The sequence below is a fragment of the Neisseria sp. S1 genome (assembly GCF_048060015.1).
Classification (GTDB): Bacteria; Pseudomonadota; Gammaproteobacteria; order Burkholderiales; family Neisseriaceae; genus Neisseria; species Neisseria arctica.
The window spans coordinates 1-43,066 of record NZ_JBLUPI010000014.1 but is presented as its reverse complement, the minus strand read 5'-3'; the positions used below and the strand labels follow the sequence as shown (position 1 = coordinate 43,066).

General features: G+C 48.8%; 64 protein-coding genes and 1 pseudogene. 59 read left to right on the top strand and 6 right to left on the bottom strand.

The features are described 5' to 3' along the window. Positions 1-85 precede the first annotated feature (85 nt). The 3 genes from ACEPPX_RS10310 to ACEPPX_RS10300 form a co-directional block, all read right to left on the bottom strand. The gene (locus ACEPPX_RS10310; RefSeq protein WP_416623957.1) at positions 86-304 is read right to left on the bottom strand and encodes a tail protein X; all 219 of its coding nucleotides are present in this window, start codon (positions 302-304) and stop codon (positions 86-88) included. Beyond that, on the bottom strand, positions 301-663 hold the full coding sequence (locus tag ACEPPX_RS10305; RefSeq protein ID WP_416623956.1) for a hypothetical protein: 363 nt from the start codon (positions 661-663) through the stop codon (positions 301-303). The genes ACEPPX_RS10310 and ACEPPX_RS10305 overlap by 4 nt, the downstream gene beginning before the upstream one ends. A 201-nt stretch (positions 664-864) precedes the next feature. Continuing rightward, positions 865-1,635: a S24 family peptidase gene (locus ACEPPX_RS10300; RefSeq protein ID WP_416623955.1), complete on the bottom strand. Its 771-nt coding sequence runs from the start codon at positions 1,633-1,635 to the stop codon at positions 865-867. 363 nt (positions 1,636-1,998) lie between these two features. Between ACEPPX_RS10300 and ACEPPX_RS10295 the strand changes: the two genes are divergently transcribed. Together ACEPPX_RS10295 and ACEPPX_RS10290 are read left to right on the top strand one after the other, a co-directional pair. Further along, positions 1,999-2,244: a helix-turn-helix domain-containing protein gene (locus tag ACEPPX_RS10295; protein WP_416623954.1), complete on the top strand. Its 246-nt coding sequence runs from the start codon at positions 1,999-2,001 to the stop codon at positions 2,242-2,244. Continuing rightward, a complete protein-coding gene (locus tag ACEPPX_RS10290; protein ID WP_416623953.1) occupies positions 2,241-4,376 on the top strand; it encodes a Mu transposase C-terminal domain-containing protein in 2,136 nt (711 codons plus the stop codon). Before ACEPPX_RS10295 ends, ACEPPX_RS10290 begins: the two co-directional genes overlap by 4 nt. 197 nt (positions 4,377-4,573) lie before the next feature. Here the strand turns inward: ACEPPX_RS10290 and ACEPPX_RS10285 are convergent, their stop codons facing one another. Then, entirely contained in the window at positions 4,574-4,819 is a 246-nt protein-coding gene (locus ACEPPX_RS10285) for a hypothetical protein (protein ID WP_416623952.1), read from the bottom strand. A 60-nt stretch (positions 4,820-4,879) separates the two neighbouring features. Between ACEPPX_RS10285 and ACEPPX_RS10280 the strand changes: the two genes are divergently transcribed. The 43 genes from ACEPPX_RS10280 to ACEPPX_RS10070 all read left to right on the top strand — a co-directional run bounded on the left by ACEPPX_RS10280 (position 4,880) and on the right by ACEPPX_RS10070 (position 27,219). Then, positions 4,880-5,599, top strand: coding sequence for an AAA family ATPase (locus ACEPPX_RS10280; protein WP_416623951.1), 720 nt, complete (start codon positions 4,880-4,882; stop codon positions 5,597-5,599). Then, positions 5,596-6,153, top strand: a complete 558-nt coding sequence (locus ACEPPX_RS10275; RefSeq protein ID WP_416623950.1) for a hypothetical protein — start codon at positions 5,596-5,598, stop codon at positions 6,151-6,153. Before ACEPPX_RS10280 ends, ACEPPX_RS10275 begins: the two co-directional genes overlap by 4 nt. Further along, entirely contained in the window at positions 6,146-6,469 is a 324-nt protein-coding gene (locus ACEPPX_RS10270; protein ID WP_416623949.1) for a helix-turn-helix domain-containing protein, read from the top strand. Before ACEPPX_RS10275 ends, ACEPPX_RS10270 begins: the two co-directional genes overlap by 8 nt. Positions 6,470-6,544: 75 nt before the next feature. Beyond that, positions 6,545-6,784 (top strand): hypothetical protein, encoded by a 240-nt coding sequence (locus ACEPPX_RS10265; RefSeq protein ID WP_416623948.1) that lies wholly within the window; start codon positions 6,545-6,547, stop codon positions 6,782-6,784. Next, a complete protein-coding gene (locus tag ACEPPX_RS10260) occupies positions 6,784-7,047 on the top strand; it encodes a hypothetical protein (protein WP_416623947.1) in 264 nt (87 codons plus the stop codon). Before ACEPPX_RS10265 ends, ACEPPX_RS10260 begins: the two co-directional genes overlap by 1 nt. Positions 7,048-7,379: 332 nt before the next feature. Further along, on the top strand, positions 7,380-7,565 hold the full coding sequence (locus ACEPPX_RS10255; protein WP_416623946.1) for a hypothetical protein: 186 nt from the start codon (positions 7,380-7,382) through the stop codon (positions 7,563-7,565). Positions 7,566-7,710: 145 nt separating this feature from the next. After that, positions 7,711-7,962, top strand: a complete 252-nt coding sequence (locus ACEPPX_RS10250; RefSeq protein ID WP_416623945.1) for a hypothetical protein — start codon at positions 7,711-7,713, stop codon at positions 7,960-7,962. 13 nt (positions 7,963-7,975) lie between these two features. Next, positions 7,976-8,647: a DUF2786 domain-containing protein gene (locus tag ACEPPX_RS10245; protein WP_416623944.1), complete on the top strand. Its 672-nt coding sequence runs from the start codon at positions 7,976-7,978 to the stop codon at positions 8,645-8,647. A 1-nt stretch (position 8,648) separates the two neighbouring features. Then, positions 8,649-8,882: a hypothetical protein gene (locus ACEPPX_RS10240; RefSeq protein ID WP_416623943.1), complete on the top strand. Its 234-nt coding sequence runs from the start codon at positions 8,649-8,651 to the stop codon at positions 8,880-8,882. A gap of 1 nt (position 8,883) precedes the next feature. Beyond that, positions 8,884-9,360: a hypothetical protein gene (locus ACEPPX_RS10235; protein WP_416623942.1), complete on the top strand. Its 477-nt coding sequence runs from the start codon at positions 8,884-8,886 to the stop codon at positions 9,358-9,360. Then, on the top strand, positions 9,357-9,740 hold the full coding sequence (locus ACEPPX_RS10230) for a hypothetical protein (protein WP_416623941.1): 384 nt from the start codon (positions 9,357-9,359) through the stop codon (positions 9,738-9,740). Before ACEPPX_RS10235 ends, ACEPPX_RS10230 begins: the two co-directional genes overlap by 4 nt. A gap of 29 nt (positions 9,741-9,769) precedes the next feature. Beyond that, a complete protein-coding gene (locus ACEPPX_RS10225; RefSeq protein WP_416623940.1) occupies positions 9,770-9,916 on the top strand; it encodes a hypothetical protein in 147 nt (48 codons plus the stop codon). Then, a complete protein-coding gene (locus ACEPPX_RS10220; protein ID WP_416623939.1) occupies positions 9,909-10,136 on the top strand; it encodes a hypothetical protein in 228 nt (75 codons plus the stop codon). Before ACEPPX_RS10225 ends, ACEPPX_RS10220 begins: the two co-directional genes overlap by 8 nt. After that, the gene (locus ACEPPX_RS10215) at positions 10,129-10,656 is read left to right on the top strand and encodes a host-nuclease inhibitor Gam family protein (protein ID WP_416623938.1); all 528 of its coding nucleotides are present in this window, start codon (positions 10,129-10,131) and stop codon (positions 10,654-10,656) included. Before ACEPPX_RS10220 ends, ACEPPX_RS10215 begins: the two co-directional genes overlap by 8 nt. Beyond that, positions 10,656-10,817, top strand: a complete 162-nt coding sequence (locus ACEPPX_RS10210; RefSeq protein WP_416623937.1) for a hypothetical protein — start codon at positions 10,656-10,658, stop codon at positions 10,815-10,817. The genes ACEPPX_RS10215 and ACEPPX_RS10210 overlap by 1 nt, the downstream gene beginning before the upstream one ends. Next, positions 10,817-10,993 (top strand): hypothetical protein, encoded by a 177-nt coding sequence (locus tag ACEPPX_RS10205; RefSeq protein WP_416623936.1) that lies wholly within the window; start codon positions 10,817-10,819, stop codon positions 10,991-10,993. Before ACEPPX_RS10210 ends, ACEPPX_RS10205 begins: the two co-directional genes overlap by 1 nt. Before the next feature lie 43 nt (positions 10,994-11,036). Further along, complete coding sequence (locus ACEPPX_RS10200; protein WP_416623935.1) at positions 11,037-11,216, top strand: hypothetical protein; 180 nt, start codon at positions 11,037-11,039, stop codon at positions 11,214-11,216. Then, positions 11,206-12,111, top strand: a complete 906-nt coding sequence (locus tag ACEPPX_RS10195) for a recombination-associated protein RdgC (protein WP_416623934.1) — start codon at positions 11,206-11,208, stop codon at positions 12,109-12,111. Before ACEPPX_RS10200 ends, ACEPPX_RS10195 begins: the two co-directional genes overlap by 11 nt. A gap of 12 nt (positions 12,112-12,123) precedes the next feature. After that, positions 12,124-12,336 (top strand): hypothetical protein, encoded by a 213-nt coding sequence (locus ACEPPX_RS10190; protein WP_416623933.1) that lies wholly within the window; start codon positions 12,124-12,126, stop codon positions 12,334-12,336. Between the two features lie 125 nt (positions 12,337-12,461). Beyond that, positions 12,462-13,082, top strand: coding sequence for a hypothetical protein (locus ACEPPX_RS10185; RefSeq protein ID WP_416623932.1), 621 nt, complete (start codon positions 12,462-12,464; stop codon positions 13,080-13,082). A 146-nt stretch (positions 13,083-13,228) separates the two neighbouring features. Then, complete coding sequence (locus ACEPPX_RS10180) at positions 13,229-13,636, top strand: gp16 family protein (RefSeq protein WP_416623931.1); 408 nt, start codon at positions 13,229-13,231, stop codon at positions 13,634-13,636. 1 nt (position 13,637) lies between these two features. Further along, complete coding sequence (locus ACEPPX_RS10175) at positions 13,638-14,099, top strand: Mor transcription activator family protein (RefSeq protein ID WP_416623930.1); 462 nt, start codon at positions 13,638-13,640, stop codon at positions 14,097-14,099. Positions 14,100-14,240: 141 nt separating this feature from the next. Continuing rightward, positions 14,241-14,774 carry an N-acetylmuramoyl-L-alanine amidase gene (locus ACEPPX_RS10170; protein ID WP_416623929.1) on the top strand — a complete coding sequence of 178 codons (534 nt, stop codon included), beginning with the start codon at positions 14,241-14,243 and terminating at the stop codon, positions 14,772-14,774. Beyond that, positions 14,771-14,974, top strand: coding sequence for a hypothetical protein (locus ACEPPX_RS10165; protein WP_416623928.1), 204 nt, complete (start codon positions 14,771-14,773; stop codon positions 14,972-14,974). The genes ACEPPX_RS10170 and ACEPPX_RS10165 overlap by 4 nt, the downstream gene beginning before the upstream one ends. Beyond that, positions 14,971-15,327, top strand: a complete 357-nt coding sequence (locus ACEPPX_RS10160; protein ID WP_416623927.1) for a hypothetical protein — start codon at positions 14,971-14,973, stop codon at positions 15,325-15,327. The genes ACEPPX_RS10165 and ACEPPX_RS10160 overlap by 4 nt, the downstream gene beginning before the upstream one ends. Next, positions 15,324-15,569: a hypothetical protein gene (locus tag ACEPPX_RS10155; RefSeq protein ID WP_416623926.1), complete on the top strand. Its 246-nt coding sequence runs from the start codon at positions 15,324-15,326 to the stop codon at positions 15,567-15,569. Before ACEPPX_RS10160 ends, ACEPPX_RS10155 begins: the two co-directional genes overlap by 4 nt. Then, positions 15,559-15,978, top strand: coding sequence for a hypothetical protein (locus ACEPPX_RS10150; protein ID WP_416623925.1), 420 nt, complete (start codon positions 15,559-15,561; stop codon positions 15,976-15,978). The genes ACEPPX_RS10155 and ACEPPX_RS10150 overlap by 11 nt, the downstream gene beginning before the upstream one ends. Beyond that, a complete protein-coding gene (locus ACEPPX_RS10145; RefSeq protein WP_416623924.1) occupies positions 15,872-16,174 on the top strand; it encodes a hypothetical protein in 303 nt (100 codons plus the stop codon). The genes ACEPPX_RS10150 and ACEPPX_RS10145 overlap by 107 nt, the downstream gene beginning before the upstream one ends. Further along, a complete protein-coding gene (locus ACEPPX_RS10140; RefSeq protein ID WP_416623923.1) occupies positions 16,171-16,518 on the top strand; it encodes a hypothetical protein in 348 nt (115 codons plus the stop codon). Before ACEPPX_RS10145 ends, ACEPPX_RS10140 begins: the two co-directional genes overlap by 4 nt. Positions 16,519-16,529: 11 nt before the next feature. Further along, positions 16,530-16,796: a hypothetical protein gene (locus tag ACEPPX_RS10135; protein WP_416623959.1), complete on the top strand. Its 267-nt coding sequence runs from the start codon at positions 16,530-16,532 to the stop codon at positions 16,794-16,796. Next, entirely contained in the window at positions 16,793-17,011 is a 219-nt protein-coding gene (locus ACEPPX_RS10130; RefSeq protein WP_416623922.1) for a hypothetical protein, read from the top strand. The genes ACEPPX_RS10135 and ACEPPX_RS10130 overlap by 4 nt, the downstream gene beginning before the upstream one ends. 2 nt (positions 17,012-17,013) lie before the next feature. Further along, positions 17,014-17,520: a DUF1804 family protein gene (locus ACEPPX_RS10125; protein ID WP_416623921.1), complete on the top strand. Its 507-nt coding sequence runs from the start codon at positions 17,014-17,016 to the stop codon at positions 17,518-17,520. A 22-nt stretch (positions 17,521-17,542) separates the two neighbouring features. Next, entirely contained in the window at positions 17,543-19,144 is a 1,602-nt protein-coding gene (terL, locus tag ACEPPX_RS10120; protein WP_416623920.1) for a phage terminase large subunit, read from the top strand. Positions 19,145-19,162: 18 nt separating this feature from the next. Then, on the top strand, positions 19,163-20,593 hold the full coding sequence (locus ACEPPX_RS10115; RefSeq protein WP_416623919.1) for a phage portal protein family protein: 1,431 nt from the start codon (positions 19,163-19,165) through the stop codon (positions 20,591-20,593). Then, a complete protein-coding gene (locus ACEPPX_RS10110; RefSeq protein ID WP_416623918.1) occupies positions 20,590-22,332 on the top strand; it encodes a phage minor head protein in 1,743 nt (580 codons plus the stop codon). The genes ACEPPX_RS10115 and ACEPPX_RS10110 overlap by 4 nt, the downstream gene beginning before the upstream one ends. A 1-nt stretch (position 22,333) precedes the next feature. Continuing rightward, positions 22,334-22,522, top strand: a complete 189-nt coding sequence (locus ACEPPX_RS10105; protein WP_416623917.1) for a hypothetical protein — start codon at positions 22,334-22,336, stop codon at positions 22,520-22,522. Between the two features lie 232 nt (positions 22,523-22,754). Next, a complete protein-coding gene (locus tag ACEPPX_RS10100; protein WP_416623916.1) occupies positions 22,755-23,717 on the top strand; it encodes a hypothetical protein in 963 nt (320 codons plus the stop codon). Then, a complete protein-coding gene (locus tag ACEPPX_RS10095; RefSeq protein ID WP_416623915.1) occupies positions 23,710-24,057 on the top strand; it encodes an oxaloacetate decarboxylase alpha chain in 348 nt (115 codons plus the stop codon). The genes ACEPPX_RS10100 and ACEPPX_RS10095 overlap by 8 nt, the downstream gene beginning before the upstream one ends. 63 nt (positions 24,058-24,120) lie before the next feature. After that, entirely contained in the window at positions 24,121-25,107 is a 987-nt protein-coding gene (locus ACEPPX_RS10090) for a major capsid protein (RefSeq protein WP_416623914.1), read from the top strand. A gap of 13 nt (positions 25,108-25,120) precedes the next feature. Beyond that, on the top strand, positions 25,121-25,540 hold the full coding sequence (locus tag ACEPPX_RS10085; RefSeq protein ID WP_416623913.1) for a phage protein Gp36 family protein: 420 nt from the start codon (positions 25,121-25,123) through the stop codon (positions 25,538-25,540). Then, positions 25,524-25,970, top strand: a complete 447-nt coding sequence (locus ACEPPX_RS10080) for a phage virion morphogenesis protein (RefSeq protein WP_416623912.1) — start codon at positions 25,524-25,526, stop codon at positions 25,968-25,970. Before ACEPPX_RS10085 ends, ACEPPX_RS10080 begins: the two co-directional genes overlap by 17 nt. A 2-nt stretch (positions 25,971-25,972) precedes the next feature. Beyond that, entirely contained in the window at positions 25,973-26,452 is a 480-nt protein-coding gene (locus tag ACEPPX_RS10075) for a hypothetical protein (protein WP_416623911.1), read from the top strand. Between the two features lie 2 nt (positions 26,453-26,454). After that, complete coding sequence (locus ACEPPX_RS10070) at positions 26,455-27,219, top strand: hypothetical protein (protein WP_416623910.1); 765 nt, start codon at positions 26,455-26,457, stop codon at positions 27,217-27,219. A 68-nt stretch (positions 27,220-27,287) separates the two neighbouring features. On the opposite strand, the gene ACEPPX_RS10065 is transcribed toward ACEPPX_RS10070, so the two are convergent. Then, positions 27,288-27,470: a hypothetical protein gene (locus ACEPPX_RS10065; RefSeq protein WP_416623909.1), complete on the bottom strand. Its 183-nt coding sequence runs from the start codon at positions 27,468-27,470 to the stop codon at positions 27,288-27,290. Between the two features lie 102 nt (positions 27,471-27,572). On the opposite strand from ACEPPX_RS10065, the gene ACEPPX_RS10060 reads away from it, so the two are divergent. The 14 genes from ACEPPX_RS10060 (at position 27,573) to ACEPPX_RS09995 (ending at position 42,658) form a co-directional block, all read left to right on the top strand. Then, a complete protein-coding gene (locus ACEPPX_RS10060; protein ID WP_416623908.1) occupies positions 27,573-31,814 on the top strand; it encodes a phage tail tape measure protein in 4,242 nt (1,413 codons plus the stop codon). Positions 31,815-31,911: 97 nt separating this feature from the next. Next, positions 31,912-32,322, top strand: coding sequence for a hypothetical protein (locus ACEPPX_RS10055; protein WP_416623907.1), 411 nt, complete (start codon positions 31,912-31,914; stop codon positions 32,320-32,322). A 14-nt stretch (positions 32,323-32,336) separates the two neighbouring features. Next, positions 32,337-35,867, top strand: coding sequence for a hypothetical protein (locus tag ACEPPX_RS10050; RefSeq protein WP_416623906.1), 3,531 nt, complete (start codon positions 32,337-32,339; stop codon positions 35,865-35,867). Beyond that, positions 35,868-36,755 (top strand): hypothetical protein, encoded by an 888-nt coding sequence (locus ACEPPX_RS10045; RefSeq protein ID WP_416623905.1) that lies wholly within the window; start codon positions 35,868-35,870, stop codon positions 36,753-36,755. Next, positions 36,745-37,071 carry a hypothetical protein gene (locus ACEPPX_RS10040; protein WP_416623904.1) on the top strand — a complete coding sequence of 109 codons (327 nt, stop codon included), beginning with the start codon at positions 36,745-36,747 and terminating at the stop codon, positions 37,069-37,071. The genes ACEPPX_RS10045 and ACEPPX_RS10040 overlap by 11 nt, the downstream gene beginning before the upstream one ends. Beyond that, positions 37,061-38,908: a hypothetical protein gene (locus tag ACEPPX_RS10035; protein ID WP_416623903.1), complete on the top strand. Its 1,848-nt coding sequence runs from the start codon at positions 37,061-37,063 to the stop codon at positions 38,906-38,908. Before ACEPPX_RS10040 ends, ACEPPX_RS10035 begins: the two co-directional genes overlap by 11 nt. Positions 38,909-38,910: 2 nt before the next feature. Further along, the gene (locus tag ACEPPX_RS10030) at positions 38,911-39,138 is read left to right on the top strand and encodes a hypothetical protein (RefSeq protein WP_416623902.1); all 228 of its coding nucleotides are present in this window, start codon (positions 38,911-38,913) and stop codon (positions 39,136-39,138) included. A 69-nt stretch (positions 39,139-39,207) separates the two neighbouring features. Further along, positions 39,208-39,543 (top strand): hypothetical protein, encoded by a 336-nt coding sequence (locus tag ACEPPX_RS10025; protein WP_416623901.1) that lies wholly within the window; start codon positions 39,208-39,210, stop codon positions 39,541-39,543. Then, complete coding sequence (locus ACEPPX_RS10020; RefSeq protein ID WP_416623900.1) at positions 39,533-39,736, top strand: hypothetical protein; 204 nt, start codon at positions 39,533-39,535, stop codon at positions 39,734-39,736. Before ACEPPX_RS10025 ends, ACEPPX_RS10020 begins: the two co-directional genes overlap by 11 nt. An 11-nt stretch (positions 39,737-39,747) precedes the next feature. Beyond that, on the top strand, positions 39,748-40,263 hold the full coding sequence (locus ACEPPX_RS10015) for a hypothetical protein (protein ID WP_416623898.1): 516 nt from the start codon (positions 39,748-39,750) through the stop codon (positions 40,261-40,263). Next, positions 40,260-40,601, top strand: coding sequence for a hypothetical protein (locus ACEPPX_RS10010; RefSeq protein ID WP_416623897.1), 342 nt, complete (start codon positions 40,260-40,262; stop codon positions 40,599-40,601). Before ACEPPX_RS10015 ends, ACEPPX_RS10010 begins: the two co-directional genes overlap by 4 nt. A gap of 152 nt (positions 40,602-40,753) precedes the next feature. After that, positions 40,754-40,867, top strand: a complete 114-nt coding sequence (locus ACEPPX_RS10005) for a zinc finger domain-containing protein (protein WP_416623896.1) — start codon at positions 40,754-40,756, stop codon at positions 40,865-40,867. Positions 40,868-40,937: 70 nt separating this feature from the next. Then, on the top strand, positions 40,938-41,774 hold the full coding sequence (locus ACEPPX_RS10000; RefSeq protein WP_416623895.1) for a DNA cytosine methyltransferase: 837 nt from the start codon (positions 40,938-40,940) through the stop codon (positions 41,772-41,774). Positions 41,775-41,821: 47 nt separating this feature from the next. Further along, on the top strand, positions 41,822-42,658 hold the full coding sequence (locus tag ACEPPX_RS09995) for a hypothetical protein (RefSeq protein ID WP_416623958.1): 837 nt from the start codon (positions 41,822-41,824) through the stop codon (positions 42,656-42,658). Positions 42,659-42,737: 79 nt separating this feature from the next. On the opposite strand, the pseudogene ACEPPX_RS09990 reads toward ACEPPX_RS09995, so the two are convergent. Beyond that, positions 42,738-43,066, bottom strand: a pseudogene (locus ACEPPX_RS09990) (phage tail protein); the annotation flags it as partial.

Sequence of the window (43,066 nt, the reverse complement as noted above, 5' to 3'; positions counted from 1 at the left end):
TGCTCGTATTGGAGTACAAAATCCGGCTTGGTAACGGGGTGGGTATTGGCCGCACCGACCAAACCATTTAATTGCAACAAAGCACTTAACGCAGCCACGGCGGCATATCCTCTTGGTTGTTTTTCGGTTTCGTTTCCAAAATCGGCACAAACACGGTCAAACCGCTTTTAAACTCTTCGGCCAACGGTAGATGCGGGTTGGCCGCAATCAACCCGTCAACCATCAGGGCATCCCCATAGTGCTTATGGGCAATTAAGTCCCAACGGTCGCCGTCTAGTGTGGTATAGCGCAATACGGCACTCATTTATCCCTCCTTACGGCCAGCCAGCCGGTTAAGGTTTCGACAGCGGCTGCACCGTCCTGTAAAGAGGCCGATGCACTGTCAACCGCATTCACGGCAGCATCTAACCAACCGAGAGGTGAGTCGCTTTGCGCCCCCTCGCGCAGACTGGCGACGGCACTGCCGAGCTGGTAGGCAGCTTGGCCGGCTTGGGCAGAAAATACCGCCGCGCCTTGCAAATCGCCCAATACCGCCGTCACAGTAGGCAATGCAGACAATTTATCTAATGTACCGCTGCCGATTTGCAAAGCATCACCCACCAAACCGAGTACTGCGGCAGGGTCATTACGGATGTCTTTAGCCGCATAGACCAATCGCTGCACCTGCTCGATACCGTGTGGGGAGGTGTTAGTTTTGTCATGGCATTAACCACACTATAAACGGCAAAAAAATCATATAAAACAAAAAATAACGCAAAAATCATGTGAAAATTTAAAATGCAAAAAAACGCGCAAAAATGAGCATATATCAATCATTTTTGCGCGTTTTTTGTCATGGATTAAGCGGAAAACTATTAAATCCGCTTATTTAGCAATACCGCAGCTCCATAGGTAGCGGCCTAATATCTCAAAGTCATATGAATCTATCTTTGATAAATCAAGCTCAACAGTTGGATAAATACTCTTGTTTGAGTTATCACTGATGATATTGAAAATATAAGCATTAACACGCTGTAAACGTTTCACACGAAGCTCGGAATGTTGGCGGAACAAATATATCCCTTCGCGGCTATATTGCTTTGTTGCATGCCATAAAGCCGTACCTTGATCTATTAAAGTTGGGAACATACTGTCGCCATCAATGCGCGTACAGAAGCAATCAGCAGGACTAACACCTAGATATTTAAAGAAAGAATCTCTGAACCACATAGCTTCAGGTTCGGTATCCCAAGGTATCGCGCCATTGCCGGCACTAGCAAATACTTCTTTGTAGTAGCGTACCGGCACAATGTCACTGCTATCTTGTTTGGATAACCAACTAATATAAGTTTTTGATAAATCAAAGCTGTTTTGTGAATATTCGGGACTTGTTTCTTTCAATACTTGTGGCTCATTGCTATCAAGGAGGTACAGTACCCCTTTTTCTGAAAACTTCTCAATGACATGGCGTGGAAGTGTATAGAGTCTTTTTTTTCCATCTTTGCCGCCTTGCGTATCAACTAAGGTATAGGGCCAACTTTCAGATCTTGCACGGTATGCAATCCCAGCTGCCGTTCTTGGTAAATCAATTTCAATACCTTTTTGGCTAGCAGCATTTACAACTTTCAACAAGTCCGCAGCGCTCATATGAATCATATGTCGTTCCTTGTAGCTTTAAAGCTTTTATGAAAAGCTTTAAACAAAATCTTTAAAGTTAAATCCAAAAAAGCGACAAATAAATATATATATTTATCAATATATTAAGACAAAAATCATTAAAAATTGCCGCTTATTTAAGCAAAAAGCTTGAAAGTAATTTTTTTAAAGCTATAATGTTTAAAAGTAACAAATAAACAATCTAACAGATTGTACACCAGTTACATAAAAGCTCTTTAACAATTTGGAACAAAATGCCGAAAAATGCAGATAAACGGTTTTTTATGAGAAGACTGTTTAACAGGCCGTCTGAAACAAATCGGGCGGCCGATTAAGCGGTTTAAAGGTTTAAAGGAGTTAGGTATGCATCCAGAATTGATTAAAGCCAAAATTGGCATGAAAGGAATGACATTAGCTGATGTCGCGCGAAATGCACAAATTGGAGAGCATTCGGTTAGAGCAGCCTTGAGAAGACCAAGTCTTGCAGGGGAAAAGGCAATAGCCGAAGCATTAAATTTGAATCTACACGAGCTATGGCCTGAGCGTTGGACGGCTGATGGTCGTAGAATCCGCCCGCGGTGGGCTCACCTTTATAGGGAGCAAACATGAAAGAGCAATATAGTGCTGCGGAATTGGTGGCAATGAAAATACCATCGCTACCAAGTTCGGTTGCAGGAATGATGCAGCGAGCAAAAAAGCAGAATTGGCGTTTTACTGAGGTTGCATGTCAAGGTGGAAAAAATGGCAAACGCCGGGAGTACACACCACCGCCGGAAATAATGGCGCTGATACAAGAGCGTGAGATAGCTAAGGTGCTGGCAGAAACGGCACCGCCGCCGTTACCGGTGTTGCCGGCGACGAATACAGCGGTATCAACGGATGTCCGGTACACACAAACTACCGAAGCGCAGCGCACCCGCGAGGGAGCAAGGCTCGGTGTGTTAAATGCGGTTGAGCGGCTGATGGCTGAATCGAATGTCGGCAAGGATGCAGCGATTACTACGCTGCTGACACAGGCAAGACTGCCGCAGTTTGAGCATGTGGCCAAGATGTTTGAGCTGGCATTAGATGAGCGCGGGGCGGGTAGTTTGAAGTTGCCGAGCAGCCGCACCATTAAACGCTGGTTTGCCCAACGGGAAAGCAACACGCTGGTGCCGAAGGTAGCAACTACCGACATGAATATGCCCGACTGGCTGCCGCTGTTTTTGAAGTTTTACCGACAGCCGACCAAACCAAGCGTCCAAATGGCTTATGAAGCGTTTTTGGATGCGCTGGCGGTTGAAATGCCGCTAGTTAAGGTGCCGAGCATACACACAGTGCGCCGGGCCATGAGCAAGGTCGGCAATGTGGCCTTGCAAGACGGTCGCAAGGGTGGGCGTGAGCTGAAAAACGACTTGCCGCACAAGCGGCGCGAGTTTTTGCATTTGCCGCCCGCTGCCATCTACACCGCAGACGGACATACGTTTGACGCCGAGGTGCTTAACCCGATGAGCGGACACCCGTTTCGGCCGGAAATCACAACGGTGATCGATGTGGCAACACGCCGCTGTATGGGATGGAGCGTGGGCCTGGCGGAAAGCCGGTTTACTGTGCTGGAAGCCTTATGCCATGCAAGCCGCACGGCCATCGGCGCGGTGTGGTATGTGGACTGGGGTAAAGGCTTTGAAAACTTGATGATGACCGATGAGGCAACGGGGATTATGGGCAGGTTAGGTATGACGATGAAACACTCGTTGGCTTATAACTCGCAAGCCAAAGGTGTATCAGAGCGCAGCCATAACATTTTTACCCGCGCAGCGCGAAAGCTGACGACTTATGTGGGTAAGGACATGGATACGGAGGCGCGAAAATCGCTGTTTCATTGGACGCGGAGGGAAATCAAGCTGCAAGGCAAGATTATCAACTCGCCAATCCCGACATGGGATGAATTTAAAGCGTTTATCGAAGCGGAAATCGAAGCCTACAACAACCGCCCGCACCGAAGCCTGCTGAGGTTTACTGACGCTGACGGCAAAAAACGCCACATGACGCCAAACGAAATGTGGGCATTGAAGGTAAAAGAGTTTGGCGAACCGCCGAAGGTATTGCCGGAAGACGAAGGCTGGCTGTTCAGACCGCAAAAAATGTGTACGGTATGGCGCGGCGAGGTACAACTCTTTAATAACGTTTATTTTTCCAATATTTTGGAAGAGTTTAACGGAGAGCGGGTACGGGTTGGTTACGACGTGCAAGACGCGCAGTGGGTTTGGGTTTATGACGATGAGGGCCGCTTAATTTGTAAGGCGGAATGGCATGGCAACAGCCAAAGCTACATGCCTGAAAGTGTGATTGAGCAGGCATTGGATAAACGCAACGATGCAGCCTTGAAGCGGGTTGAAATCAAGCGCCAAAACGTGTTAGCCGAGCGCAAACAAGTGGTTATCGAGCATGAAGCCAGCGTAAATATAGGTGGCATCACTCTGGATATGAGCCGCTTAAAAGAGCAAGGCGCGAAAGTGCTGGCGCGGCGTGAAGACCCGGAAGCGGTAGAGGCGGTGTTTAAGGTAGTGCAGCCGGAGCCGATACAGCCAAACTGGGAAGCCCCGGATGCCCACAACCCCAAAGCACAATATGCCGAATATAAACGCTTGGCAAGCTGTGAAGCTGCCGAATTAACTGAGGCGCAAGCTAGATGGCTTGCTTGGTATCAAAGTAGTGGCCGTGTCGAGTTGATGGAACAAATGGCACGGGCTTATGGATAGGAAGAGGTTTAAAAATGAAGACACAGGTTTATAAAATCCCCCGCCGGAAAGGGGCGGTTAAGCGCAGATTGCCGGCTTGCCAAAAACGTAAACAAATTAAGTCAAGTGGATTAAAACCATTGTATTTGGATGCGGAAACCGTGCGGCTGGCCGTAGAAAAACGGCTAGCAAGCAAGGAGAAACGGCTGGCAGAGAAGTTAAGACTGGCGGAAATGGCCAGAAATCCAGGCGGTGAGGTAATCTAAATCGCCTTGATTGTCGGGGTTGCTGTCTTCTAATTCATTGAAGTATAGGTAAATGTCGGAGATTTTAAACTGTTGGTTATGTACTCCTTCACATAACAGCCAAGCGAGTATATCCAATACCAAAATTTCAAAGCGGTTTTGTTCTTCAGCTTTAATTTGGTTTTGAATGCGGTTGAGTAAATCCTGATGATTTGCCATTTGTCATCCTTTAAGTGTTAAAAAATATATTGTAACCAGTTTTAAACGGGGTTTTAAATCATGAAAATTGCAAACATTAATAATTTGTCTTTGGTTGCTATTGCTATGCAACGCTTGGTTAACCGACAAGACGGTCTGCCCGGTTTGGGTGTCTTGTACGGCCCCAGCGGTTACGGCAAGACGACCGCAACGGTGGCGGTAGCTAATCAAACCCGCGCTTATTATGTGCAGATGCGAAGCGCGTGGAGCAAAAAAACGCTGCTGGAAAAAGTCTGCTTTGAGATGGGATTGCCGCCGGCACGAACCACGGCGGGCTGCTTAGATGTGATCTGCGAACAATTGGCCGCAAGCCAACGACCGCTGATTATCGACGAAGCCGACTACCTTGTGACCAAGGTGGGCATGGTTGAGCTTGTGCGCGACATCTATGAGGGTAGCCAAGCGCCTGTGATGCTGGTCGGCGAAGAGTTGTTGCCCAACAAGCTGAAAAAATACGAGCGTTTTCATGGCCGTGTGTTGGCTTGGGTGCCGGCGCAACCGGTTAGCGTGGACGATGCGGAAGAGCTGGCTGCGGTATATGCACCCAAAGTGCAGCTATCAAGCGAATTGTTGGCTCATTTAGTGGATATTGCGCACGGATCGGTGCGCCGCGTAACCGTTAACTTAGTCAACCTTGCCGCCTTTGCAGCCGAAAAAGGTTTGGCAGAGCTGGGCTTGGGTGATATTGCCAAAGCCGAGCTATACAAAGGCGAAGCGCCCAAACGGGGGACGAAAGTATGAAGCCGGTTAAAGAGTTAACCTTGCCTCGCAATAACCGCCAACTGGTGTGGGCGGTATTGCGGGCAAACCGAGAAAGTTGGGTGACGTTGGCGGCATTAAGCGAACAAGCCGATGTTAAAAATCGCACGGTATATATGTATCTGCAAGCATTGATTGCTGCCGGTTATGTAGCGGTTAAAACGGCAGACGACCGCTGCAAGCTATACCGCCTAACCAAAGATGCAGGAGTAGATGCCCCGCGCCTACGTCCGGACGGCACAGAGTCCACGCCCAAGAATACCGAGATCATTTGGCGGACTATCAAGATTATGCACACCTTTACGATTGATTCACTGACAGCTCACGTGCGGATGACGCACGAGATAAAACGAGCGTGGATCAAAAAATACGTTACCTCGCTGCTGGCGGCCGGGTATTTGGGCAAGCGAAGCCGTGAGGATTATGTGTTGTTGCATAACACCGGTAGCCAAGCACCACAGCTGCTTAATATACGCGAGGTATATGACCCTAATTTAAACAAAATCATGTTACGAGAGATGCCAGAATATGAATAACTATATGAATGAAGAGTGGTTTTTAATATTAAAGCGCGAGATTGAAAACAGCAGCCAGCGCCGCGTTGCCGATAAGCTGGGTTACAGCATGACGGCGATTAATTTGGTTATAAACGGCAAATACAAAGGCAAAACAGACAAAATCGCTGCCAAAGTGATGTTGGTTTACACCAATATAACCTGCCCGTTTTTAGAGCAAATAATCACATCTCAACAATGCCGTGATTATGCCCACGGCCCAGCGCCAACGCATAACCCTGCAAAAATGCAGCATTGGCGAGTGTGTCAAAGCTGTTGCAATCGGCCTGAAAAATAGGCAAGCCATTGATATGGCTATATATTTTTTGCCTAATGTTTTTTATAAGATATTGAAAATAAAGGAAAAATGGAAATGGAAAACTTGAAAATGCGCCACTTGCTCGCTATGCCGGTGATAGCGGTAACAGTCGCTATGACTATCAACAGTTGCACCATCGATCCTATACCAGTGAAAAGCTATCCAAAAAGCACTGCTGCATTATTGGAGGAGCGTAAAAATCAAATGGATATCGAGATGGAAGCCATATGGCAAAAACACTATGGAAAGATGAGCGATAGTGAGCTGCTGCGCGGTGATGCGGAGGTGAAATAATGGGTATTTTTATCGGAATCCACGGCGACGGTCGTGTTGATATGGACGGCGTGAATATCCCGGGCGCTCTTTGCTCGTTTTACGAAAACGGCACGAAGGCAGTCATGGCGGTTATGGACAATACCGAAATAGAAAACGGTCAGCCATACAGTCCTGCTATCAGAAATACCGAATTGAGCGGCACGGTTGAATCAGTAAAAGCCATATTGAAGTTTTTAGACAAAATAGACGCCGCGACAGGTGAGAAAGGTTGGAAAGGTTAATGTTATACAAAAGCCGAAGGCGGACATGTGGCCAACCGCACCGCCGCCGACAACAATCATTTTTTAGTGTGGATAAAAAGACAGCGGCAAAGCGTGAAGCTGCCTTAAATAAAGTTTTAGCAGAAATCGAAGCTAAATTCCCGGGAAAAGTGATAAAGGGAGCAAGAAAAAAATGATGTGGTTTAGGGTAATTTTTATGCTGTTTGCGTTGTTTTTTATAGCCGCAGCAGCAGGCACATATTTTGGGGCAAAACTGGCCATTACGCTGCTAGGCTAAAAAAATTTTGCCCTAAGAAAAATATAACATATTGATATAAAAGGAATATTAAAAAATGAATAAGAAATTAAATTGGGAAAAGAGAACCATCCGGAACGGCCTGTTTGAATTTGAAAACCGTTTATATGCCACTAAATGCCCGGGCAATGAAGATGAAGGAATGGAGATTTTAGTCGCGAAAAATACCAAAGGCGAAGTTGTTGTCAAGGGCCCAATGAAAGGAAAAAATGATGTGGATTAAGGTGATGGTTATGCTTTTTGCATTGTTTTTTATAGCCGCAGCGGCAGGTACATATCTAGGGGCAAAACTGGCCATTACGCTGCTAGGCTAAAAAAATTTTGCCCTAAGAAAAATATAACATATTGATATAAAAGGAATATTAAAGATGAATAGCAAGGAATTAAAAAAGCGTATTAAAGCGCTGATTAGTCAATCACCAAGCAGCATCGAATACTTGGCGGATGTTACTCGGGCACCCAAAGAAGAAGTACAGATGGCTTTGGACGAGCTATCTAAAGCGGGTGAGATATACGCCAAACATTTGACTGTATTTAAACCTGTTGAAAAAGTCAGCCCGCGCGAAAAACAACTGGAGCAGATTGTGCGGCAACGCGTCTGCGGCAAATTAGCAGCTTAGTAGGGAGAGGAAAATGGATAAAGAAAAAGCCTTGGACAAGATAAAAAAATGTCTTGCATTAAGCAAAAGTTCAAACGAACACGAGGCGGCTCAGGCACTTAAACAGGCGCAAGCGCTTATGAGGAAGTATGAGTTAGGCGAGCGAGATGTGGCATTTACGGAAATTAGTATGTCTGTCGCTGAAAAAACCGTGCCCGAACGCACTCAAGACTGGCAGTGGAGTTTGATGAACATGATCGCCGGTGTGTTTGGCTGCGGAACGGTCAGATGGGGGGTGAATGTACATTTTTACGGATTAGGCAGTCGCTCTGATTTGGCATCTTACGCTTTTGATGTTGTTTACCGTCAACTTACAGCAGCGCGCCGCCGCTGGCTGAAAGAGGAATGTAAAGCCCGAAAACCATCGAATCGCGTGTATCTGGCTAACAGGTACTGCCTAGGTTGGATTAGCGCGGCCAAGAGTAATGTCACCGAATTTGCAATGAACAACGAAGAAAAAGCATTGCTTGAAGATTATGAGAAAAATAAGTTGCAAGTAGTACAGGTGAAGACGCGTGAAAAACACATCCCATCAGCATTAAAAGAAGCGGGCGATATGGCGGCAAGGGATGGTATTAGCGACGGTAAGAATGTGCAACTACACTACGCGATGAGCTGCCGTGAACAAGAAATGATTGGAGCGTGAGATGGGGATTATTAATAGGGATCATCCGCAATTTAATGAGTTGATGGACACCATTATTGATGACCACTCTAAAGATATGACCATTAGTAATAGGTCTGACTTTAAGGACTCCATTGAATATGTGGAACTTGTGGATGGGCAACTAAAGCTGAAATTCCGCGATGGCATAAGCATGAAAAAAATTGCCGATGACGAAAGCGGTGAGACTTATGTTACCACGCGAAAGGACAGTTAAAGTGAACCTCAAATGCCCGAACTGCGGTGCGGTCCACAGTCTAGATAGTTTGATTGGTAACGATGGTGCGGCGGACTTGGTTAAAGCGGTGTTGGAGTTTGACGCTGCCATCGGTAAAGCGGCTATACGCTATGTGGGATTGTTTCGGCCGGCAAAAAGCCAACTGACTTTTGCCCGCACGGCAAAGCTGCTTGGAGAGTTGCTTCAGGACATCAAAGCAAGGGAAATCAGCCGTGACGGGGTAGTTTACCCCGCCCCGCCTGAAGCGTGGGTTTATGGTTTTCAGACGGTCGTCGAAGCGCGAGATGCAGGCCGTTTGAAACTACCGCTCAAATCGCACGGTTACTTGTACGAGGTAATCAGCGGCTGGAGTCCGTCTGAAGCAACAGTGCCTGCCGTTTCTAGGGAGCCAGCGGCAAAAGCTAAGCACAGCCAAACCTTAACCGCAGCGGCATCGCTGCAAGGACTTAAAAAATGAGAGAGCTACCTACCCAGCTTCACAACACGATGATCGACGGCCTAACCATGCTGCTGACCCTGCGCCTTGCCGGTTCGCCCGCCGCCGATACGGTAGCAGCCACAGCGCAAACGTGGAGCCGTGTTTTGGCACATGGACGTGAGTGGGACGAGACGCGTGATGTTAAGCGGTTTCAGACGGCCTTTATGGTGCTGGCCAATGAAACCGACCGCTGGCCTGCCCCGAAAGATTTTTTGGATAAGCTGCCACCACCGCCCGAGCGGCTGAAGCTGGAATACCAGCAACAACCGACGGAGGAGCAAAAGAAAGCAGTCAAAGAATTGGTGGATAAGCTAAAAATCAAGCTAAACGGAACGACATGGGTAAAAAAAGCTGTGTAAACGTGCCGAAATAAAGAAAGGATAAACCAATGATTGAATCACATGAATACCGCTTATTAGCTGATTTTATCAGCGAAAACTGGAGCCAATTTTTAAGTTTTGCCGAAGACATGGGGTATGGCGAAAGCGATGCCGAAAAGCTGTCTGAGAAGCTGGAGAAAAAAGTAAATGGATGAGCATCGCATAACAATTTGCGCAAACGAAGACGGAACATTTGACGTCTTATATCCAATGTTGCCGCAATTCAAGCATATGGGTGATGCCGAAATGGCTGCGTTCTTATTGAGTGAAGAGGCTAAGAAAATGGAAGCCTTGTCAAAAAAGAAGTTGTTTAGGAAACAGGCTATTGAAAAAATCAATAACATATTGAATGAAAAGGACAATCAAAATGGCTAAATCAAAACGAATCAAGAAAGAAGCATTGGTAGTAACTGTACAAAGCCGCGATGACGCAGCCCTACAAATCAAGCGCATGGGTGATTTGCAGCGCAATATTGATCGCATCCAAGCCGATCACAACGATCAGGTGGCCGAGCTGCAAAAAAAAGCAGACGAAGAAGTCGCACCGTTGATGGAAGAAATTAAAGCCATTGAGTTGGGCGTACACGCATGGGCCGAAGCTAACAGAGACGCACTAACTGACGGCGGCAAGGTTAAATTTGCCGACTTAACCACGGGCGTTATCAAATGGCGTAATAACCCGCCCAAATGCAGTGTAAGCGGAGCTGACGCCGTGCTTGCACTGCTAGAGGCAGACCCATCACTGGCGCGCTTTATCCGTGTCAAAAAAGAGGTAAACAAAGATGCGGTACTAAATGAAGAAACGTTTTTTGCAGCAAACCCTGTGCCCGGGCTGAAGATTGTACAAGGCAAGGAGTTTTTTATCATTGAACCTCATAATCAGGAGTTGAGCTAATGGCTGAAATCATTATTGAAATTGAAGCCGGACCGGACGGCATGGTTTTTTGGTATCAAAGTGGTGACATTATCCCAGCCAATAGCGGTTATAAGCCAAAGGATGTGGTTGAGCTCAGCGAGATTCAGAAGGCACAACAACATAATCAGGAGTTAGCGTGATGGCAAAAATGCAAATTTCAATTGAAGACACCGCTAAGGGTATCGAAATCAAGGTTATGGGCGATACGTTAATGCCAACAGATTTAAAAGACGCTACGCCAGCGCAAAAATTAACGGTAACCACGGCGAATTTTATCTACGACATGCGTGATAAGCCTAAATCTGATGTTCATTAACAACGGCGGGCATTGCCCGCCTTTTTTGAAAATGGAGAAAAAAATGTCTAAGGTAATTATTACCATCGAAGAGTTAGAGGACGGTAAAGTAAGTTTTGAAATTGAATCGGAGAAACCATACCCCGAAAAAATTGAAGACTATAATAAGCCGCAGCGCATCGCATTAGATTTCCTTGCTTATATCAGTGAAGCTCAACAAAAAGGAGACGAAAATGTGGTTTAAACAATTAACCCCTTTCCGTCTGTCGCAGCTACCCGAAACACGTCAACTAGATGAATCTCTCGGCAATCATTGGTTTACAAAGACGCAAGGTTTGGACTGGTTTAGCGAGGGCTTTACTCATCCGAGTCCGTTTACCGACTGTGCCGTGTTTGAAGCCAATAGCATGTTTGAAACCAACGGCAGCCTACTGGTATCTCTTAAGCGCGAAGAAAAGGTTTTACCGGGCGCGGTTATTAAGCACAAGTTGGATGAAAAAGTCGATAAAATCCAAACTGCCGAGGCGCGCAATGTGGGGCGCAAAGAAAAGGCAGAAATACGGCAAAGCATTATCGATGACCTGCTGCCTAAAGCCTTAACAAAAAGCTGCCGCACCTACGGTTTGCTAACCAATGGCTGGTTATGGGTAGATACGGCAAACAGCCGTAAGGCTGAAAACATGCTGACTAAGATGCGCGAGGCATTGGGCGGCCTGTCGGCACAAATGCCGACGACCAAGCAATCGCCATTATCTCTGATGACAGAATGGCTACTACAAGGCAGTGCGCAAGGCCGGTTTGAGTTGGACTATGATGTAACGCTAATTGGCGCGGGTGATGTTGCACCAAAGATTAAAGTTAGTCGTAAAGATTTAACCGATGATGACGTTGTGCAGCATGTGCGTAACGGCATGAGGGTTACCGAGCTTGGTTTGGTATGGGATGACCGTATCGCATTTATTCTGACGCAGAATTGCACATTGAAACGTATACAATGGTTAGATATGCTGACAGAAAAAGTGGAAGAATACGCAGAGGATTCTCATAGTAGAGCCGTTGCTGAACAAACCATTATGACAGCCACGTTAAATGATATGTTAACCGAATTGGTTGATTTGCTTGGTGGTTGGCAGGAATAGAGGCCGTCAGGAATGGACTACATCCGCAACGCCTACAAAATGCCGTTTTTACAACCCGGCACACAGGTTGAATACCTCGGTAGGCACGGGGTGATTACAGGATCGAAAGGCGGTTATATTTTAGTAGATTTTGGTGATGGACAGCCGACCGCACAGCACCCCGAATACAATGTAGCCTATTTTGTGGACAGCGAACTTGTTAAAGATTTCAGACAGGCTGATTAAACAAACCCAATCCCCGCTTTAAACAGCGGGGATTTTTTTATATCGTCTTTTTATATCCGTTTATTTTATTTTAATGCCGTTTGTTTTAGAATTTGCGCTCAGAATAATGTTAAATCGGGGACTATATGAAGAATTATTATGAGATTTTAGGGGTGAATATTACTGCAAATTGCGAAGAAATTCACAAGGCTATGAAAAAGAAAGCAGAAAGCGGCCAAATAAGTTTATCTGAGCTTCAGATGTGTAAAGAAAACCTGATGGACGAAGAAGCACGTAAGGCATATAACAAAAATCTATTTATGGAACAGCCCGAGCTTTTAGAAAAGGTGGCTATTGAAGCTAATCAAAAATTCATGGACGAAAGCCAAGCGGTTGACGCTAAGAATATAGTTGAACCTAAACAGCAACCGCCCCAAATGAGCTGGATACAAATAATCGGAGGCGGTTTTTTAGTTTTACTTTTTGGGATGATAGTGTTTGGTAAATCTGATAATAAAACTCTACAGCTGGATGAATGGACTGCTCAAGCCGCTTGTGAGAGCGCAGTAAAACAACTTTTAAAAGCCCCAGCAACAGCAGAATTTGGCGGTTGGGATCGAACTCGCAGCAGCGACGATACTTACACCGTAACCGGTAGTGTGGATGCACATAATAGCTATGGTGCGATGTTGAAAAGTAGCTTTAATTGCACGGTGCGAGATAAAGGAGATGGTAATACAGGTACAGTAGTAAATTACCTTAGGTAGCCTGTATATGATAGGCTATGTGAGTCCCCCGCCATAACAGGCGGGGATTTTTTACGCCTTAAAAACTAATAAAATACAATATGTAGTAGTATTTTTCATTTAATTTGATAAAATAACACAACATATAGTATTTGGATTGATTAGCGATGTCGCGTAAAGCCATGATGGCCAAAATCAAGATAGCCCAAAAGCAGCTTGATATGGCCGATGATGCCTACCGCGCCATGTTGGTGCGTGTGGCGGGTAAAAATTCTTGTTCGGATATGACTGAGCAAGAACTAGATCGAGTTTTGAATGAAATGCAACGCATGGGGTTTCGGCCTTTAAAGCCGAGCCACGGCACGCGCCCGCACCGCCGCAGCTCGGCAGATGCCATGATGCGGAAAATCGAAGCTCTATTGGCAGACGGCGGCCTGCACTGGAATTATGCCCACGCGATGGCGAAGCGGATGTTTAAGGTTGACCGCGTGGAATGGTTGAGCGACGGCAATATGCACAAGCTGGTGGCTGCTTTGCAGATTGCGGCTAACCGGAAAAAAGAAGGGGGAAAATAAAATGGCTTGGGAAATGACTGCGCGGGATTTTGACGACGTATGCCATCTGCTGCCTGACGGAGCGATCGACCTGATTCAGGTGGTGGGTGCGGATGCCGCCTACCGCCTGATTAAGCGTTGGGGCGGCACGAGCCTGCCTGTTGGAATGAATAAAACCCGCAACGGGAAAATACTACACGCCCGATTGGCGGAAGAAATAGGCGAAGAAAACGCCCTTAAAATCGGGCGTATTTTCGGGCGGCAGCGGTTTTTGTGGGTGCCGAAATGCCAAGACGCCCTGCGTGAATTGCGCAATCGTAAAATACGCGCACGCCTTGATGAATTAACAATGGGCGGAGGTATCTACTCTATGCCGGAAGCGGTGCGTAAAACCGCTATGGAATACGGTTTAACAGACCGTCAAATATGGTACATAGCCAAACAGGCCGATATCGAGCCAAGCCCTCAAATGGCGTTGATTTAAGGTTTTCATAAAATATCCAGCCCCCGATTTTTTCGGGGGCTTTTGTTTTGAAGTGAAGCAGGTGCATCCGTTTTCAGACGGCCTTTTTTTTATGATGAAGCCCTAAACGATTTGTTTTTAAACCATGTTTAAAGGGCTTGTATGAGCAAGATTATTTGTTTGACTGCCGGCCACAGTAACCGCGACCCCGGAGCAGTTAACGGGTGCGACCGCGAGGCGGATTTGGCGCAAGACATGCGCAACATCGTGGCATCTATCCTGCGTAATGATTACGGGTATACGGTGCGAACAGATGGAGAAGGTAAAGGCAATCTGCCTTTAGGCAAAGCTTTGACCTTGATTCGCGGATCGGCGCTGGCGGTGGAATTCCACACGAATGCCGCGGCCAATAAAACCGCCACTGGCATTGAGGCGTTGGCGACACCAAAAAACAAACGCTGGTGCCAAATACTCAGTCGTGCGGTGGCTGATGTAACCGGTTGGCGTTTACGCGGCGATGGTGGCTATAAGCCGGACGATGCCGGGCAGCATAGTCGCTTGGCCTATGCGCAAGCTGGCGGCATTTTGTTTGAGCCGTTTTTTATTAGCAATGATGCGGATTTGGCTTTGTTTAAAGCTAAAAAATGGGTGATTTGCCGAGCAATCGCAGACGCGATTGCCAAGGAGCTGAAATGATGTTTGGCAAGATTAAAAAATATGCATTGGCTACGTTAGCTTGGATTTTAGGTAATAAGTCGAATAGCCCTGTATTTAAAGCACCGGTTTATTTGCGCCATAGCGGTAAAGGCCGAAATAAGCAGCCGCACCGTTTTTCGGGCGTGGCCGCCGCCAAGCGTGCAGCGCGTAAAGCCAAAAATAAAGGGATAAAAAAATGAAAATCGAAATCGCCAAAAAAAACTTGGTTGTTTACGACCGCACTGAAAGCCTAATGACCAGCGTATTGCGCGACCTGATGACGTTGTCAATGTTGGCATTGTGCGTGTATGTGAGCCAAGGCTCGACATGGTGGACTTTTTTAAGCGGGATGATTTTTATCGTGTGTGTGTTTACACAAACGATGGCGGTTTTTAATGCTAAATCGACCAAGTTTAAAACATGGGCGGAGTTTAAGGCTTGGGTAGACGCTCAGGCTGAAGACGAGGCTAAAAACGCGAAGGCTCAAATCATATGTGGCAACGGCAATGTACAAGCCGGTGGCGATATTATCGGACAAGGAGCGCGCAAATGATCCGCCGGCTATCCGGCTTGATCGTCAATCCGGCTACCGGCCAAATCAGCCACACCAAGTTATGGGCAAACGTTGCTGCCTGCGTGATGACCTACAAATTTACCATCCAGCCCGACGCACCCGAGTGGCTTTGGTGGGCATACGGTGGCATGGTTGGAGGCTATGCACTGATTAAGCGCGGCATCGCCGCCGTGCCGCAGGTAGCGGCCATCAACAAAGAGGAGCGGCATCATGATGATTAGTAAGTTATGGATGTTGGTGCGCCGCACATGGCCGCTGTGGTTGGCGGTTGCGGTGGCGCTTATCGCTTACCGGCAAGGTTTTCAGGTGGCTTTTAACGCGCAACAAATTGTCATTGAGCGGGCTGAAAAAGACAAAACCGCAGCATTGCTGGCATCCGGGCAAGCCTTTGCCGCCGAATTGGAGCGTGTCAACAAATTGCGTCAGGCGCAGGCGGAAAAGACATACCAAACGGGTATTAAGCTGGCTGCTGCCAATGCAGAAACAAACCGCCTGAAGCAGCAATACAGAAAGGGTATTAACCATGCGATTGAGCAAGATAAACACGCTGCCGGCAATGCTTGTATTGACGGCTTGGGCGCTCACGGGCTGCGCCAATACCGCCAATCCCTCGGATACAGCAACGATTAAAACCGTTGAGGTGCCTACTATGCCCACACCACCCGCCGCTTTAATGATTCAGCCAGTACGCCCTGCTCCGCCGGAAAGCGGCACGGTACAAAAGCTACTGGAGCACGCGACCGATTTCGGCGGATATGTGGCCGAGCTGGAAAACCAAAATGCCGCATGGAGAGCATGGGCGGGCGGACAAGTGGAGGAGCAATGAATTACCAAGAATTGATTAGCCGTACGCTCGCCGTTAAGCACGCCAGTCTTGAAATCGGTTTGGCGAAAGCAAGAGAGCAACAGCCTTTTGTCGAGCAAGTATCCCGCAAACTGGATGCAACCAGTTGGGATTATACGGTGCGAATGAGTACGGACTTTTCCGTAACGTTTAACCTTGAGATTGGCCAAGTGAGTTTCAAACACCAATACCAAGCCGTTAAGCAAGCACTATCAGAGCGGTTTAATGTTGATTTGGAGGTTATTAATACACAGCCGGTGCTGATTGTTACCTGTCGCCGCAGCCATTACAGCTGTCGCGTTATTTTTGGAGATGTACCGAAATGATACCGACACCGATTGACTTTGAATTTGGGTTTAAAACGCTTTGGGGGTTGGCTGCCGGCGCATTTTGGTTTTGGGTAAACGGTATCTCGGGCCGCCTGAAAGAAAGCGATAAACGCCACGAACAACTTAAAGATGAGTTACATAAAGTTAAGCTGGATTACGCCACCAAAGCCGAAGCGAGCGCCAATCAAACCAATTTGGCTGCGTCGCTGGACCGCCTAGAAGAAAAAATAGACAAACTCAATGACAAACTGGACCGTAAGGCAGATAAAACATGAGCATCGATAACAAAGATCCTTTGCTTGCCTCTCTCGCACGGATTGAGGCCAAGCAAGATAAGCTCCTGAAAAACCAAGAAAGTATGGAGGTCGAAATACAAGAGATCCGCAAAGAATGCCGAAAAACCGCCGCACTATATGGAGGTCTAGGCGGTATGACCGTGGCCGCCGCGTGGGAAATGATTAAGCTAAAACTGGGTATCGGAGGCGGTTAAAAATGGCGCATCCGAAGGAGACCCGCGAAAAGCTGCGGCAGCTATATGTATCCGGCAATCAAACGCTGGAAACGGCAGCGCTGATGTGCGAAGTGCCGTTTGCCACCGCCAGAGGATGGAAAACGGCGGATAAGGCCAAAGGCGACGATTGGGACAAAATGCGGGCGGCATATACCTTGGCAGGCGGAGGTATTGAGGATTTAAGCCGTGCGATGCTGGCAGGCTTTTTGGTGCAATACAACAGCACTATGACGATGCTGCAAGACAAGGATGCGGAGGATTTGGCGCCGAGCGAGCGCGCCAAATTGCTGGCCAGCCTAGCCGATGCATTTACCAAAACCGTGGCAGCCAATGCGCGTGTGATGCCGGAAACATCCAAGCTAGCTACGGCGCTAGAACTAATTGAGTTCCTAATGATGTTTGTGCAGGAAAAATACCCCAAACATTTGGCAGCATTTGTTGAAGTGCTGGAGCCGTTTGGGTTGGAAGTAGAAAAAAGGTTTGGTTAATTCCTTCGTCTATTAAAAAATCATGAAAACTAAAGAATTCTTAAAATCCCTTGCCGAACTTGCAGCTAATTTACGGCGAGTAATTGAAGCAGAAGTTGACGGTTTCGATCCGTCACCATCAGCAGTAGCCACACGGCGGGAAAAAGTATTTGATCCGGTAAGCGGTTACGAATATTTCGTTAACACTTACTTCCCGCATTATATCCGCTCCACCGAAAAATCGGACTTGCACCGTTACCTGTTTAAACGATTGCCCGAAGTATTACTGGAACCTGAAGGATGCCCAGAGGCGGTGGGCGCGCCGCGGGGTGAAGGTAAATCAACACAGGTGACACAGCTATTTAGCCTATGGTGCATTGTCACCGGCCAAAAGCACTATATCGTGATTGTGATGGACAGTATCGACCAAGCCTACCCGATGCTGGAAGCCATTAAGGCCGAGCTGGAATTTAACCCGCGTTTAAAAACCGATTTTGCTGATGCGTGTGGCCAAGGCCGTGTGTGGCAGGCAGGTACGATTGTCACCGCAAACGACATCAAGGTACAGGTTGCCGGCAGTGGCAAAAAGCTGCGCGGTTTGCGCCACGGCCCTTACCGACCTGACCTGACCATTTTGGACGATATCGAAAACGATGAGCAGGTACGTAATCCCGAGCAGCGAGACAAACTCAACAGCTGGCTGACTAAAACCGTATTACCGCTTGGCGGTGTCGGACAAAAATACGATGTGATTTATATCGGTACGATATTACACTACGACAGCGTGCTAAACCGCACGTTAAATAACCCATTTTGGCGCGGCACCAAGTTTAAGGCCATGCTGCAATGGCCTGACCGCATGGATTTGTGGGATCGCTGGGAAGAGCTTTACCGCAATGACGGTGAAGCGGTTGCTGATGCGTTTTATCAGATGAATAAGGCGGAGATGGAGCGCGGCGCTAAAACCAGTTGGGCGGCGCGCGGCGTATTGGCCCTAATGAAAATCCGCGCCCGTGACGGACATGCGACTTTTGATAGCGAGTATCAGAATGACCCTGTGGCCGGCGATGCCGCTCCTTTTGCCAACAGCCTGATATTTTGGGTTAACCGTGATTCCGATTGGATTTTTTATGGTGCTTGTGACCCGAGCTTGGGTAAAGCTGGCAATAGCCGCGACCCATCGGCTCTGTGTATCGGAGGCTATAACCGCCGCACTGGTGTGCTCGATGTGGTGGAGGCACTGATTAAAAAACGCGTGCCGGATAAAATTATTTCGGACATTATCGAGCTGCAACGCCGTTACCGTTGTGTATTGTGGGGCATTGAAACGGTACAGTTTCAGGAGTTTTTAAAAACAGAGCTGGTTAAGCGTGGTGCAGAGGCCGGTGTACCGATTCCGGCACGTGGCATTAAACCGAGCGCAGATAAGCTGTTACGCATTGAGAGCCTGCAACCTTATATGCAAAACGGACAAATCCGTCTACATGCCAGCCAAAGCACGCTGATTGACCAATTTAGACATTTTCCGATGGCCGATCATGACGATGGTCCGGATGCGGTACATATGCTTTGGGGATTGGTACAGAGCGGCAGCAAAGCGGATAAGGCCGTGCCAGTGTATATGCCCGATCCAACATTCGATTAACTTAAAGGCTCATTAAATATGTTTGGATTAACCAAAAGTAAAACCAAAAAACACATCGATGCGCTGGTCACAGATACAGCCTACGCGCTGGATAGTTTTATGAGCAGTGCGGAAAGTACCGACGAATTGCTAGACCGCTTGGGTTTGAGCCGCGAACAGGTTTACGCTGCCGTTAACTCTGACGACGAAGTGGAAAGTTGTAAAGAAGATTTGCGTACCGCCATGATGGCAAGTGGTTGGCGGCTATACGGCGACGGCACCGATGATGCTCAACTTGACCGCATTTATCGCGTGGTGCGCAAAAACCTATCAGCCTTTGTGGAACTGGTATTGACTGCCCGCTTGAATGGCTACGCGGTGGGCCGGTATATCTACCGACAAGACGATGATGGGTTGATTGTGCTTGACCATATCGCCGACCGCCGCGACGAGCTAGACCGTTACAAGCCAAAACGTGGCGGCGAATTGGTGTATCGAGGAGACAGCGGAGAAGAAGTAATTGATACTCAAGTGATGCATCTGCTGCTGGTTAATCGGGCTACGGCTAAAAACCCTGCCGGCGAAATGGCCGTCGCACGGCTTTATCCTGCTGTGTCGGTGCGTAAAAACGGATTTTTATATGCGCACCAATTTATTAAGCGTTACGCCCAGCCTTATATGGTGGGCAAGGTTTCGGGTGATGCCCAAGGCTTTATCGGCAAATTGTTTGCGTTCGTTTCTGGCGGAGCGATTACGGTTGATACGGAAGACAGTGTCGAGATGCTCACCAACTCAGCCAATGGCGAAGGCTTTGAAAAATTGGAGCGCATGGCAAACGCACGTATCCAAAAGGCCCTGCTCGGTCGAGTCAAAATATCCGACCTTGCCAACGGAAGCCGTGCCGCACAAGAGACGGAAGAGAATACCCGTCAAGACCGAATCGAAGCCTATTTAAGCCTGCTATCCCTAGCTATCCAACATGCTGTTGATGCGATGGTAGCGGTTAATGCCGTGTGGGGCGTGGAAATTAAACAAAAAAGCGGCCTGTGGTTTGAATTTAACGAAGAAATCAAGGTAGATAAGACGCGAGCAGAACGTGACAAAATGTATGCGGATACCGGCATGGTTAGATTTACGGAAGAATATTTTGTGCAGGTACTTGGCTTTGAAAAAGAGCATTTCGAGCTGCTTGACCCGGCCACACAAAGCCAAGGTCTAAGCCAAGCTATGTCCGCGAAACTTTCAAACGTTCAAAACGGGCAAGAGCCGCCGCTTTTGAAAGCCGACCAAGCCTTGATGCAGCCTAAAATTCAGGCGGTATTAAACGCATTGCAACTCTCGGAGAGCTATGCCGATTTTGAGTCAGCTTTAAGCAAGATGGATTTAAGCGAGGGCGATATGGCAATTATCGACAAGCTGGTCGGCGAGAGCGTGCGCAGTTTTTCAGACGGCCTTTTGGATGGCAAATGATGAAAATCAATTTTAACAGCCTCATTGACCGTGCCGCCTTGGGATATCTTAAAAGCAAAAAGCTGCTGCCCGGCTTTAGCCATTACGACGTGTGGCTATATGAGCATGCCGTTGCTTTTACCGTTGCCAAAATGATGGATACGGATATGCTGGCCGACGTCCAAACGGCCTTAACCGATGCCATGCAAAACGGCACTACATTTGCCGATTTTAAAAAGCGTTTAAAACCGTATTTAATGGCTAAGGGCTGGTGGGGCGAATCGGTCATGCTTGACCCCGAGGATGATGCGTTAAAAGTGGTACAGCTCGGCAGCACCCGCCGCCTACGCACTATTTTTCATACCAATCTGCAAACCAGCTATGCAGCTGGACAATGGGCGCGGATTCAAAACCGAAAAACCGCCCTGCCGTATCTCAAATATATTCCCAGCGCAGCTACGCACAAGCGTGATGCGCATAAACCCTATTACAATTTGATTCTGCCGGTCGAGCATGAGCTATGGAACACGATTTTTCCGCCGAACGGTTACGGTTGCCTATGTAGTGTCCGGCAGCTCACGAAGACACAAGCGCTGCGCGAACGTGGCGAAGACATTGCCAAAGACCCCGGCGGTTTTACGGAGGCTCAAAAAGAAGCGCATAAACAAGGACGCTTGGAAGACAGTCCGAACATCGAAACCATAGAATTTACCAATCCGCGCACGGGGCAGACGGTGCGTATCCCGGCTGACATCACGCCCAGCTTTGCCCATAACCACGGTGATAGATTGGGGGCATTGCAACAATTAGCCACAGGCAAGCATGGCAAAAACTACGCCGCTATGCTGGCCGCAGAGACTAACAACTACATACGCCAAAAAATTGGCAGACCCAACTTCATTCATGGCTTGCCAAATCTAACACTCAAAAACGACGGAGGTGTTGCCAATGCACAGTCTTTGATTTTTTCGGAGGCGGGCCGCGGAGAGCCGTTGGGTTATGCTACCCCGGGGACCGATGGCGGATTGGAGCTGGTGCATCGGGACGGCAACTATTACCTGCTTAAGTACAGTGATGACGGTGTGAGCGTCAGCCATCTGTCTGCCGCCCAAACGCTTAAAATGAAAACCGACGATATGATGTTGTGGGCGGAAAAAGGATTTGTCGATATTGCAGACGAAAAACTTGCACAAATCAAAGCCGCCGACTTTGGTGATGCGGATTTCGCCGACAAATTGGCTGCATGCATCTACACAAGCGAGAGCGGATATACTACGGTTAATCTGCCATTGATCCGCTATAAAGGCGATTTGAGACAGTTAAGCAGCTATGAGCTGCGCATGGTTACCGCATTAGATGGATTTTTGGCTAAGGCGCCAACTTATGTCGGTACCACCCACAGGATGGTGAACATAGCCGACCTAAATAACCCGGATTTATTTATGGCTGCCCATCAACCGGGTAGCATACTGCGTTACAGCAATTTTACCAGCACCACCTTACAGCAAGGTAACTTCGGCCAAGACCGCGACGTGGAGATAATAATCCACGGCAAAAGCGGCGTGCGCATTGAATCCATATCTCAATACGAGCAAGAAAAAGAGGTATTAATGCCAAGGACTACGGTTTATAAAGTGAAGAGCCGGCGCGAAACGGTTGATAATAACGGCCAAACCCGGCACCACATCGAGCTTGAAGAAATAACAGACGCGGGATATGATGAATCGATGATCGTACAGCTAAGCTGTTTGGGTAAATAAAATGGATACGATGCAGAGTAAAGACCAAGCCGTCGCTCACGCCCTGAATAATTGGGATGAGTACGAAAAAAGAGCGACGGAACTAAACGACAGTTGGGTACGTGCCAACATTGCCAAGCTGCCGCCGGAAGAAAAAGCAAAAGCGGAAAAACTGCACGCGGCTGGGCATTACAACCGCCCAAAGCGTTAGATAAACCGCAAATCCGAAAAAACGCGCTTTTGGGCGCGTTTTTCTTTAAGGGTATCCTTACCCCTTACCTTTGATTTACACCCCCGATTAAACCCCGATTAAAATCGACGCAATCGGCATCTATGCCATTGCAAGGCAATTCAAAACGGCAATAAACAAAAATACCTTTGCTGCCAATAGTAATGAACGGCTACCAAGACGTTTTTCTACAAGCCGCCCCTATCATGGCGGCATGAAAACGAAATCCATCCCCCAAACCTTAAATCTGCGCCTTTCTTCTGCCGATGCGGTGGCCGTTGCTGCCGTAACGGGCGAAGAGCCGCGCAAGTTTTCCGGCATTGCCAACAGCGGCCGCCCGTTCGGCTTAGGCAACTGGCAAACGGTTATCGACTTCGCCGACATCCAACTCAAGGACAGGACAGCTTTTCTCATTGATCATGAGGGCAGCAAGCGCGCCGGCGTGGGTAAGTTGTCGGTTACTTCAGACGGCCTCTTCGCCGAAGGCACTTTGCTGAAAAACGAATACGGGCGCGCCGTGGCAGAGGAATCCGACCAAGGATTTCCTTGGGAAATGTCGGTTTATGTACAGGCCGGCAGCATTGAGGAATTGAGTGCAGGCACGAAGATGAGCGTTAACGGCCATGAAGTACAAGGCCCTATGCTGATTATGCGTAATTGCACCATTCGTGAAGTGTCGTTTACTGCCGTAGGAGTCGACGGCAATACCCATGCCGTAGCCTTGTCGGATGACGGCAAGCCGCAGGCATTTGATTATCAACACAAGCAACAGGAGCATTTGAGCATGACACCTGAAGAGAAGGCGGAATTTGACCAGCTGAAGGCGGATAAAGCCAAGCTGGAACAAGAAAATGCCGATTTGAAACTCTCGGCGCATAAAGCGCAGATTGATGCCAAGTTGGCGGCAGCCGGTTTTAAAGCCGGCGAAGATGGCAAATTTAGCGGAGTGGGTGAATCCACCTACAAGCTGTTGTTGTCTGCCGATTTGAAAGACGCAGAATCTGTGATCGCCGATCTGAAGCCGGCCGAAGCGGCCTTGTCTGGCGCGGGTAAACCGCCGGTGCCGGAAGCGTTACTGGCCGATAAAGAGGGCGGCAATCAAACCGAACCGCAAGTCGGCGTAAAACTGTCGGTGGCAACGGGTAAAAGTTCGCTGAACGGAGGCGCGTATGTCTAACGAAAAAATGAAAACCACTGGCGAAACTTTAGGGCGCGTGACGGGCGATTACCTAAAGTGGGAAGCCACGCCGTTAACCCGCGAGGCGGTAGCCGCTCCAGAAAAAACTAAAATCGGCACGTTTGTCGATTATCCGTTGCGCGAAGGTAAAAAGCTGCTGGCGTTAACCGATGAGCAGGACGGCAAGGTAATAGTGCAGCCGCACAACTGCATTATCGATTTATCGCTGGTTGCTACTACCGCAGTTAATGCGGCGGCATCGACGGGCGGCAATCTTGAGGGCCTGAAAAAAGACGGCGACCCTTACGGTATTGTTTATCAAGGCACGCCTACGCCTTAACCATAAATGGTGCAGGCCGTTTCAGACGGCCTAACCCTGCATATTTTAAAAAAAGGAAACATTATGCCTTTATCTAGCGAAAGTAAATTTGGTGTTTCGGCGTTGACCGCCGCCATCAATCGGATACCTCCGACACCTACGCAAATCCGCGATCTGAATATTTTTGAGGCCCAATACTTGACCACCACTTATATCAACGTGGAATACCAAGAAGGCCGTCTGAATTTGGTACAAACCAAAGAGCGCGGCCAATCCGGTCAGGCCGTACCGCCAAAAGATCGCACAATTAAAACATTCCGCGTCCCGCATCTGCCGCAAGACGACGTAGTCCGCGCCGATGATGTGACTAACCTGCGCGCGTTTGGCAGCGACAAGGCCGAAACGGTAGAAAATGTGGTCAACGATAAAATTGCTGATGCCAAACTCAACCTCGAATACACCCGCGAACACCTGATGTTGGGTGCATTACAAGGAAAGATTTTAGATGCCGACGGCACCGTGCTGTACGACCTGTATAAAGAGTTTGGCCTAACTCGCCAAACCGTGGACTGGGCCTTAGATACCAAAACCACCGAAGTGGGTGAGGTAATGGATAAAACCATTGCCGATCTGCGCAAAAAACAAAAAGGCGCGATGGTGACTGGCTGGGTGGCCTTGTGTGGTTTGGACTTTTTGACAGCGCTGAAATACCACGAAAAAATCAAGCCGCTGTACGAGCGTTACCGTGACGGTGCAGCCTACCGCGAAAGCTCAGCCAATCCGATTGACTTTGAACACAACGGCATCAAGTTTATCCAGTACACCGGTGACTTTGGTCCGAAGGGTGCAAAAATCGAGGCCAATAAGGCAATCCTGTTACCGGTTGGCCGAAAGCTGTACACCGAAGCATTTGCGCCGGCGGACATGAATGCGACCGTCAATACCCGTGCGCTGCCTTATTACGCCAGCCGCGAAAAACTCGTCCACGACAAAGGCTGGAGTTTACACATGCAATCAAACCCGCTGCCGATTGCTTTGCGCCCCGAGCTGCTGGTAACGCTGACCGTTTAAAAGGCCGTCTGAAATGCTGATTACCCGTGAAGATATGATTTTGCGATTTTCCGAAAGAGAAATCGCCGCACTTACCGACCATGATTACGGCAAAACCGTGAACGTCGAAGTATTGGATCGGGCAATCGCAGACGCGCAAGCCGAGGCGGGCAGTTATCTGGCCGCCGCCGGGTATAAAAGTCTTGATGGTGTGGAGACGCCCCGCGTGCTGGTGCTGAAGGTGTGTGATATTGCACGTTACTACCTGCATGAGGACGGCGATATTGAGATTGTCGAGAAGCGGTACAAGGCGGCTATCGACTGGCTTAAATCATTGGTTAAGGAGCCGCGTCTGCTGGGTTTGGATACAACCCAGCCGGCAGACAAGGCTTCCGATGCCATGTATGCGGTGAGACCCAACACGGTGGAGCAATGGCATGAGATTAACGGTTGATACCCGGCTGCCCGAACTGCAAGCGCATTTAGATACGTTGTATCTGCGTTTAAACGGGGATTTAAAACAGCCTTTAGATGCCGTGGCCGCACTGTTGGAAAACAGCACCCGTAAGCGGTTTGAAACCAAAACGGCACCCGATGGCAGCAAGTGGGCTGATTTATCGGCATGGACGCTGCGTGCGAAGACCGGGAAAAACGGTAAAACGCGCGGCTCTATCTTGGTTGACCACGGTGACTTGTTGAGAAGTATTACAAGTCATGCGACTGAAAGTATGGCCGTGGTAGGCACCGATCGGGTATATGCAGGTTATCTGCAAACCGGTACCGCCAAAATGGACGCGCGCGAAATTTTTGGCTTGAGCGACCAAGACCGCAGCGACATCCGCGAATCGTTGGGCGAGTGGCTGCAAACTATTTGGAGTAAGTAGTCATGGCAAAACTGCCTATGTATCAAAACATGCTGGCTTGTTACCCCGCCATTTTAGAGCGCATGCAGCAAGTACCCGGGGTAAGCGCAGTATTTGAGGCCACAGATTTGGAGGCGGTAACGTCAGACCGCAAAATCAAGCCGCAAGACGGAGCGGTTTATGTGGTGTTTGACGGTTTCACGCCGGATGGCACGGCTCTAAATAAAGGGCTGTTGCGCGAGCGTTTGAGCTTTAGCTTTATTTTAGCCAAGCGTCAATACAATCCCAGCCGCCTACAATACGGCGCAGACGGCGTGGGCGAAACCATTACCGCCATTAAATCGGCATTTCAGGGTTTCGATCCTTGCGGCGAAAACGGGCAGAAGCTCACGCTTGAGCCGTTTACCGCGCGAGCCGCCCTACCGATTGCCTACCACGAAGGCTTTGCATTTTTCCCTCTGCGGTTTGAGACCGCAGTAGCTATTGAGTTAAGAAAGGACTAAATATGCCTATCAACCGCACCGCTGACCACGGCCTGATTTTTGAGGGCGACGTTAAGGTACGCAACCGCAATATCGCTGATGGCGGCATTTATGATGTCGGCAATACCACATCGTTAACCACCGCGTCATCGACCGAAAGTAAAGAGCGTACCAGTAAGCGCAAAGGTACTTACGGCCAAGCGTTGGATAGCTTGGTGACTCAAAAACCAACCGAGGTCGGTTTGAAATTAGATACTCTTGACAAAAATAACTTGGCAATGGCCTTAATGGGCGAGGCGGCTGTGATCGAAGCCCGGGCCGAAACGGTATCAGATACCGTAATCCATATCGGCAAAAAAGGCCAAGGCTATAAGTTGCCGCACGAAAACATTGATCCGACCACGATTAAGGTTAAAAACAAGACAGACCAAAACGTGGCCGCAGAAAAGGTTAAATTCAACGCCAATGTCGGCCTGATTGAAATTGATCCGTCTGCTGACAACGTAAACGACAATGAAGACATCAAAGTGAGCTATAAAACCCGCGCTGCTGGCGGTTTCAAAATTAGCGCAGGTGCATTGAGCCGCTTGGATCTGGAAATTTGGGTTGACGGCAAAAACCGCATCACCGGCGAGGCCGGCGTGTTGCATATCCCGCATGCCGTGCTTGCGGCCGATGGCGATATCGACTGGTTCGGCGACGACTTCGCGGAAGCTGCCTTTAAGGGTACGGCGGTGCTGGCCGAAGGCCAAACATCAACTTATTACTTCTCCAACTTTGGCAATTAAGTTGGGTGTCAATGATAAAGGCCGTCTGATATAACAGACGGCCTTTTTGTTGTTTTGCGGATTTTTTGTCATGCGTTTAACAGAGCGGTGATAACCGAAAAAATCAGAAATCCAACTACAACGGCAGCAGCATAAAACGGCAACTTGGCGAATAGAGATATCGGGGTGCCTTTGGCGGCAGCCGGAACACGGTATCGGCCCGAATTAGTCAGTAGCCCCGCGCAAAATAGCAGCAATAATAATAATTCCATAGCAGCCCCCGTCCCGTTGTAATGAATGATTTCCGGTATGCCGGTGAGATCTCTTATCAATAATTATGGATTAATATAACTTAAATATAAAGGTTTATCAATATGGCATCGGCAGAGCTTCAGGCCGGCATCCGCATTACGGCGGGCGTGGACGGCGCGGAACAGATTAAGACACTTGCGGAAGAAATTCAGGCCGCAGGGCTTGATACGGCCAAATTGTCGGAAGAAGCGCAAAAGCTGCATGAGACATTTGCGAAAACGTCGCAGCAGCAGGCATTAATCGAGCAGTACAAGGCTTTGGAAAAAGAGCTTGAGGAAACAGGCCGCGCCATGAAAGAGGCCGACACCCTGCTTGACCGGCTACATGAGAACATGAAAGACGGAGCAACCGCCGAGCAAAAAGAGGCGGTGGCAAAACTGCGATCGGAAATGGAAAAGCTCGCCAAAAAAGAAACCGAGCTTGCTGAAAAAGTGCGTGACTCCCGCAATGCCATGACTGCGGCGGGTGTGTCGGTTAAAAACCTTGCAGCCGACGAGCAACGGCTGGCAACGGAAGCATCGGCAGCCGCCGTTAAAATGGACAAACTCGCCGCCGAAGCGCAGGAGCTCAAGGCTATTGCCGATGCCCGCATTCAATTGGGGCTTGACGCAGACGATAAAGCCCGCAGGGAAATCGAAAAAACCCAGCAGGCTTACGAGACGTTAAAAAACAGCGGCACACTAAGCCATGCCGAACTGGCCCGGGCGGCGGAACTGCAACGCGACAAGGTTTATAAAATAGAGCGCAGTTTAAGCGATCTGCGTCCTACGTTGGCGGATGTTGCCGACGAGTTACAGGGCGTGGTTACCAAAGCTGGCGGCTTGGCCTATGTCGGACGCGAAGCAGTCAAGTTCGAGGCCGCAATGGCGGGCGTGAAAAAAGTGGTGGACGGCACGCCTGAACAAATATCGGAGTTATCCGGCGAAATCAAACGCATGGCGGGCGAGTTGGGTATCGTCCCCGAGCAGTTGGCGGAAATTGCCGCACAAGGCGGACAGTTGGGCATTGCGTTGGAAAGGCTGCCCGAGTTTACCGAGATGGCCGCCAAAATGTCATTAGCATTTGGCATATCGGCCCAAGAAGCTGGCGATGCGGCGGCTACTATTGCCAACGTATTCCAATTGCCGATTGAAGAAGTGGAACGGTTGGGCGATGCGGTCAACACGTTAGGTAACAACACTGCCGCTCGCGAAAAAGATATTGTTGCCGCTATGACCCGTATTGGCGGTACGGCCAAGCAGTTTGGTTTGGCGGCGGAAGAAGCGGCTGCTTTGTCCGGCGCGTTTATCGCTTTGGGTAAACCGCCCGAAGTGGCGGCAACGGCCATTAATGCGTTGCTGCAAAAATTGCAGACCGCGCAATCTCAGGGCAAGGATTTTCAGGCGGCCTTAAACGAGATCGGCTTGTCGGCTGATGATATGGCGGCGAGTATTGCGGCCAATCCGCAAAAAGCCTTAAGTGAGTTTTTAAGCAAGCTGCAACAGCTCGACAAACAGAGCCGCGCCCTCGTGCTGTCTGATTTGTTCGGCACCGAATATAGCGATGACATTGCGTTGTTAGTCGGTTCGCTCGGAGAGTATGAAAAGGCTTTGGGCTTGGTTGCTGACAAGGCAAAAACGGTTGGTGCGATGCAAGCCGAATTTGCGGCGGCAATGGACACCGCGGAAGGCCGTTTGAATCAGGCAAAAGCATCTTTTCAGGCAGCGGCCGCCACTATCGGCGAAGCCATGCTGCCCGCCATTTCTGCCGTTGCTTCAGGCGCTGCGCGTGTGGCTGATACGGTTGGCGCAGTAGCGGAGCATTTCCCCGTTTTGACCCAGCTGGCGGTTATGTATGCAGGCTTGCGCGTTGGCATGCAGGCGCTCGAAGCCATTACCCGTTTAACCGGCGCAACATCTGTTAAAAGTATGTTGCAGGCGGAGATCGGTGCCAAGAAATTTTCCACTCAACTTTTGGGCGCAAAAGTTGCCGCGGCTGCATTAAACACCGAATTGGGCAAAACCTCTGCCCGCGATCTTGATATTTTAAAAAATGCGGCATCCAGCCTAAAAGATAAGCTGGTGCAGGTAGCTCAGGCGGCGGCCGGGATAGGCATGGCATTAAGCACCGGGGCGAGCATCGGCGATTGGGCTTATCAAAATTCCTCGACCGTTAGGGCTTTAGGCGACGAGTTGGGGCGAGTTTTAGCGTATGTAGATGCTATTTTCACTGACCGCACGTTTGATGATGTATCTAAGTATTTCAAAACATCAGCCCAAGCTGCCCGCGAGTTGGCCGAAGCAGAAAAAGCGGCGGCCAAAGCTAAGGCGGAGCGGGCGGAAGCCGATGCCAAGGCAGAGGCGGCAGAATCTGCCCGTATCTCAGCCATGCAGCAACAATACCGCAATCTAAAAGCCGAACATGATGCGGTGATCGCATCTATGAAGGTGTTGCAGTCTGAGGGTTTGGGCAGCGGAGTAATTTATGATCAGCTCGCTATGCAGGCAGACGGTTTGCGGGCAGAAATGGAAAAGTTAAACGCCGAATTAAACAAGGCGGGTACAGATTTTGAATTTGATACCGGTGCCATTGCAGCTGCTAAAAACGCGCTTAAAGATTTAGGCTTAACCGCCGGGCAAGTGGCAAGCGGAATCAGCGAGGAAGCGGAAAAGGGCTTGGCCGCTTTTGACAAAGCGGCGGTGCAGTTCGGGCATAACAGCGAGCAAATGGCGCGGATATTTCAGGCCGCCTTGTCGAAGATGGATAGCCCCGAAGCAGTTGAGGCTCTAAGAAAACGCCTAGAAGGTGTGGGTAAGCAGGCCGGGTTAACTGCCGAAGAGATTGCCAAAATCGGCGAGAAAGCTCCCGATAGTGCCGCTAAAGTGGCGGAAGCCTTTGCCAAGATCGGTGTTGATGTTGATGCGGCCACAACAGGCATCAGCAGTAAGGCGAAAGAAGCGTTTGCCGATTGGCAGGCAGCATCAGCGGCAGCCAAAGAAGCAGGAATTGAAGATGCCCGCCTAATCCGCAACGGTTTTGAACAGATGATGGGCAAACTGCAAAGCCGTGCCGAGTTTGAGGCGTTTCGCGCACAATTACAAAAAAGCGGCGATGCGGCGGCATTAACCAGAGAGCAAATCCAGCGGTTAAACGATGCGGCAAAAGAAGGGGCTACAGGCGCTAAAACGGCTTATGACGCAATGGCCCAATCCATTAAATCGGCTGCCGCTGCCACCGATTTGAGTCGAGTGGCAGCCGAGGCTAAAGCTGCATTTGAGGCGGGTACGATTACGGCAGCTCAATATGATCAGGTGTTAGCTCAAGTTAAACAGCGAACGGCAGAAATTGAGACGCAATCGGCCAAAGCGGGTGATGCGGCGGCAAATGCACACAACAAAGCGGCAGCGGCAGCCGATAATCATGCGCGGGCCGCCCAAAATGCCGGCCAGTCAAATCAAGAGTTAGCCAACGGTATGCAGAAGGTGGGCGGGGCATCGGAAACGGCAACCCGAAAAGTCAATGCCTTGCATCAAGGTATAAGTAGCACCTACGGTGTAGTCAAGCTGACGCGCGAAGAGTTTGTACGCTATAACAATTTGCTACACGGCTTGACGGAAAAAGGCACACACTTTTTGCGTAATGGTTGGCGTGCTTATGCCGACCAGTTTTTAAACTCCATCAAAGAAGCCAACCTCGCGCAAGAGGAGTTAAACGCTGCCATTTCAAACGGTACGGTTAATATGACTCATCTTATCCGTGCGACCACGGTAGCGGGTGAGGCTGCCGATAAGTTGGATGCGGCATCTTTGCGAAACTTTCGAAACTCCATCGAAGCGGCGCGACAAAAACTGGTACAGCTTAAAGACGAGGCTACGGATGCCCGGTTGTCGATCGAAGCGGAGCTGGCCGCCATCAACGGCGACGAAGAAGCGGGCTATGCCTTGCAGCAGCAACGGAAATTAGCCGAATTAAGAGCCAAGCAGCAGGCTGCGTTCAATAACGGCCAAGGAGAGGTTGCCAGCGAATGGGCGCGTGCGGCTCAAGCCCAAGAGGCGCTATACGCGCGCCAGAAAGCGCAACGCCAGCGCGAAAAAGCCGAAGAAGAGAAAAGGCAGCGAGAAGCGGCGGCGAATAACCAAAATGGCAGCAGCCGCTTAGATATTACCAATGTAGATAATTTAAAACTTGAAGGGCTTGGTAATGCTGCCGATGGCGTCATTAATCAACTGGAGTCAGTATTAGCAGCCCGAGATGCTAAGGTCGTTGAAAAATTCGGGCAAGAATTTTTAAATAAATTGCAAGACGGCCTTGCTCGTATGAGTTAGGCAGCCTAAAAAAAATCCCACTCAACCGGACCGAGTGAAGCCCTTATCCCCCGCCCCGTGCGGGGATTTTTTTATCATGAGGTAAAGGAGTTTTAAGATGGCAAACGATTATTGGCAGTTAAAACGTAATGACAACGGGGCGCGTATTGAGTTACCCCAAGATATGCGGTGGAGCGACGAATTTGATTGGAGCCGCGTCGCTCAAGCTGAGCCGCAACGGACACTATCGGGCGGGCTGGTTATACAGCAGGGAGTCAAGCTAAATGGCCGCCCTATTACCCTGAACGGCGAAGGTATTTGGATTGACCGCGATAAGCTGCTTACCCTGCGAGACTGGACGGATATCCCCGAACTGGAGATGACTTTGCAGCATTATGACGGCCGGGAATTTACAGTGGTTTTCCGCTTACACGATAGTTGGGCGGCTAATCTGGCACCTGTGATGTTTGCAACTCCCGAGACAGGTAGTGACAAATATACTGCAACGATTAATTTGATGACGATTTAACCGGATTTTAAAACATGGCAAAAACAACCAGACTTACCCAGCAGGATTTGCAAATCTACCCTAGCCAACGCTTAACTGATACCGATGATGGCGGCGGTTTGATGGTCGGCACCCCTCTTACGGGCGCAGACAATGAGTTGTTTCCGCCCGTGTCCGATGTTGACCGGACAATGGGGAGTTTCGATGCGCGCCTTGTCTACCCCGCCGTGCTGCGTAACGATGCCGAGCCGTTATATGGCAGTCATTTTGTCATTTCGGTTCCGCCTGAGGCTGGCAATGTGTCTTTTTTAGTATTTAAAGCGCGCAATTATGGCGAGCTGCGCGCAGAAATTATGCCGCGGATAGAAGCGTACAGCGTGCCGACAATTGAGAGCCGTATGACATTAATGGGCCGCCACTTGGCAGGCATCCGCATTATACAGGCATACCAGAGAGTGGAGGCGCCTCTACCGAAAATCGGTGAGCGTTACTGTTTGTTTTATTCGGATCGCAAGGGGGCCGAAAATATTACCCGACAACAATATTTCAGGGTTATGGACCTGGACCACGAAATCCGTACATTTGAGTATGTGCGTCCAAGCGGTGAGGTAGTGGAGTTTAACCGTAGGGTATTAAAAATGAATATCTCTGGTCCATTGTCACATGACTATGAGGGGGTTGATTATCCGGTTATTGGTTATGCCGACAACAAAAAAACTAAAATCCTCGAAACGCAAGTTGCGGACTCGGCCAGTTATTACGGTGTCCGCCCGTTGGCGATGCCGGCTAAAAAAGGCGATGCCGAAATTAAAGTCGATACGATTTTTGAAAAGTTAGTGCCAACCAGCGCGGTGGAGACTGCGCATGCGGATACTCACCCGGTCATGTCGTCGGTGTGGGTGGCCTCTGCCCCGCGCCGTGTCATGTATAGCGGTAGTGGTTCGGTAAGCGGTGATGTGTATCTCGCCCAACCGGTTGTGCCGGGTACGATTGAGCTTGCCGGATATACCGATAATGCCGTTGGCCAATTGATTAAGGGTGATGCTGTCTTGCAAGTGGATTACGAGCGCGGCTTGATTAAAAACATGCCATCAACCTATGTATCGGCAATTTATGGTGTGCCTGGCGCCAAAATATCGGCCGCTTGTTATTCGGCCCATATCAACGTTAAAGATACTAATCAAGGCCAACAATGGGCCCCATTGCTTAAGCCCGCACCGACGCGTGGATCGGTAGTTGTATCGTATATGAGCTACGGATCATGGTACGAGTTACGTGACTATGGCGACTTAATTTTAAGAGATGACACGGGGGCGCCGTGCGGATCTGTCGAAAGCAGCGGGTCGGTCATATTGTCGCTGCCGGCAGTGCCGGATGTCGGCTCACGTATTATTTTTTCATGGGCTGCATCAGATGCTTTTAAAACTTTTGATGCGAAGGCTGCCGGCAGTGCGTCGGTTGCGACAAGTGTCAGCAAAGATGCGGTTTATCCGGCTGCTCCCCAACCATTTATCAAGCCTGGATCAGTCAATTTGTCTTGGTCGGGTGGTGCTGCGAGTGATGACGGACGGCGGGGGTTAACAGGTAATGTGGCGGGGGAAATCGATTATCAAGCCGGTTTGGTTCGCATCCCTGCGGGCGCACCCGCAGCAGCGGTATCGTTTACCGCCAAACGATATGTCGGCGAGCACGTGTTACGCGGGGATTTCCAAGCTAACGGAAACGGTTTTGAGGGGGTGAAAATCGGAGCCTGCCAACCCGGTACCGTTGTGCTGTATGTCTGGGCCGAGGTGTCAGTTTCAGGCGTTCCAGGTTGGCTGGCATCATCTCCCGACGGTTGGCCCTATCTGCCTAAAGAGTTGTGGCCTGTGGTTACAAAATACGCATCCACCGGTACATGGTTAAGAATCTGCGACGATGGCGCCGGTGGACTGTTATTAGCCGGTAAAAAACTAAGTGGCGCATCTATTAACTATGCCGATGGTAATTTGGTATTGCCTAATTCGGCCGTTAAGCTGGATGTGCAAAGTTATCGGAGCGGCAAGCACACAATTACCGTGGGCGCGGAAGCGCTGGATTTTGTGGCCGAAATGTACAAAATCACAGAATACACGTTAGAGCTTGGCAAGCTTAATCCTTATTACATCAACTCGCCTGCTACGGAACCCGTATCCGGTAACAGCAACGGCGGGAGTTGGATGCTTACAGTCCTGTCGGGCCAATATTACGGCGAAAAAGCCGTATTGGATACCTGGTCATTCATGGCGGGCAACGTCGCCATTATTGAGCGTGGCGGAGTGCTCTACAAAGACTTTAACCATCGTACCGGCATAGGCGCTGTTATAGGTACTTTGGATTCCGCCACCGGAGCCGTAAAAATATCTGATGTCGAGGGGGATTATAGTGACCTAAAAATTACAGGCGGCATAGTGGCGTCTACTTTGCCGGTTATGTATAGCTACAGTGGCCGTGCTCCAGCCGCTCCGGTTAAACCTGAGAGCTTTACCGTGTATAGCGGCAAAGGAGAAAGTGCGAAAAGTGCTACTGCCGATGAGGCCGGAGTAATTAGCGGTGATTTTGATGGCAAAATCGATTATGAAACCGGAGCATATCAAATCAAATCCGAGGCTGGATTTAACCCGTTAGATCTGCGTTATAACATGGTCACTCAAAATAATATCCCGCTTGATTCGAGCATTATTGGTATTGATGCCGTACGCCTGCCGCCGGATGGCCGTGTGCCCATATTCCGCAAGGGGGATATGGTAGTAATCGGCAATAAGCTCAAACAGGATTTGGGTAGCGCTTTTACGGGCGGGCAAGCAATGGAGCTACAACGTAAAAATATTGACCGGTTATGCTTGCTGGATGCCAACGGAAAACATGTTTTATCCGATAAATATAGTACCGATCTCAAAGCAGGCACCATCACTTTTGCCGAGCCACTCAATTTGTCAGAGTACCAAATGCCGTTGTCGGCGGAACAAGCATGGGAAGAAGAAAACCGTGTTGTTGGGGCCGATATTTCAGGCCGTCTGAAACTCCAATTCGGACTTGGACGTGATTACCCTGCCGATAATACCTATGTGTCTAGTGCGGTAATCGGTGGGGATTTATTGGTGCGTTACACCGAGCCATTTAGTCAACAGGCATGGGATAGGATTTGGCGCGACACGATCAGCGGCGATGAAATCCTGGCCCGGCTGAACGTCAAAGATTATCCGATCAAGCTAACGAGTGCTGGAGCCGTAACAGAGCGTTGGTTGATTGTATTTGTTAGCGACAGCCAATTTGAGCTGTATGGAGAACGGCTTGGTTTGGTAGCCAAGGGTGATATTTTATCGCCGCTGGCACCGGTTAACCCTGCTACCAATAAGCCCTATTTCACGTTACCTCATCTAGCTTTCGGGGGCGGATGGAGCCGCGGTAACTGTATCCGATTCAACACATTTGGCACGCAGCTGCCCGTTTGGATTTTAAGGGCTGTCCAGCCCAGCCCGATAAAACAAAGCCAGCGTGATGGATTTAGTGCTTGTTTGCGCGGCAATACGATTGTGGAGAGTTAAATGATTGACGGACTTAGAAAAATCCCTGTTAGTGTATACCGTAGTACAGATGAGGGTGCACCTCAGTTGACAAGGCAATTAGGGTCGTTAAACGTCGTGCTTAAGGCATGCTTGGTCACAGGATATGGCACTAACTCCCCACTAGGATGGGAGCTAGCATTTGAAGCAGAAAATAAATCTGCATTTAAAAGTGCAGATCCTACGAGTAAACAGCATTATTTATACGTGGATCATTCTGTCCAAGAAAATAATGCGCACGTTTCAGTTAAAGTCAATATGACATCACTTGATAGCTGGGAAACCCAATACGGTTTAGGTAGTGAAGCCCAGTATTATGATTATTGGACTGCGATTTCTCGTGGTAACGAAAACACTCCGTGGATATTAATAGGACATGAAAAAGCTTTTGTATTGTTATTTGGGTCTACTGATAAAAGATTCGCTTCAATTTGTGGAGGATGGATTTATTTTGGAGACATCCCAACGTACGTTCAATCTTTCTATGATAGTGTCATTTTAGTTAAATCAGGATCCGGATCTGTGTATGGGTTCGATAACTCATCCTATGGTATTTCTTGTTTCCGTGCTTTTTTTTCATCATTAGAAAAAGAAGCTAATTTGACAACCATTTATGGATCTGCCGATAAAAAGTGGGGTCTGCCATTATTCAATAATGATGATCAATTAGCTGCGGTTGATATTTATTTGAAGACTAGCCGTAATTTGTATGGAACCTTACCAGGGGTATTACTATGTAATTTACGTATGGGCAAAACACTGAAAGATTGTACATATCCTAATATGGAAAATTTTATCGAATCAGCAGTTGGATATGGAGGAACAGGTGATACTCTATTTTTTAATAAGGTAGCGTGGGATGGTATCTAAGGTCATTATAAGTCCATGTGATGTAATTACCAGCGAGTTGGCTATTGGCGGTAAAGGATTGATTGGCGGCGTGTCTCCCGGAATTGTAACGGTCGGCGGTAAACCGGCACGGCGAAAGATTGTGCTGATAGATAAAAAAACTATGAAAATGAGGCGATATGTTTGGTCAGCTCCGAACGGCACTTGGAAAATGACAAGACTCAATCCGAATTTGGATTTTATTGTGCTAGCATTGGATTACTCAAAGCAGTACGAACCAGTCGCTTATGACTATGTTAGGCCGGTAGTTGCCACGGACGACGGTGATGGCGGATAAGCTTACTTACGATAAGCTGCCGTTACCGTTCGGGACGCTTATCGGATCGGATAGAGACGCTGCGCGGCTACGGATACCATTTGATCGATTACTCGGCTATCCGCTCGGTGATGTGGATAATCAACCGCCAGCGCCCGAAAACCCAACTAAACCGATAGATCCTAGGTTTAGATCAGTATCTGCATCTTGGTCTATGACTCAAGGTACGGTGACAACCGATAGTTTGTCTGTTAATGCAACATGGATACAGCAATCCTCATTACGCGAGTATCAGGGTGTCAATGTTGATGTGTTGCCATTATCGGGCTGCGGGGCAGCAACCGTATCCGGTGTGGTTGGATATGTTAATGAGCGAGTGCCAACTTTTAGCCAAAGCGAAACGGTTAAATCATATTATGATTTTTGTTTGTCCGATGTATCGGCTCATAGCCGGTGTGTAACATTAACCAGTGGGAAAAAAAAACTACTTACTGGAGCGGTGGAGGCATTATTTGATGGGGCAAATATTAAAAACTGTGTGTATACACATCAGTCGGCCTCAATTGCTTTTAGTGTCTATACCTTGGCGTCTATATCCGCTCAGCTTGATATGAGTGGAGATCGTAGGCATACATATCTGCCTGCATTATCAATACCCTGTGAATATTACGAAATCGAACTTGAGCCGGAAGTGCCGGCTAACACTTATGTCTGCGGTATACGTCCGCCATCGGACAGGCTTAATTTAGATTTTACGCGGCGGCGCATTGCTTATGATGCCGCCACGTTACCTTTGTCTTTTGATTGCTACCAACGGGCATTTACACCTGTTTTGAGGGCCTACATGATTAACAACGTTGTGTCTGCTACTTTGTCGGATGGCAGAGCTTTAAATTTGTTGTCGGCCGATTTTACGGCAGACATGGATGGCTATTATTGGCAAGGCAGCATTACATTGCCACCGGATGATTTTACCGTTTTGGATATGCTTAATGCGTCCAAAGGTGACGAGCCATTGATTAAAGTTAATATTAACGGCGATAGTTTTGTGTTTATGGCTGAAGAATATCGGGATAACCGGATTTTCGGCAAGAAAACATATACCGTAAGTGGCCGCAGCGTAACTGCACGAATGGGGGATACCTATGCTCAAGCTGGGAGCGGTACATACAGATCACCTATGTACGCACAACAAATCGCGGCGGAGCAACTTAAATATTCGAGGTATTCCCTTGAGCATTTTTTAGTGCCTGATTGGCTGGTACCTGCTGATGTGTACAGTATCAGTGACAAATCGCCGGTGGCCGTTTTGGCCGATATCGCATCTGCCGCCGGCGGGTTTTTGGAATCGCATCCAAACAAGCCTTATTTCTCAATCCGACCAAGATGGCCGGTAGCCGCATGGGATGTAGTTAATAGCGAGCCGGATGTAGTTGTGCCGGCAAGCGTTATATTGTCTGCGAGCGGCAGTAAGCGTGTTAAGCCCAAAGCTAATGGCGTATGGGTTTGGGCTGAGCACAACAAAGGCCGGGCAGCGGATGTATACCGTAAAGGCAGCAACCGCGAACCGAGGGCATCAGCATTAACCCATCCGTTGTACACGGATAATCCGGTATTAAGTGCTGCCGGTATCGCTGCCCTGAGTGACACGGGAGCCCATAAAATTGAGCAAATTAAGTTACCGGTTAGCGCAAAATACGCATTGCCATGTGCAAAATTGGGGCAGATTTGGCAGGTGAATGAACCATCCGGAGCGTGGAAAGGCGTGGTTACTGGCGTATCTTTAGGTGTGTCCGTTGAGCGTGATGTACCTGTCGTGTATCAAACCGTAACCATAGATTGTTACTTGGATAACTAACTATGAACTTATTAAAGCAGCTGGACGGGATATTAAATCAGCAAGTTAAAGCAGTGGCAAAAATCACCGGTGATTTGGGGGGCGGCAGTTTTGCCGCTCAAACTCCAGGCGGCCGAAACTTAGTGCTAACCGGTAATGCATCTATTGGTAGTCAAGTAATTTACGATATAACCAGTCGCCGTATCCTTGGGGCAGCCCCTGATTTGCAGATTACGGATATCCCAGTGTAGTGGTTGGTGTAGTGGTGTAGTGAAATCCATGAACCATTATCAGGCAATTTGGCAACGTAAACTCACGACATGAATAAGCCTTTAACATTCAAACGCGGCGAAACAATCGAAATTACGCTGCTGTTCGATATTTTGGACGACTACGGAATATCCGGCCTTTTAGGCGTGGATGCCCTTGCCAATATCCGCCCGAAATTCGGCAATGACGCGGTAGCGGCTTTTGCCGTGGATGTGTTCCCCGAGCAAAACCGCCTGCTGCTGACCATGTCTGCCGAGCAGTCGGCCGCTCTGAAAGAAGGTGCTTATATTGCAGATGTTACCTTTACCCGCCTTTCAGACGGCCTTGTGCAAATGAGCGGGGATATTACTGTCGAAATCATCAAGGGGACTAGCTATGCTGGTTAATTTCCGCGTTTATCGTGGCAATATCGCTCATGCCGAGCGGCGTTTTGATGACGACTTATATAAGGTTTGGCTAGCCCAACCTGAAAACCAAGGTAAGACCTTTGATGACTTTACGGCGTGGCTACAAAGTTTCAGGACGCCTGAAAATGATGCGCCCGATTTTGTTGCCCGCCTTATTTTAGCCATGTCATAAGTGATAAAAAAATGAAATTAATCGAACGTATCAATCTGTTTATCGACAAAGTTGGCGAAGTGCTTAAAGCCATTAAGGGCGACATCGGGCATAAGTCAGCACTACAAACTGATCAAAAAGGCAGTTTGGTAGAGGCGGTCAACGAACTTAAAACCCGTATCGATAGTGCTGCGTCAGGCGGCAGTGTCGCCATTAATGATGCCGCACCCGCATCTGAATCTACCGTTTATTCCAGCCAAAAAACCGAACAGCTGATTAATTCCGCTAAAAATCAAGCAAAACAGGAAGTTAAAGCTGAAATTTTAGACGGTGCGGAAGAAGCCTATGATACCTTGAAAGAAGTTGGCGCTTATATCGCAGAAGATAAAAGCGGGGCGGCGGCAATGGCTGAGCAAATTGGTAAAAGATTGCGCATTGATGAAATCCAATCGTTATCGCCGGAGCAAAAACTTGCGGTGGAAACTACCTTAAATTTAGGCGACACCAACACCGATTTTGTTGCACGCTTTGAGCAGGCATTGAAATGACTTTAAAACAACAAATAGACCGCCTTTGCGACCGCATTGCTTCTGAGTTCAAGCAGCTAAAAAAAAATCTTGGCTACCAAGAATTTCAGGAGGGATATTACAACCGCCAGCAATTAGAGGAGTTTAACGGCGGGCAGCCTTTATCTAATGCGCGGTTGGTTACTTGCCCTTGGCCGGCTGCGTTCACAAAACGTCCATGTGTGCAGATAACACTGGATATTGTTTCGACAGCCGCAAGAGTTCAATATATTCAAAATGTTACCGAAACAGGTTTTGATGTTGCCACTAACTACGCGGCAGACCTCCGCGGTGTGTGGTTCAAAGCCTATGTTAAATAAGGAGGATTCATAATTTATAGATTTAAATGAGAGCGGCGACGTGTCGGTGTCACGACCACCGACACGCCAGCCAAGCAGAGACAGCCTGCATTGACTTCAAGGCCGCACCTGTACAGGCGCGGTAATGATAACCCAAACGGAGTTAATGCGACATGGTTTATTACCAACAACTGCGTTGCCGCTGCTGCCAAAAGCTTTTGGCAAAAGGTAGCGGCAATGTGCAAATCAAGTGTAATCGCTGCAAAACAGTTAATACTTTCAATTGATTATTTCATAGAGTGCCTAGAGCGCCATATTTTCAGAGCATCTTAAAGAATGCCGACGCGAAAGGAAAATATGGATGCAAAAGCACCATCAAAACCAACAGTCGGCAGCCTCTTTGCAGGGATCGGAGGTTTCGACCTCGGATTCGAGCAGGCCGGATTCAAAACAGACTGGCAAGTCGAAATTGCCGACGTCCCCCGTGCCGTCCTCGCCGACAGATTCCCGCACGCCAAGCAATTTACCGATGTGCGGACTTGCCTGCCAGAACTGTGGCGCACCGACGTCATCATCGGTGGATTCCCATGCCAAGACGTCTCCTCAGCAGGAAAGCGGCGCGGCCTTGCCGGAGAGCGCACCGGCTTATTCTTCGATGCGATGCACATCGTCAACACCCTTAAACCTCGGTGGCTGGTGCTTGAAAACGTCACGGGGCTGCTCAATAGCAACGATGGCAAAGACTTTCAGACAGTTATCCAGTCCCTTGCCAAATGCGGGTATGTGGGATATTGGCGAGTGCTTGATGCTCGCTATTTCGGAGTCCCCACGAAACACCGTCGCGTTTTCATGGTCGCTGGATTGGGAGAGTGGCCACCAATTGAGTTTATGGCTGACTCCGGACCAGCTGACCGGTTATCTGGCAAGGCTAGAGAGGATAGCCTCTGGGCGCAAGCACACCTTACGTTACTTGCAGGTTTCGAGGCCGGGACAAACATCGACGTATCGGGTTCCAATATCATCGCTGTCTCGGACGGACGGGGTAAGATGGTTGAGCGGGGCAGAACGGTTACAGATCATGGGCTTCGCAAAGGACTGGATGCGGCCAACTTTGCAGAGGCTCGGGGTGCCGGAAACGCCGTTGTCCCGCAAGTCGCACGCTGGATTGCCGAAAAGCTCATCAAAACATTCTAACTAATCTAACTAAATAAAAAAGGCAGAGCGCCAGTCAAGAGTGCCTGCTGATTATGACTCATTACACTAAAGCCCCTTTGCCGTTCGTTGGGCAGAAACGTAACTTTATCAAGCATTTTAAACAGGCTCTAAACCATATCCCCGCCGATGGGGCTGGTTGGACAATTGTGGATGCATTTGGCGGTAGCGGGCTGTTGGCTCACATTGCCAAGCATGTTAAGCCAGCAGCCCGTGTCATTTATAACGACTTCGACGGCTATGCCGAACGGTTGCGCCATATTCCTGACACAAACCGCCTGCGTAAGATACTCGTAGATTTGTTGTCAGACTATCCGCGCGATAAACATATTGACAAGGCAACTAAGTCTAAGGTGGTTAATGCCATCCAAGCATTTAAGGGTTATAAAGACTTAGGTTGTCTGCGCTCTTGGTTGCTGTTCAGCAGTAATCAAGCCGGCACAATGACCGAGTTTCTTGGCAAACATATGTACAACTGTATTCGACAAACAGATTATCCTGACGCCTACAACTATTTAAAAGGATTAGAGATTGTTTCCCAACCGTTTCAAACCTTGTTGCCCCAATATACATCGCAGAAAAATACCCTACTTGTGCTTGATCCACCGTATGTATCGACGTTGCAAAGTATGTACAAGAATGCAAGTTACTTCGGCATGGTTGAATTTTTACGTCTTGTACACATGGTTCGCCCGCCTTTCGTCTTTTTCAGCAGCTCCCGCAGCGAGTTTATGGATTATTTGGATTTTATAAAATATAACCGCCCTGACGAGTGGGCGGTATTTGATGGATTAACCCATGTAAGTATTGAGGCAAGCATGGGTAAAAACAAAAAGTATGAGGACAATATGGTGTTTAAATTCTAATAGTCTGTAAATTGCGTTTGTTTTGTCATTTTATATGTCAAAAAAAATGCAAAATCATGACAAAACCGCCGCCGTCTTACATACCGTCTTCGGCCGCCCGATAAATCTGTACGCCTTTGTTTACCGCCTGCATGATATCCGATGCTTGAGCCTGCACGGATTCAGGCAACAATGCCAACAGCGGATTTTGTACTCCGCTCATCACGCCCGGTGTCGGTAGCGGGTTATTGGGGTCGCCCACAAACTCGGTCAACTCAACATCCAACTCACGCGCGGCCGTGCGGCCTTGTCCGTCCTGTATCAGCGTGCGCTCAGCCAAACGCTCAATCACAAACCAGCCCACAAAGCGACCACTGCCATATACCAAAGCCTGTGCTTGTTGGCTCTCTTTGGCTGCCAGCAAACCTT

Bases quoted from the DNA above. Each gene is read 5' to 3' on its own strand.
- ACEPPX_RS10030 (WP_416623902.1), top strand. From the start codon at position 38,911: ATGAACTTATTAAAGCAGCTGGACGGGATATTAAATCAGCAAGTTAAA.
- ACEPPX_RS10195 (WP_416623934.1), top strand. From the start codon at position 11,206: ATGTGGTTTAAACAATTAACCCCTTTCCGTCTGTCGCAGCTACCCGAA.
- ACEPPX_RS10155 (WP_416623926.1), top strand. From the start codon at position 15,324: ATGATCCGCCGGCTATCCGGCTTGATCGTCAATCCGGCTACCGGCCAA.
- ACEPPX_RS10005 (WP_416623896.1), top strand. From the start codon at position 40,754: ATGGTTTATTACCAACAACTGCGTTGCCGCTGCTGCCAAAAGCTTTTG.
- ACEPPX_RS10180 (WP_416623931.1), top strand. From the start codon at position 13,229: ATGTCGCGTAAAGCCATGATGGCCAAAATCAAGATAGCCCAAAAGCAG.
- ACEPPX_RS10110 (WP_416623918.1), top strand. From the start codon at position 20,590: ATGATGAAAATCAATTTTAACAGCCTCATTGACCGTGCCGCCTTGGGA.
- ACEPPX_RS10010 (WP_416623897.1), top strand. From the start codon at position 40,260: ATGACTTTAAAACAACAAATAGACCGCCTTTGCGACCGCATTGCTTCT.
- ACEPPX_RS10200 (WP_416623935.1), top strand. From the start codon at position 11,037: ATGTCTAAGGTAATTATTACCATCGAAGAGTTAGAGGACGGTAAAGTA.
- ACEPPX_RS10085 (WP_416623913.1), top strand. From the start codon at position 25,121: ATGCTGATTACCCGTGAAGATATGATTTTGCGATTTTCCGAAAGAGAA.
- ACEPPX_RS10245 (WP_416623944.1), top strand. From the start codon at position 7,976: ATGGATAAAGAAAAAGCCTTGGACAAGATAAAAAAATGTCTTGCATTA.
- ACEPPX_RS10260 (WP_416623947.1), top strand. From the start codon at position 6,784: ATGGGTATTTTTATCGGAATCCACGGCGACGGTCGTGTTGATATGGAC.
- ACEPPX_RS10125 (WP_416623921.1), top strand. From the start codon at position 17,014: ATGGCGCATCCGAAGGAGACCCGCGAAAAGCTGCGGCAGCTATATGTA.
- ACEPPX_RS10035 (WP_416623903.1), top strand. From the start codon at position 37,061: ATGGCGGATAAGCTTACTTACGATAAGCTGCCGTTACCGTTCGGGACG.
- ACEPPX_RS10130 (WP_416623922.1), top strand. From the start codon at position 16,793: ATGAGCATCGATAACAAAGATCCTTTGCTTGCCTCTCTCGCACGGATT.
- ACEPPX_RS10255 (WP_416623946.1), top strand. From the start codon at position 7,380: ATGAATAAGAAATTAAATTGGGAAAAGAGAACCATCCGGAACGGCCTG.
- ACEPPX_RS10075 (WP_416623911.1), top strand. From the start codon at position 25,973: ATGGCAAAACTGCCTATGTATCAAAACATGCTGGCTTGTTACCCCGCC.
- ACEPPX_RS10160 (WP_416623927.1), top strand. From the start codon at position 14,971: ATGAAAATCGAAATCGCCAAAAAAAACTTGGTTGTTTACGACCGCACT.
- ACEPPX_RS10285 (WP_416623952.1), bottom strand. From the start codon at position 4,819: ATGGCAAATCATCAGGATTTACTCAACCGCATTCAAAACCAAATTAAA.
- ACEPPX_RS10015 (WP_416623898.1), top strand. From the start codon at position 39,748: ATGAAATTAATCGAACGTATCAATCTGTTTATCGACAAAGTTGGCGAA.
- ACEPPX_RS10205 (WP_416623936.1), top strand. From the start codon at position 10,817: ATGGCAAAAATGCAAATTTCAATTGAAGACACCGCTAAGGGTATCGAA.
- ACEPPX_RS10185 (WP_416623932.1), top strand. From the start codon at position 12,462: ATGAAGAATTATTATGAGATTTTAGGGGTGAATATTACTGCAAATTGC.
- ACEPPX_RS10280 (WP_416623951.1), top strand. From the start codon at position 4,880: ATGAAAATTGCAAACATTAATAATTTGTCTTTGGTTGCTATTGCTATG.
- ACEPPX_RS10210 (WP_416623937.1), top strand. From the start codon at position 10,656: ATGGCTGAAATCATTATTGAAATTGAAGCCGGACCGGACGGCATGGTT.
- ACEPPX_RS10115 (WP_416623919.1), top strand. From the start codon at position 19,163: ATGTTTGGATTAACCAAAAGTAAAACCAAAAAACACATCGATGCGCTG.
- ACEPPX_RS10095 (WP_416623915.1), top strand. From the start codon at position 23,710: ATGTCTAACGAAAAAATGAAAACCACTGGCGAAACTTTAGGGCGCGTG.
- ACEPPX_RS10050 (WP_416623906.1), top strand. From the start codon at position 32,337: ATGGCAAAAACAACCAGACTTACCCAGCAGGATTTGCAAATCTACCCT.
- ACEPPX_RS10230 (WP_416623941.1), top strand. From the start codon at position 9,357: ATGAGAGAGCTACCTACCCAGCTTCACAACACGATGATCGACGGCCTA.
- terL (WP_416623920.1), top strand. From the start codon at position 17,543: ATGAAAACTAAAGAATTCTTAAAATCCCTTGCCGAACTTGCAGCTAAT.
- ACEPPX_RS10220 (WP_416623939.1), top strand. From the start codon at position 9,909: ATGGATGAGCATCGCATAACAATTTGCGCAAACGAAGACGGAACATTT.
- ACEPPX_RS10170 (WP_416623929.1), top strand. From the start codon at position 14,241: ATGAGCAAGATTATTTGTTTGACTGCCGGCCACAGTAACCGCGACCCC.
- ACEPPX_RS10215 (WP_416623938.1), top strand. From the start codon at position 10,129: ATGGCTAAATCAAAACGAATCAAGAAAGAAGCATTGGTAGTAACTGTA.
- ACEPPX_RS10045 (WP_416623905.1), top strand. From the start codon at position 35,868: ATGATTGACGGACTTAGAAAAATCCCTGTTAGTGTATACCGTAGTACA.
- ACEPPX_RS10270 (WP_416623949.1), top strand. From the start codon at position 6,146: ATGAATAACTATATGAATGAAGAGTGGTTTTTAATATTAAAGCGCGAG.
- ACEPPX_RS10070 (WP_416623910.1), top strand. From the start codon at position 26,455: ATGCCTATCAACCGCACCGCTGACCACGGCCTGATTTTTGAGGGCGAC.
- ACEPPX_RS10140 (WP_416623923.1), top strand. From the start codon at position 16,171: ATGAATTACCAAGAATTGATTAGCCGTACGCTCGCCGTTAAGCACGCC.
- ACEPPX_RS10300 (WP_416623955.1), bottom strand. From the start codon at position 1,635: ATGATTCATATGAGCGCTGCGGACTTGTTGAAAGTTGTAAATGCTGCT.
- ACEPPX_RS10310 (WP_416623957.1), bottom strand. From the start codon at position 304: ATGAGTGCCGTATTGCGCTATACCACACTAGACGGCGACCGTTGGGAC.
- ACEPPX_RS10105 (WP_416623917.1), top strand. From the start codon at position 22,334: ATGGATACGATGCAGAGTAAAGACCAAGCCGTCGCTCACGCCCTGAAT.
- ACEPPX_RS10240 (WP_416623943.1), top strand. From the start codon at position 8,649: ATGGGGATTATTAATAGGGATCATCCGCAATTTAATGAGTTGATGGAC.
- ACEPPX_RS10080 (WP_416623912.1), top strand. From the start codon at position 25,524: ATGAGATTAACGGTTGATACCCGGCTGCCCGAACTGCAAGCGCATTTA.
- ACEPPX_RS10090 (WP_416623914.1), top strand. From the start codon at position 24,121: ATGCCTTTATCTAGCGAAAGTAAATTTGGTGTTTCGGCGTTGACCGCC.
- ACEPPX_RS10065 (WP_416623909.1), bottom strand. From the start codon at position 27,470: ATGGAATTATTATTATTGCTGCTATTTTGCGCGGGGCTACTGACTAAT.
- ACEPPX_RS10040 (WP_416623904.1), top strand. From the start codon at position 36,745: ATGGTATCTAAGGTCATTATAAGTCCATGTGATGTAATTACCAGCGAG.
- ACEPPX_RS10290 (WP_416623953.1), top strand. From the start codon at position 2,241: ATGAAAGAGCAATATAGTGCTGCGGAATTGGTGGCAATGAAAATACCA.
- ACEPPX_RS10100 (WP_416623916.1), top strand. From the start codon at position 22,755: ATGAAAACGAAATCCATCCCCCAAACCTTAAATCTGCGCCTTTCTTCT.
- ACEPPX_RS10295 (WP_416623954.1), top strand. From the start codon at position 1,999: ATGCATCCAGAATTGATTAAAGCCAAAATTGGCATGAAAGGAATGACA.
- ACEPPX_RS10145 (WP_416623924.1), top strand. From the start codon at position 15,872: ATGCGATTGAGCAAGATAAACACGCTGCCGGCAATGCTTGTATTGACG.
- ACEPPX_RS10275 (WP_416623950.1), top strand. From the start codon at position 5,596: ATGAAGCCGGTTAAAGAGTTAACCTTGCCTCGCAATAACCGCCAACTG.
- ACEPPX_RS10025 (WP_416623901.1), top strand. From the start codon at position 39,208: ATGAATAAGCCTTTAACATTCAAACGCGGCGAAACAATCGAAATTACG.
- ACEPPX_RS10265 (WP_416623948.1), top strand. From the start codon at position 6,545: ATGGAAAACTTGAAAATGCGCCACTTGCTCGCTATGCCGGTGATAGCG.
- ACEPPX_RS10175 (WP_416623930.1), top strand. From the start codon at position 13,638: ATGGCTTGGGAAATGACTGCGCGGGATTTTGACGACGTATGCCATCTG.
- ACEPPX_RS10165 (WP_416623928.1), top strand. From the start codon at position 14,771: ATGATGTTTGGCAAGATTAAAAAATATGCATTGGCTACGTTAGCTTGG.
- ACEPPX_RS10250 (WP_416623945.1), top strand. From the start codon at position 7,711: ATGAATAGCAAGGAATTAAAAAAGCGTATTAAAGCGCTGATTAGTCAA.
- ACEPPX_RS10060 (WP_416623908.1), top strand. From the start codon at position 27,573: ATGGCATCGGCAGAGCTTCAGGCCGGCATCCGCATTACGGCGGGCGTG.
- ACEPPX_RS10150 (WP_416623925.1), top strand. From the start codon at position 15,559: ATGATGATTAGTAAGTTATGGATGTTGGTGCGCCGCACATGGCCGCTG.
- ACEPPX_RS10000 (WP_416623895.1), top strand. From the start codon at position 40,938: ATGGATGCAAAAGCACCATCAAAACCAACAGTCGGCAGCCTCTTTGCA.
- ACEPPX_RS10020 (WP_416623900.1), top strand. From the start codon at position 39,533: ATGCTGGTTAATTTCCGCGTTTATCGTGGCAATATCGCTCATGCCGAG.
- ACEPPX_RS10225 (WP_416623940.1), top strand. From the start codon at position 9,770: ATGATTGAATCACATGAATACCGCTTATTAGCTGATTTTATCAGCGAA.
- ACEPPX_RS10055 (WP_416623907.1), top strand. From the start codon at position 31,912: ATGGCAAACGATTATTGGCAGTTAAAACGTAATGACAACGGGGCGCGT.
- ACEPPX_RS10190 (WP_416623933.1), top strand. From the start codon at position 12,124: ATGGACTACATCCGCAACGCCTACAAAATGCCGTTTTTACAACCCGGC.